Source organism: uncultured Duncaniella sp. (genome assembly GCF_910578445.1).
Classification (GTDB): domain Bacteria; phylum Bacteroidota; class Bacteroidia; order Bacteroidales; family Muribaculaceae; genus Duncaniella.
In genome coordinates this window covers 1-49,920 of the sequence record NZ_CAJTQC010000022.1, presented here as the reverse complement: position 1 = coordinate 49,920, position 49,920 = coordinate 1, and the positions used below count along the sequence as shown (strand labels likewise).

Below are 49,920 nucleotides of genomic sequence, written 5' to 3'. Positions count from 1 at the left end.
CTTAGTAACTACTTCCTATTTTTATTTTTGCCCAAAACGTTTAGGACAATATTGGCATAAAATGAAATTTCATTCCTACTCAATCGATTTTGCAACAGGCGATACGATAATGCACACCGAAACCGTCACCGAGTTCTCAAATCTTGATCTGTCGCAAGAACCGTTGCTCAACAACAAAGTCGGGCTCGATGCAACCTTCGATTTCGATTATTTCTATTATGAAAACCTCTATATCTGGTCTGACAATCAGATTCAGGGAAAAGACTACACCATGCGGCTCAACACGAACCTTGAGCGGAATAATCCATCAGATGATGAGGGGCAGACTGAACGTCCCTATAAGGTCTGCCTCTACCGCCTTTCGCCTGAGCTATACAACTTCCTGAAATCGCTCAACGACATCAGCAACAACGAGCTTGGTCAGAACGGCCTCGCTCCGATACGCAGCCACTACACCAATATAGCCAATGGCTTCGGCGTGCTCGGCGCAGGAAACCTCATCGAGACAGACTGGCTTGAAAATCCCGACGAAGGTGAGACCCTTACGTGGCAGCCGGCTGACTCACATGAATTTTTAAGATAATATCTATAACAACGATTATGAATACCAACCGTCGACACCGGGTCACCCTTGTGACCCTCGCTATCCTCCTTGCTTTTGCAAGCCTGTGTCTCTCCGCATGCGGACGGACCACCTTCTCGCTACCCTACGGTAACCAACCGGCAACCGTCAGCATCACACAACCTGTCGGCAAATAGCGGTATCAGACAGATAATTTCCACCCGTCGGACACGAAGTCCGCTGCACGATGGCCGTGTAGTGGACTTCTTTTTAGTATATGTAAGGAAATACTGACGTTAATCACCAGAGCGATGCCAGCTCCAAGTGGCGCTGCTCGGCCTTAAAATCAAAATTCAGGGATGCGTTAAAAGCCTCCGGGGCATTATCCGATATGCCGTGAAGCCCGGAAACCACTGAATCTTTAATAATATTAGTCCGGTTCTTTGCTACATACGAAGCGTTGCGCGACGATGACACATCAGCTCCTCCTGATGGCAACATAGCGCATATCGAACCAACCACCGAAAGAAAAATAAAACATGTAAGTGATATTGCTTGCTTATCCATAAATTGATTTTAGACGGCCCTCCGGCCTGTTATTTTTATTTGGAAACGGTGAGGAATCTTACTCCCCGCCGTTTCTATTTATATACTTTATATATAATTGCGGTTTGTAGCTCATACTCGAACAGATTGCAGCGCGACGCAAACAATCTTTAAACACAACAATCTTTATCATATTTTTGTTTAATTCCTGTTGATTTTTTTTGACTCTTACTAAACTTCAGGAATATAACCGACGGTCATCCAATAATATTGTCAAAACATATTCGGTGAGACCTTTGGAGTCGGTGGAATCTCTTTTTGCAGCACCCGGCATAGCAGCCATAAACTTATAAAGACTGAAGGTCTGAACCACGCAAAAAGCGTGGATGAGCAGTGGAATAAGCTTTATGCGAGCCTGATTCATTGATTTTCCAAAATATTCTTGCATAATAAGAAGGATTTGGTTAACTTTAATCAAGTTCTTGGAATTAGTATTTTAATAAGAAAAAGTGGCCAATCTTTTCCTTGTAATTACTAATTTAGGGATTTGCACATGCACAACCGCCTAATAACAAAAGTATTTAACAGCTTATTTTCTAATTTTATCATGTCCTAAAACAGAAACTTAACACCTAATAAATCAATAATCCATATGGAAATCAAATTAACAAAACAAATGAAATGCGCAATAGGCGAGCAACTAGTGAGTGCACATCTCATTGCTCATGGATGGCCAACAGTCAACGTAAACAGCTCAATTAACAACTTTAAAGGTATTGACTTATATTGTCAAAATGGAATTGATTCCTCGGAGGTTGCCTGTATTCAAGTCAAAACCACATTCCAAGGAATTAATTCTAATATATCGATTGGTATGAGTTCCAAGCAGGCAACCGATCTCGAATACTTGAAAAAAGCTATTACAGGTCCGTGGGTATTCGTACACGTCAAAGAGTTGGAATCTTTAGATGTGGACTTTTATATCCTCACTGCAAAGCAGATGATTGAGATAGTGTATGGACTTCATCATTGGTATCTTTACGGTTGGGAAAGAAGACCATGTACCGAATCATTGGAAAAATCTATTGCCTGTATACGTATAGAACATATCTTAGGTAAACAGGATAAATCACGATTCTCGGACACTCATTTTGACAATCCCATGACAGGAGTCGAAGTCTCACCCCTTAACAACTGGAATTGTATTTGGACGAAAGAGTGATTGTCCTATCAACAAATCTGGCTTAATCTTCACCGTTAGATATATGACAAAATTTGAGATTCATATCTTTATGTTCTCCACAGGATACACCAAACCAGCTACATTTCATTTTTAAGATTTACTTAACCAATTTTAGACAGTGCTTTAACATTTTTATCCCGATTTCTTTGTTATTTCCACAAAAGGCTGTAAATTTGCCTTAATCACAATTCTAAAATTACTGACAGGAATAATCCTTTCATTAAAGTAGTGAATAAAGCTGATACCAATGCTTACGGCTGTGCCGGAAGCGGAAAAACAAAAATTAACCCCTAAAAATATATGGAAAACGAACAATTATTGAAAGAAGTCACCGCCAAAGCTCAAATCTGGCTCGGTGACGGTTATGACGAGGAAACTCGCACTGAAGTAAAACGCATGCTCGATGCTGAGGATAAAACCGAGCTAATCGAAAGTTTCTATAAAGATCTCGAATTCGGCACTGGCGGCCTCCGTGGCATCATGGGAGCCGGCACTAACCGCATGAATATCTACACTGTCGGCGCTGCCACTCAGGGTCTCGCCAACTATCTTAAGGAAAACTTCAAGGATCTTCCTGAAATCAGCGTTGCCGTAGGCCACGACGTGCGCAACAATTCGCGCAAGTTCGCTGAAATCGTTGCCGACATCTTCTCGGCCAACGGTATCAAGGTATATCTCTTCGACAGCTTCCGTCCGACTCCCGAACTCTCGTTCGCCATCCGTCATTTCGGTTGCCAGAGCGGTGTGAACATCACAGCATCACACAACCCGAAAATCTACAACGGTTACAAGGCTTACTGGGAAGACGGCGCTCAGATTATCGCTCCCCACGATGTCAATATCATCAACCACGTAAACAATATCAAGCGTGAGGACATCAAGTTTGACGGCGACAAGTCTAAAATCCAGATTATCGGCGCTGATGTCGACAAGATTTATCTTGAAAAAATCAAGGGTCTTTCACTCAGCCCGGATGTAATCGAGCGTCACAAGGATCTTAAGATCGTCTATACTCCAATCCACGGAACAGGCGTAGAACTCATCCCCGACTCGCTCCGCAACTTCGGCTTCACCAACATCATCCACGTTCCCGAGCAGGACATCCCCAGCGGTAAATTCCCCACAGTTGAATCGCCCAACCCCGAAGTCCCCTCTGCCATGGCAATGGCCATTGCAAAGGCCAAGGAAGTCAATGCCGACATCGTTATGGCATCTGACCCCGACGCTGACCGAATCGGCTGTGTGATTCGCGACAACAGCGGTGAATACGTGCTTCTTAACGGCAACCAGATCGTGATGATTCTCCTCAACTACATCATCACCCGCAACAAGGAGCTCGGTCTGCTCAAGGGCAACGAATTCGCAGTGAAGACTATCGTCACCACCGAAACCATCAAGGCAATCTGCGACGCGATGAACGTTCGCCTCTACGACTGCTACACCGGCTTCAAATGGATTGCCGCCGTCATGCGCGACAATGAAGATGTGCTCCGCTACCTCGGAGGCGGTGAAGAAAGCTACGGCTTCCTCGCCGAAACATTTGTCCGCGACAAGGATGCAGTGTCGGCCTGCTCACTCATGGCCGAGGCTTGCGCTTGGGCAAAAGACAAGGGTATGGACTTCCAGGCTATGCTCGCCGACATCTATATGAAGTATGGTTTCAGCCATGAAGTAGGTGTCTCTGTCGTTCGTCCCGGCAAGAGCGGTGCTGAAGAAATTCAGGCGCTCATGAAGCAGTTCCGCGAGAACCCGCCGAAGTCTCTCGCAGGAAGCCCTGTTACTGTAATCAAGGACTACGCAACACTCGACCTCATCCACACCGACGGCAAGCCCAACGAAAAGCTTGACTTCCCCTGCACTTCAAACGTGCTCCAGTATTTCACTGAAGACGGATCGAAAGTATCTGTACGTCCTTCAGGAACAGAACCTAAAATCAAGTTCTACATGGAAGTCAAAGTCCCCATGGAGAAACCCGAAGACTACGACAAGTGTGGCAAGCTCGCCGAAGCTAAGATCGAAGCTCTCAAAAAGGATCTCGGCATCGCATAAAAGTCACTTACGTAATTTACAAACTTAAAATAAAGAAATCCATCAGCGACCACTCCTCGGTTGCTGATGGATTTCCTTTTTTTACAGTATTGCATGTGGCGTTTTATGGCTGTCGTTGATAAAAAATTTGTAACTTTGTAGAAATATGATGACTACAGAACCTACAATGCTCGAAAATATCGTCTCCGCAATCAGCGGAGTGCTTACTGACTATGTCATGGTCACCGTGCTGCTTGCAGTAGCCGTGTTTTTCACCTTCGCCACCCGCGGGGTGCAGTTCAGAATGGTCGGAGAGATGTGCCGCCTGCTCGTGCGCTCAGGCAAGCGCGACAACGACCGCCGAGCCAACGACGCTCCGGCCCACGGCTCTATCAGTTCATTTCAGGCATTCGCCCTATCGATAGCCTCACGCGTCGGCACAGGCAACCTCGCCGGTGTCGGGACAGCCATTGCCCTCGGCGGCCCGGGAGCGGTGTTCTGGATGTGGGTCATCGCCATACTCGGTGCTGCGAGCGCCTTTGTCGAATCGACACTCGCACAGCTTTTCAAGGTCAAGGGAGAGAAATCGTTTATGGGCGGTCCGGCCTACTATATACTCAAAGGACTCCACAAGCGCTGGTGGGCGGTCACCTTCGCTGTGCTCATCACCCTCACGTTTGGCTTTGCGTTCAACTCCGTACAGTCCAACACCATTGCCGACGCTCTCAACAGCTCCTTCGCCATACCTCGCGAACTGACTGCATGGACACTCTGTCTACTGACCCTGATTGTCATCTGGGGCGGAGTGCAGCGCGTGTCGAGATTCAGCGAAATCGTTGTCCCGTTCATGGCCGTGGCCTACATCATTCTGGCCGTCATAATAATCGCAATCAACATCACCCATTTTCCGGCCGTCATGGCCATGATTGTCAGAAACGCCTTCGGATTTGACGAGGCGCTCGGCGGCAGCATCGGCGCAGCAATGGTCATGGGTATCAAACGCGGACTTTTCAGCAACGAGGCCGGTGAAGGCTCGACACCAAACGCCGCCGCGACAGCCTCGGTCAGCCACCCGGTGAAACAGGGGCTCATACAGACCCTCGGTGTCTACACCGACACCCTCCTTGTCTGCACCGCAACAGCATTCATCATCCTCTGCAGCGGCATCTTCATGGACGGTCACGACGGCATCGTGCTCACGCAACACGCCATCGACGCAGGACTCGGCACGGATTCGGGCATCGGCTCTACGTTCGTCAGCATCGCGATATTCTTTTTCGCATTCACAAGCATCATAGCCAACTACTATTACGGCGAGACCAACATCCGCTTTATCCGCAACAACGACACCATAATCAACGTCTACCGTCTGCTCGTCGGAGGCATCGTCTATGCCGGCGCGGTCATGTCGCTCGACCTCGTGTGGGGATTTGCTGACATCACCATGGCGCTCATGACTCTCTGCAACCTCGCCGCCATCGTCATGCTCGGCAAATATGCAGTGCGTCTGCTCAAGGACTACCGCGACCAGCGTCGCCGCGGCCTCGACCCCGTCTACCGCTCATCGACAATCCCCGAAATCGCCCACGAAACCGAGTGCTGGGAGTGAACGGGAATATCGAATACATCTACATAAAACAGCCACAGGCAGGAATAGTGCCTGTGGCTGTTTAGGCTCTTATATAATTATAATATCTCCTAATATAATTAATCTGTACAACTCCCCGACAAAACGGTAAAAATAAACGTAATAATAACCGGGCTTATTCTAAAATATCTAATACCTTTATTTCTTAAAAGTTAGTAATTTCGCCCAATCCGCTGATATTAGGAATTGCATATTCGAACAACCCGCTCTCATAAAACTTATTGGCAATTTCAATTGAGTTACCTTTTGATTCATTGGTACAAACCAATTCATGACAATTAATAAAATCATCAACCCCGACAATGACTACATTATATTTTTTTGCTAATTTCTCAACTTGTTTGGAGTCTGAACCGGATTTCAATTTAGCAAAAAACAAAAAGTCAGGAGTCAGCTCCCTTCCGTCACTCAATCGTAAATAACAAGACATACAACATATAGTATAGGGTCGAACAGATTCCAATTTACGGCAATCGCCTTCAATTATAGCTGTTTTATAGTCACTGAGCAATAATTGCGCTTCTTCAGAAGGAGAATCAAAAGAGGACAATAAGTTTCCTTTCATAACTTTCGTAAGCGATAATCCATTCTTTGACAGTTCGGCAATTAACTTATCTTCATCTGATGTCTGATAAGCTACATATGATTTGTTCCCAATCGGTTTGATTGCAACTTTTTCATCTCCATCCCAATAATATGTATCACTCCAAAATTCCTCTTTCTCGCATGAAGAACATAATATCATCATTAAAAACATAGATGATATTAAAACTAATAATCTGTTTTTTCCCATTTTTGATAATTTAGGCTTATAGTCAATAAGTTGATTTTGAGCTAAATTATAAATATTTTATAACTATACAAACTACGCTAATACACTTTAAATAAATTTAACTAAATAAATATTGTTTTGATATACACTTGTATACGGTAGCATATGCCATTGTCCACGGTTGTATGCGCCTTTCATTAGCCTACCGCTCATCGCCCCTCCGAAATCGCCCACGAAACCGAGTGCCGGGAGTAAACGGGCCGTGGTCAGAAATAATATTTCACAGAGACCTTTACTCTGTTGGCAAACAATTCTGAGGAGCTGACCGGACAGTTCCTCTTTTTCATATCTATCAGGCCGAAATACCCCATAACTCCAATCGATATGTTATCTCTGACAATATCAAATCCGACACCGCAGGAAAGATTCACCGGTTTCCACACATCATCCATATCATTCGCCAAACCGTCAGGCACATTCGAAGCATGATTGCTGAAAAAATAAGAGAACTCCACTCCGGCCAACGGAGCGATATTCAACAGGTCGTCTATCTCAAACAGATAGCCACCGGTCAGAGACGTTGAGACGGAACACCGGGTCAGACTCATCTCACTGCCAACCTCATCGCCTGTTTTCAACTTCATACCATCGACATCAAACGATACACCCGGCTCGAAGTACCAGTTTGACGGCCAAGAGATATTGCATACACCTCCGATTCCGCCTCCATAGCTGATTGTCACATCCTTTGATGTCCAGCCTCCGGGGATGTTAATGTTGAACGACGGTTTGACACCCCATCTGACCATTCTCCCGGTCTGTACGTCATCGCTCTCCCACGCTTTCCCGGCAAAAGGGAGAAGAAACAAAATATAAAACAGTATATAACGCATATGTCTATCGAGTAATTACAGCAAGACTCGGTCTTTCCCACCGTAGCTCGCCATGCAACGTCATTGTCACGCCCTATTATACCAAATAGTTTGTACTATAAGCCGCTGTTGAAAGTGCTGAATAAATTTAATCCTAATAAATACTATTATTTCGACACAAAAATAAAGAAATATTTAAATTTATGCAATTCCTCTAAAATTCAAATTTATAACGATTTAATCAATAAAAGAATAGCGTCCGATAAATGATTTATCAGGCGCTATTCGTTTATTGACATCAATTATTTTACTCCTCCGTGGCGGCGAATTCCATGAGGTAGGCTTTGATGAAAGCGTCGAGGTCGCCGTCCATGACTCCGTTGACGTCGGAAGTCTGATAGTTGGTGCGGTGATCCTTGACACGACGGTCGTCGAACACGTAGCTGCGAATCTGCGAGCCCCATTCGATTTTCATCTTGCCGGCCTCAATCTTAGCCTGCTCCTGAAGGCGGTGTTGCAGCTCCTTGTCGTAGAGTATCGAGCGGAGCTGACGCATGGCGTTCTCCTTGTTCTTGGGCTGGTCGCGCGTCTCGGTGTTCTCGATGAGGATTTCCTCCTGCTCACCGGTGTAGGGGTCGGTGAACTGATAGCGGAGACGGACACCCGACTCCACCTTGTTGACGTTCTGACCGCCTGCGCCACCCGAACGGAAGGTGTCCCACGAAAGGAGCGCCGGGTCTACCTTGACTTCGATGGTGTCGTCGACAAGCGGGGTGACAAACACCGACGCAAACGAAGTCATGCGCTTGCCCTGTGCATTGTAGGGCGACACGCGGACGAGACGGTGGACACCGTTCTCGCTCTTGAGATAGCCGTAGGCAAAATCGCCTTCGACGTTGATGGTGCATGACTTTATGCCTGCCTCATCACCTTCGAGAAGGTTGGCAATCGAGGTCTTGTAGCCGTGGCTCTCACACCAGCGCAGATACATGCGCATGAGCATCGAAGCCCAGTCCTGACTCTCCGTGCCACCTGCACCGGAATTGATTTTAAGCACAACTCCGAGCTTATCCTCCTCGCGACGGAGCATGTTGCGGAGCTCAAGATTCTCGATTTTGGTAATCGCGTCGGCATAGAGCGCATCGATTTCGCTTTCCTCCACGAGACCCTCTTTGAGAAAATCCCATGCGAGCTGGAGTTCGTTGACAGTCTTGTCGATTTCCTCGTAACCGTCGATCCAAGCCTGAATGTCCTTGATTTTTTTCATCTGCGCCTGCGCTTCCTTCGGGTGCTCCCAGAAGTCGGGCACATGAGTGCGGAGTTCTTCCTCCTCTACTTGAATTTTCTTGCTGTCGATGTCAAAGATACCTCCTCAGCGCCAGCTTGCGCTCAAAAGTCTCTTTTAATTGTTCCTGAGTAATCATATGTGTTACGGCTGAAACTTGGTTAAAAAATTTAAGCAATTCTTCAAAAAATCAATTCCGAAGAATCACTTACGTAGTTATCTCGTCTGCAAATTTACGCATTATTTACTAATTTTGCAGCATGCAATGGTTTTCAGACATATTTATGAGCCATTCGGCGCTTCAGGCCGTGATTATAATCTCGATAATAATCGCGGTCGGGCTTGCCCTTGGCAAAATCCGGGTGTGGGGTATCTCGCTCGGTGTGACATTCGTGTTTTTCGCAGGAATCCTTGCCGGCCACATCGGCCTGTCGATCGACCCGACAATTCTCCACTACACGGAGAATCTCGGACTCGTACTGTTCGTCTACGAACTCGGTCTGAAAGTCGGCCCGGGCTTTTTCAGCTCTTTCCGCAAGGGTGGCATGCAGCTCAATCTGCTCGGACTGGGAGTCATCGTCATCGGAACACTCATGGCCGTGCTCTTCAGCATCTTCCTCGGAGTCCCTATCGGTGAGGCGACAGGCCTGCTCTGCGGAGCCACCACCAACACTCCTGCCCTCGGCGCGGCACAGCAGGCACTCGAACAGCTCGGACGCTCGGCCAACGGGGCTGCCCTCAGCTGCGCCGTCACCTATCCGCTCGGCGTCGTCGGCGTGATTCTTGCCATAATAGCCATGCGCAAGGTGCTCATCAGGCCGGGGACACCACTCTCGTCAGAACCCGAAGAGACAGACTCTACGTTCATCGCGGAGTTCAAAATCTGCAATCCGGCCATCTACGACATGAGCGTCAGAGACATCACATCGCTCGTAAAGACGAAATTCGTCATTTCACGCCTCTGGAGAAACGACACCGTCATTATCCCCGACTCAAGCACAATTCTCCACAAGGACGACCATCTGCTCGTCATCACCACCCAGACTGATTCCCCGAAACTAAAGGTGCTTTTCGGCAAACAGGAGGCCCGCGACTGGAACAAGAAAGACATCGACTGGAACTCAATCGACAATCAGTTGATTTCGCGACGCATCATAGTCAGCCGTCCGTCAATCAACGGAAAGAAACTCGGCTCGTTGCGCCTCCGCAACCAGTATCACATCAACATCAGCCGCATCACCCGCAGCGGTCTTCACCTCGTAGCCACCCCGGAACTGATACTCCAGCTTGGCGACACACTCACCGTGGTCGGAAGCGCCGCCGACATCGAAAAAGTCGAACAGACTCTCGGCAATTCGGCCATAAAGCTTAAAGACCCCAATCTCGGGGCAATCTTCATCGGTATTGTGCTCGGTCTGGTACTCGGCTCGATTCCCATCGCTATACCGGGCATATCGACTCCTATAAAACTCGGTCTGGCAGGAGGACCGATCATCGTCGGGATACTCATCGGACGCTTCGGTCCGCAGTTCCGTCTGGTCACCTACACCACCCGCAGTGCCAACCTCATGCTGCGTGGCATAGGCCTGTCGCTCTACCTCGCCTGTCTCGGTCTCGATGCGGGAGCGCAGTTCCTCGACACCATCATGCGTTCCGAAGGCCTGATGTGGATAGGTCTCGGCTTCCTCATCACCGTAATCCCGGTGCTCATCATGGGAGCAGTGGCCATGAAACTGTTCCGCCTCGATTTCGGTCTGACCTGCGGAATGCTCTGCGGAAGCATGGCCAATCCGATGGCTCTCAACTATGCCAACGACATCATCCCCGGCGACTACGCAACCGTAAGCTACGCCACCGTCTATCCGATGTCGATGTTCTGCCGCGTCATCATCGCCCAGTTGATAATACTTTTCTTCATATAAAAATGCAATCTTAAGAAGATGTTTTAAGCAGTTGAACATCTTCTTAAGATTTTACGGCAATAAAACCCTAATATACAATTTTTTGTTGTATCTTTAGAGCCGTCATAACTGTCACTCCTCATAAGATGAAATCTAAACATGAATACATAAAACAGCTCGAACAGCTTTCCCCGACAATTAAAAATGAATTCGGGGTCAGGTCGCTATGTATTTTCGGCTCTGTTGCCAGAGATGAACAGAAAGAAGGGAGTGATATTGACATATGTGTCGACATGGAACCGCGCATGTATCTTGTCATAAGGCTGAAACGTTTTCTTGAATCAGTTTTAGGCAACTCTGTCGACATTGTAAGATTGCGAAAGAGTCTGAATCCTTATCTTAAATCTGAAATAGACCGCGACGCGATTTATGTCATTCGATAAGACCCTTGTCAACCAGATTCTGACACAGATAGTTGATGCCATTGACAATCTGGAGCAGTGGAACACCGACATAACATGCGGTGATGACTACCTGTGTTCTCCCGAGGGCATGAAAACCCTCGCGGCATCAAGCATGCTTCTGGCTGCCATCGGTGAGGGTCTTAAGAAAATCGACCGCCGTACCTCCGGCTCGTTCCTGACTCTCAGGGATGAAATCCCATGGTCGGATGTGATGGGCATGCGCGACCATATAGCACACGGATATTTCGATATTGATGCTGAAATCGTCTGTGATGTCATAAAAAATGACCTCGCGGAACTTCGCGAAGCCATAGTCTTTTTGAGAAATACTTTAGAAAATTGATTCGCTCGTATAGGTGGTGAGCAGTTCGAGCGCCTTCATACCCATGACGGAATTACCCTTTTCATTCAGTCGCGGACTCCACGTAGCCACAGAATAACGCCCGGGATAGACAGCACCAATGCCTCCGCCGACACCGCTTTTACCCGGCAATCCGACAAGATAGGAATATTCACCGGCATCATTATAGAAACCGCATGTCTGCATCACGGCATTTATTCTCTTGACCTGCGATGATGTCAGCCGGACGTTGCCGAACGCAAAATCCGACTTACGGTCGGCAAATGGAAGGAAAGCGCGCGAAAGCTGACGACAGCTCATCTCAACCGAACACTGGAGGAAATAAAAGCGCAACACCTCCTCGATGTCGTTGTCAAGATTATCGTAATATTTAAGCATATTGGCTATGGCGGCGTTGATATAGCCCTTCTCGCGCTCCGAGGCAGCCACATCACGGTCATAACCCACCGTGTCGTCCCCCGCTATATCGCGCACGAAAGCAATATAATCGGCCTCCGGGTTGCCAAGCGCCGACATAAGCACGTCGGCAAGCACGATAGCCCCGGCGTTGATGAAAGGATTACGCGGTATGCCCCTGTCAAGTTCAAGCTGTATCAGAGAGTTGAAAGCCGCACCCGAAGGCTCTTTCCCGACTCTTTCCCAAAGCTTCTCGCCCATGAGCGATAGAGCCATTGAAAGAGAAAAGACCTTTGTGACACTCTGAATTGAAAAACGTTCGTCCACATCTCCACGTTCGAAAAACTGACCGTCGACCGTAGTTATACAGATTCCGAAACGGTCGGGATTGACTTTTGCAAGCGCCGGGATATAATCGGCTTGCCGACCTACAGAGCGAAGAGGCTCAATCTCTCCGGCAATCTTCTCTAATACTTCCTCGTAGTTCATAGAACAAAGAGCGTGTAAAAAAACATTGTCAATATGTCACTTCCCACAGATAGAGCGCATGGCCGGGCATCGAAGTCCCTGCGGCGCAACGGTCACGCTTCGCAATCACTTCGGCAAACTGGCTGACCGACATCTTACCACGGCCAACCTCAACAAGCGTGCCGACCACAGCCCTCACCATATTGCGCAGGAAACGGTCGGCGGTGATGACAAACACCCATCCGTCAACCCCGACTCTCTCCCACCGCGCCTTGGTCACACGGCATATATTGGTCTTGGCATCGGTGTGAAGTTTGGCAAACGACGTGAAGTCGGAAGTTTCAAGCAATATTGCTGCGGCCTCGTTCATCTTCTCGAAATCCAGCCCTTCAGGTGCTTTCCAGCTCAACGGATAGAAAAAAGGCGACTTCGATGTGACGGCATAGTAGTGATATGTGCGCGACGTGGCGTCAAAACGGGCATGCTTGTCCGGCTCGACCTCATAGATTTCTTCAATGGCAATGTCCTTCCCGACAATAGCATTCAGGTTTCTGACGAGCTTTGCCGGATCGGCCAAAGGCGAATCGACATCAAAATGTGCCACCATCATGCGGGCGTTGACCCCGGTGTCAGTCCGTCCGGCCCCGACAATCTTCATGTCAGTGCGCATAACAGTCGACAGTGCAGCCTCGATAACGGACTGCACTGTCACCTCGCCGGGCTGGCACTGCCAGCCATGGAACGGAGCGCCACGGTAGGCCAGACGCATGAAATATCTCGTCTGTCCCACAGCGGTCAATCTTTTTCTATGTAAGTGTAACCGTAAAGACCCGAACGGTAGTTGCTCAGGAACTCACGACCCTCGTCGGGAGTAATCTTGCCGGCCTTCATTGAGGCTGTCACCCAAGCCTCGACATTGCGCACAAGCTTCTTGGGATTGAACTGCACATAGTCGAGCACATCGGCCACCGTCTCACCGTCGATGATACGGTCGATTTCATAACGGTCCTTGTAGACGGAGATATGTACAGCATTCGTGTCGCCAAACAGATTGTGCATGTCGCCGAGGATTTCCTGATAAGCTCCGACGAGGAACACACCGAGATAATATGGCTCATTGGCCTTCACCGGATGGACTGGAAGCGAATTGGCCACACCGCCGTGGGTCGATATGAAGTTTGAAATCTTGCCGTCGCTGTCGCATGTGATGTCCTGAAGCGTACATGTGCGGGTAGGCTTCTCGTCAAGGCGCGACAAGGGGATGATCGGGAACACCTGATCAATCGCCCAAGAGTCGGTGAGCGACTGGAAGAGCGAGAAATTACAGAAATATTTGTCGGGGACCATCTTCGCCACCTTGCGCAGCTCTTCGGGGGCATGCTTCATGCCGGCGGCTATGTCACCGACCTCACGGGCTATGCTCCAGAAAAGCTCCTCGATCTGAGCGCGGGTGCGGAGGTCGAGCATGCCGAGGCTGAACAGGTCAAGAGCCTCCTCACGAATCTGGAGAGCATCGTGCCAGCTTTCGAGAATGCGCTGCTGATCAAGCTTGTCCCAGATTCCGTAAAGCTCCTTGGCCAGCTCATGGTCAGACTCATCAATATCTTTCGAATCTTTCCATATCGGGAGCTGCGTGGTCTCAAGCACCTCGAACACCAGCACCGAGTGATGAGCCGTCAGCGAACGTCCGCTCTCGTTGATGATGTTGGGCTGCTTTATTCCGTTTTTGAGACATGCGTCGACGATGGTCGACACAGCGTCGTTGGCATACTCCTGAATGCTGTAGTTCATCGAACTGCCCGACGCTGAATTGCGTGTGCCGTCATAGTCGACACCGAGACCGCCGCCTATATCCATGAAGTCAATGTCGAATCCCATCTGAGTGAGCTGCACGTAGAACTGTGCCGCCTCACGGATAGCCGTCTTTATACGGCGGATTTTGGTAATCTGGCTGCCGATATGGAAGTGAATGAGCTTCAGACAATTTTTCATCTTGTTGCGCTCCATATAGTCAAGCGCTTCAAGAAGCTCCGACGAATTCAGTCCGAACTTCGACACATCGCCACCGCTGGTCTCCCACTTGCCCGAGCCTGACGAGGCCAGCTTGATACGGATACCGACATTCGGCTCTATGCCCATTCGCTTCGCCACTTCCGAGATGATGCGCAGTTCATTGAGCTTTTCCACCACTATATATATACGGCGACCCATTTTCTGGGCAAGAAGCGCAAGCTCGATATAAGTCTGGTCCTTGTATCCGTTACAGATTATAAGGGCATTTTCCTTGATATTCGTGGCAAGCACCGCATGGAGTTCAGGCTTTGACCCGGCTTCGAGACCGATATTGAATTTTTCACCGTGAGTGACAATCTCCTCGACCACCGGACGCATCTGGTTCACCTTGATGGGATAGATGATATAGTTCTGAGCCTTGTAGTCATACTCCTTTGAAGCGACCGAAAAGCAGTTTGAAATCTTTTCGATACGGTTGTCAAGAATGTCGGGGAAACGCAATAGCACCGGCGAAGTTATGTCGCGAACCTGAAGCTCGTCCATAACCTCACGCAGATCCACCGAGGCATAACCCTCACGGGGTGTCACGGCTACATTACCCTTTTCGTTAATGGAGAAATATTTACGTCCCCATCCTTGAATGTTATACAGTTCCTCACTGTCTTCAATTCGCCATTTTCTCATCGGCTGTTGTCTCTTAAAATTATATTCGTGGAAAAATCGATAAAAACAAACAGTTTTTTAATACAGGAAACCGTAGCGATGCGGTTATCCAACAAGCAAAAGTACAACTTATTTACGAAATCATCCATTTTTCACACAATTATTTTCATAAATTTGGTATATTTACAATAAAGGTTGTATCTTTGCTACTGAATTGCGTCCGTTTAAATTTTCAACGTATATTCGTATTCAACTATAACTACATTTTTTGCTATGGACAAAAAAATCGCTTTTTCTGTGCTTCTCGGCTCTGCAGTCATGCTGACCGGTTGCGGAAAGAAGATGAATCAGTTCGCTGCTGATTACTTCACAACCAACCCTAACCCCCTCGAAGTTGTGGGTCAGAACGTACCCGCTACCGTAACAGGCAACATTCCCCCGAAATTTTTCGTGAAGAATGCTACTGTCACTGTTACTCCCTACCTTACATTTGACAACCAGGAAGTCGCAGGCAACTCAATGACATTCCAAGGTGAGAAAGTACGTGGCAACAACCGTGTCATCTCTTATGACAATGGCGGAACTGTGACAATACCCGTAAACTACGTTTACCAGCCCGAAATGCAGCGTTCTGAGCTTTACCTCGGATTTACCGTTGACCAGAAAGGCAAACAGTATGTCCTTCCCCGCGTGAAAGTTGCTGACGGCGTTATCGCCACTGCAGCTATCGCCGATGCAGCTTCTGTAGATCCCGCAATCGCTCCCGACAAATTCCAGCGCATCATCAACGAAAAGTATAAGGCTGACATTCTCTTCCTTATCAACGTTGCAAACCTCCGCGACAGCCAGCTCAACTCTGCTGAAATGAAGGCTTGGAACGAAAACGTTGCTGCTGCCAACGCCGACAAGAACCGCGAAATCAAAGAACTCAACATCGAGTCTTACGCTTCGCCCGACGGTCCTTACGCATTCAACGCAAAGCTCGCTGAAAAGCGTGAGACAAACACCAAGGGTTATCTCGAAAAGAAACTCAAGAAAGACAACATCACTGAATTCGGCGAACTTACCGCCAACTTCACTCCCGAAGACTGGGAAGGCTTCCAGAAGCTCGTTTCTGAAAGCAACATTCAGGACAAGGACCTCATCCTCAGCGTCCTCAAGATGTATCAGGATCCCGAAGTACGCGACCGTGAAATCCGCAACATGACAAGCGTATTCGACGAACTCGCCGAAACTATCCTCCCCCGTCTCCGTTACTCTCGCCTCACAGCTTCTGTCGACGTTATCGGCAAGAGCGATGCTGAAATCGATCAGGCTTTCAACACCAATCCTTCTTCACTCACTGTTGACGAACTCCTCTATGCTGCAACCCTTACCGACGACCTCAACCGTCAGAAGGCTATCTACACAGCAGCTACAAAGGTTTACCCCAACGACTTCCGCGGCTTCAACAACCTCGGTAACGTCCTCTATCAGCAGGGTGACTACAACGGTGCTCAGAACGCATTCAAGAAGGCTTCAAGCCTCAACCCCTCTTCTGCTGAAGCTCAGATGAATCAGGGTCTCGTAGCTCTTCTCAACAACGACTTCAAGGCTGCTAACCAGGCATTCGGCAAGGCCGGCGGTCTCCCCGAACTCGGTTCTGCACTCGGTGTTTACTACCTCCAGCAGGGTGACGTCAACGCCGCTGTAAAGGCTTTCGGCAACGACAAGAGCAACAACGCTGCTCTCGCTCAGCTCCTCAGCAAGGACTACAGCAAGGCTAAGAACACTCTTTCTGCAATCAAGAACCCCGACGCTACTACCTACTACCTCATGGCAGTTCTCGGCGCTCGCACCAACAACGAGCAGACAGTTCTCTCTAACCTCCGTCAGGCCATCAAGCTCGACAACAGCCTTGCAAAGCAGGCTGCAAACGACCTTGAATTCTCACGCTTTAACATCTCTTCAGTTCTCTAATTAGAGACTATCGGCTGAAGAGCCTGCAATAGTACGAATCACCCGCATCCGATACCAATGTCGGATGCGGGTGAACTGTTTTTATCCCCCTCGCCACCTCAACCAACCGGCCATCACCAACGTTATTTCTATAACTCACGTCCCACCTTGTACTTTGTACTTCGTACTTAATACTTAACACTTAACACTTAATACTTAATCCTTTAAAACAACATGGCCTCCGAGGGAAAAGATAAAATCAGGAAATATATGATCGACACACTACGGTGGATCATAATCATCCTCTCCATACTACTGATAGTCTTCATATCAGTCGACACATTCACGGGAGTCAATTTCCTTGAAAGCCGACGCTACATGACATTCCAGTTCTGGGTATGCGTCATCTTTATGGCCGATTTCTTCATTGAACTCACACTGTCAGCCAACCGCTGGAGCTACGTGCGCTCCCACTTCCTGTATTTCCTCCTGTCAATCCCCTACCTCAACCTGATTGACATCCTACAGATCCATCTTACACCTGAGCAGCTGTTTTTCGTCCGCTTCATCCCCCTTGCGCGCGGAGTAATGGCCATGACGATTGTAGTCGGCGCTATTTCCGAAAACAAACTGACCTCCTTCCTCATGTCCTACATCGTATCGCTCGCCTCTTTCATCTATCTCGGCAGCCTGCTGTTCTACTACTGCGAAAGCGGAGTCAACACGGCAGTGACCAACTTCGGACTCGCGCTCTGGTGGGCCTGTATGAACGCCACGACACTCGGATGCGACATCTATCCTGTCACAGTCACAGGAAAAATCCTCGGATGTATCCTTTCAGTCGGAGGAATCATCATGTTTCCACTGTTCACTGTATATATCACAGCTCTAATCCGCCAGTACACCAAAACCCATAAAATTTTATCGGCAATAAATTCACACCGCACTCAAAAAAATAGTAACTTTGCAGACCAATCCGACATCAGTCAGGATGAAATGCACAACGCGTCACAGCATAACTGAAATAATGGAACAGACATTGACCAATCGGCCAGGCATCGACCGGGTGATAGGACACCTGTGCAGCATCGACGAAATGCGCCACGTATGCCCGACCCGCGGAGGTGAAGGAGAGCCACTTCTCTCAAACACTGAAGTATGCCGTATCGTGGAGCTGGCCTCACGCCTCATGTTTCCCGGATTTTTCACCGAAAGCTACCGGGGACAGTCTGTCATGCGTGCTGTCATGACCCTCGAATGTCACGAACTCCATGAACTTCTATCGCGCCAGATTGCTGCCGGACTCTGTTTCGACCGCGACAACCGCAAATCTTCCATAGAGGAAATCCACAAGCAGGCCGTCTCCGATGCCGACGCCTTCATCGAGAGCCTCCCGGAACTCCGCCGGATACTCGACACCGACATCGACGCGACCTATCTCGGTGATCCGGCGGCTGTCTCCACCCACGAAATCATAGCCTGTTATCCGGGCTTCCGCGCCACCATCAGCTACCGCATCGCCCACCGCCTGCAGCAGCTTCAAGTCCCCATCGTCCCGCGCATGATTACCGAACTCGCCCACTCGGCTACCGGAATCGACATCCATCCCGGTGCGTCCATCGGAAAAAGCTTTGTCATTGACCATGGTACAGGAGTTGTCATCGGAGCGACCGCAATCATCGGCGACAATGTGAAAATATATCAGGGAGTCACTCTCGGAGCAAAGAGTTTCGTCACCGACGACTCCAACAATCCAGTCAAAGGCATACCGCGCCACCCTATTATCGGCAACAATGTGGTCATCTACTCCAACTCGACCATACTCGGACGCATCACCATCGGCGATGATGCCGTCATCGGCGGTAACCTCTGGGTGACACGCGATGTAGCGCCGGGCGAAAAACTCATTCAGGCCCGCGCCGACAATTTCCGCTCCACGCGCTGACAGCCTTTTTCGCCGTCCGATTCCCGGAGCGAAGCCCCGGAAGCAACCACGGACAACACTCTCCATCATAGGAAAATCAGAAAATATAGCAGTAAAGAATAGAATAATACAGAAAGTCAAAAAAAGAATGGAACATCGTTTTGAAATGGTCGCCAAGACATTCAAAGGTCTTGAGGAAGTACTCGCCGACGAACTCCGCGAACTCGGAGCGGTCAATGTCGAGCCCGGACGCCGCATGGTTTCCTTCGAGGGTGACCTCGCAATGCTCTATCGTGCAAACATCTGTTGCCGCACAGCCCTCTGCATCCTTAAACCCATCTACAAGTTCATCGCAAAGGATGCCGATTCACTCTATGAAATGGTCAAGGAGTACAACTGGAGCGATGTGCTCACTCTTGAAAAGACTTTTTCAATCGACACCACCACCCACTCCTCGGAGTTCACTCACTCGCGCTTTGTGACATATCGCGTGAAGGATGCGATTGTCGATTATTTCAAAGACCGTTTCGGTCCTGACAAGCGCCCCGGCGTGCGTCTCAACGATGCCGATGTCATGCTCAACGTACACATCGACGGCGACCGTGTGACCCTTTCGCTCAACTCATCGGGCGAATCGCTCCACAAGCGCGGATGGCGCGAGGCTCAGACCGAAGCCCCCATCAACGAAGTGCTCGCCGCAGGCATAATCCTCAAGAGCGGATGGCGCGGCGACTGCCCGTTCGTCGACCCGATGTGCGGATCAGGAACTTTCCTCGTGGAAGCAGCCATGATAGCCGCCAACATCAAGCCCGGAAGCTACCGCAAGGGGTTTGCGTTTGAACACTGGCACGACTACGATGCCGAACTCTTCGAAAAAATCATGGAGGAGAACTCCGAACGCCGCGACCTTCCCTTCAAAATCTATGGTGCAGACGTTTCCCCCAAGGCTGTCGCAATCGCCGAGCGCAACATTCTTGCAGCCGGAGTCGACGAGTATGTCAATCTCCGCATTAAATCGCTCCAGCAGTGGGACGCAGCTCCTGCCGACGGAAAGCCCGGTGTGCTCATCACCAATCCTCCTTACGGCGAGCGCATCAACTCTCAGGACATGGAGCAGCTCTACAAGCTGATCGGCAACAAGCTCAAGCGCGTATTCCTCGGCTACCACGCATGGGTAATCTCGTCAAACATCGACTATCTTACCGCCATCGGCCTAAGCCCCTCCACAAAGGAAGAGATGCAGAACGGCGGTCTCGACTGCGAGCTCCGCGAATATATCATCTTCGAAGGCACTAAGAGCGATTTCCGCAAAGAAGGCGGAGTGCTGAAGGAAGCGCCCGTCAACCGTCCCGACCGCAAACGCCCGACACGCAAAAGCGACAGCGAGTGGAAACGCGATGCCCGCTCAAAAGGCATGGGTGGAAAGGAAGCAGCTCCGTCGCGCCACAAATCAAATCCGCTTGAAGACAGATACCGTCCCAAGAAGGGAGGATATGCCCGCAACGAGGAACGCCGCCGCAAGTTCAAGGAAGAGACCGCGGCACAGAGCGAAGCCGAACAGCTGCTCTCGCGCCACCGCAATCCGCATGCGCTCAAATCGCTCGGCGAATCTCCGAAACGCCCCTCGATTCCTGCATCCGAAGGCCCGTTCATGCGTACACGCCGCCGCTGGAAGCGTCCCGACACCGGCTCTCAGAGCTCAGACAGCGACAACACTAACAATGATTAACGAAAATAAACCACCTCACAATCACATCTAAATAACCGGTCATGTCAATCCAACAAAACCTCAACTCGATTCGTCACCCCTTAAGCAACGCCCCTGAAAAGAGTCCGTTCAACGCCGGCGAAACACTCACACAGCAGCACGAAAAACTCACGGTGCTCCTGCTCGGTTCCGGAGGCCGCGAATGTGCGCTTGCTTGGAAAATATCTCTGTCTCCACGTCTTGAAAAACTCTATATCGCACCCGGCAACGGTGGCACAGGAGCTTACGGTGAAAATGTCAGCATTTCGCCTCTTGATTTCAAGGCCATAGCCGATTTTGTAGCCGAGAAGAATGTTGACATGATTGTCGTAGGCAACGAAGACCCGCTCGTAGCCGGTATCTTCGATTACTTCGACGGCAAGGAGGGCGCACCTGTCATCGTAGGACCGTCAAAAGCCGGTGCGGCTCTTGAGGGAAGCAAGGATTTCGCCAAGCAGTTCATGGTACGCCATTCGATTCCCACAGCCCGCTATCAGAGCTTCACTGCCGAGACCGTCGAAGAGGGATGCAAATTCCTTGAGACTCTCAAAGCTCCCTACGTCCTTAAGGCCGATGGCCTTGCCGCAGGTAAGGGCGTGCTGATCATCGACTCTCTCGACGAAGCCAAGGCATCTCTGCGTGAAATGCTCGGAGGAATGTTCGGCAAATCGTCAGCCACAGTCGTCATCGAGGAATTCCTCAAAGGCATCGAATGTTCGGTATTCGTGCTTACCGACGGAAACGGCGGCTACCGCATTCTCCCGGTCGCCAAGGATTACAAACGCATCGGCGAAGGCGACACAGGTCCTAACACAGGCGGCATGGGTGCAGTCAGCCCTGTCGTGTTTGCCGACGAAGAGTTCATGCGCAAGGTAGAGGAACGTATAATCCTCCCGACCGTCAACGGTCTGATCGCCGAAGGCATCACTTACCGCGGTTTCATATTCCTCGGCCTTATTGAAGTCGAAGGCGAACCGATGGTGATTGAATACAACGTCCGCATGGGCGACCCCGAGACCGAAGTCGTTATGCTCCGCATCGCTTCCGACCTTCTCCCGCTGCTCGAAGCCGCAGGCCGTGGCAATCTCGGCGACATGCCGCTTGCCGAAGACCCGCGTTTCGCCACAACCGTCATGGTTGTTTCCGGCGGTTATCCCGGCAGCTATGCCAAGGGCGAGGTCATCACAGGTGCTGAAGATGCAGTCAATGCAATCCTTTTCCACGCAGGCACAAGCCGTGCCGACGATGGCGAACTTGTGACCTCAGGTGGCCGTGTCATAGCATGCAGCGCCTACGGCAAGGATATCGACGAAGCCCTCGCCAACAGCTATGCGGCAGCCGACACCGTGAACTTCGCAGGAAAATACATGCGCCGCGACATCGGCCTTGACCTGAAGAAGCTCTCGTAAGCGCCGTCTGCAGCGCCAGCCTCTCTCCCCTCTCAAACTCCAAATTATCCTATAGTATGACCCGAAAGGAAGTCACATTTACACGAATAATACGGTCGCGGGGCATGGCAATAATCCTTGCCCTCGCGGCCATTTTCATGACAGTCCAAGCCTACGCTTTCGGCAAAATCCCTAAGATTACCGACTTCCGTACAATTGCGTTCCCCACACCGGCCGAATGGCTGGCTGATCCGTGGATTTCAATGTGGACCAACATTGTTGCAGTCCTTGCGACAGGAACGGTGATGATACTCATCAACCGCCACTTCAATCTGTTGCGCACCACATCGGTGTTTTTCGCAGGCTACTTCACTCTCACGATGGCCTGCGTTCCTGCGGTCATGGGGCAGTTCACCGCATCCTCCATCCTCGGACTGCTCATCATGGGCGCTGTGTGGCTTATGTTCAGCGTCTACAACACCGGCCCGAGTAACCGCAGAATTTTTCTTGCGTTTTTTCTCATCGGGCTCGGACAGCTTGTGGAATATACCTTCGCGCTCTATATCCCTATCTTCATCGCCGGGCTTGGACAGATGCGGATATTCCGCTTCAAGAAAATCCTTGCGGCCATCATCGGCAACATCACTCCGGCATGGATTGTATGGGGACTTGACCTTGCTCCGAAACCCGAAATACCGCAACTGATTTTCACTCCTCCGTCACTGCTGCTGTCACCGTCCGAAAACTGGCCTCTTCTTGCGGCTGTTGCGCTCACACTTATCGCCGGTTTTTTCCTCGGCAGCTTCAACCTGTTTAAAATCATCGGGTTTAATGCTCAGGCGAGGGCGTTCAACGGTTTTATCTCGCTGCTTTCCATCGCCACAGGTGTCTTCGCAATAGTCAATTTCACGAATATCGCATTCTATGTGACTCTGCTCAACGCCTGCGTCGCCTTTCAGGTCGGTCACTTTTTCAGACTGACAGTCATGCGACGCGGATATATTGTTGTGACATCTCTGTCCATAGCCTATCTCGCAATCTACACATGGGCTATGCTGACCACAATACCATCTTAAGAATATGAAGAATCCAAACACACTCCGGATTGTTGCCGACCGCAACATCCCCTTTATCAAAGACGCACTCGCCACGATAGGCCAAGCCGTCTATCTGCCGGGCGATGCCATTACTCATGAAGTGATGCGCGATGCCGATATACTCCTGACTCGCACACGGACAAAATGTAACTCCGACCTGCTCGATGCCTCGCCTTGCACCTTCATCGGGACAGCCACTATAGGCACTGACCATATCGACCTTGACTATTGCCGTGCGAAAGGAATAACGGTAGCCAACGCTCCGGGATGCAACGCCCCTGCCGTCGGCCAGTATGTCCTTGCTGCCATCGCTCGCAATCTCAAACCCGGCGAAACATTCGCCGACAAGACTCTTGGCATAATCGGAGTAGGCAACGTCGGGTCACTTGTCGGCCGTTGGGCGCGCGCGACAGGAATGAAAGTGTTGCTCAACGACCCTCCGAAAGAAGAACGTGGCGACCAAGACAACAGCTATGTTTCGCTCGACGAGATTGCTGAAAAATGTGATGTGATAACGATACACACTCCTTTGACGACCGGCGGAAAATATCCGACCTTCCATCTCGTCGGCAAAGACTTTCTCGGAAAGCTCAAGCGCAGGCCATTGCTCATCAACAGCGCGCGTGGCCCGGTCACCGATACGGTTGCCATGAAACAGGCATTCACCGACGGCCTCATTTCCGCACTTGCCATCGACTGCTGGGAAGGCGAACCCGACATTGACATGGAGCTGCTTGCGATGGCCGACATCGCCACCCCACACATCGCCGGATATTCCGAGGAAGGAAAGATACGCGCCACATCAATGGTGCTCGATGCCCTCGCCATCCATCTCAGAAACCACTATGAAATGGATATAACTTCCGAGGAACTTAAATCAAGTCTACCGTTCGCACAGAGCGTTCCCGAATTCGTAAACCCTGATGCGCTTGACTATGATATCGACGCTGACACTGCACGACTGAAGAATGTCCCCGCCGACCTCATCCCATCCACATTTGAATCGCTCCGCAACAACTATCCCCTCCGCCCCGAACCACGTCAGGCATAGGAAATCGCATTCCCTTACAGCGTGTTTCTGACCGTAAGCATATACCCGAACCCACGTTGATTCACTATCGACAACGCAGGGTCATGACGAAGGGCTCGACGAAGTTTTCTTATCTCACGTGTCATGGTGAAACCATCTAACAAAACGGCCTCTTTATCAGAGGCCGTTTCTTGTCAAGATGAATACAGAGTGAATTCATTGACAGTATTACTGTTTAGAAATCAAATCCCATGCCGGGATACAATATATCATTTCTCCATTATGATGTCTCCCAATAACTTTACAGCAGGCAAATACTTTTCCGGAGCTATGAAATGTGCAAAGCGAGGAGTGTCGTCAACTTCAATTTTAATCCCATAGTTCGCTATACCGGTAACATTATTGGCTTTGACGTACATATCGAACATTCTTGAAAACAATCTGCTTCTATATTCTTGAGGCGTAAGTTCTGTATGACGGCGAGCAACATCAGTCAAATCATCGCAATAAAAACACAGCACGGCGGTATCATTGTCATTCATAAATCTGAGTAGCACATCGCATATCGCATTCAGTGTCTTCATACCCACGATATCTTCTCCCGAAATACGGACTAACGTTACATCATAAAAAACAAGCGTCAGTGTGAGGGGATCATCAGTGAACACTTGCAGGCTTTCAGTATCATAATACGAAAGGGCGACCCTTACCTGATCGCCCTTATCGTTATGTATATCAAAAGATATGTCCATATTACACTTTTACTGTAAAGACACACTCTTTTTTCTTCGTCAGCTTTTCAATCTGCTGACGTTTTTTTTCTCTCAGGGAATCAAAGACTTGAATCATCCTTTGAGATGGTTTGTTAATAGTGATGGTTCGAGTCATAGCTGTTAGTTTTAATGTTTGCTTGATTAATTGTCGTAAAGTTACGACTTTTTCTCCATAGTCGCAAACTTTTGTGTTAGAACTTCTTACTATTTTCTTTGTTTAAGAAACATACAAAACCACCGGTATGTTTATAATGTTTCGGAACAGGCCGATGACTATCCACGACAGCTTTACAACCCCGACAGTCATGAGGTGCTTTTTATTATTCCACAATATTCCGACCGGCAATCAGCCATTATTATGTAACTTTGCAATGTCAAAAAAGCATCCAGTTCATGAAACGCAGCAGCAATTTCATCCCCCATCTATTTGCTTCAATTTCGGTCATCGTGTGGGGTGTCACATTTGTATCGACCAAAGTACTAATCGGACAAGGGCTTACACCGCTCCAGATATTCGTCTACCGTTTCACTCTTGCCTATGTGTGCATGCTGCCACTCATGCGCCGTCTGTGGGCCAACAGCCTGAAAGATGAAATCTACCTTGCACTCGGAGGTCTGTCGGGCGGTTCGCTCTATTTCCTCACCGAAAACACGGCGCTCGGCATAACATTCGCCTCAAATGTGTCGCTGCTCATCTGCACAGCACCCATCTTCACCATCATCCTCGACCGCATCATCTGGAAAACACCGTTGCGCAAAAGTCTGCTCGGCGGGTCGCTAATAGCACTCGTTGGTGTCGCCGTCGTGATAATAAACGGAAATCTGGAATTTAAAATCAGCCCACTCGGCGACTTTCTGACCATTGTCGCAGCAATCCTGTGGGCTATCTACAGTATCATTGTCAGAAAACTCAGCCGCACATACGACACATTTTTCATCTCGCGCAAAGTATTTTTCTATGGTGTCGTCTCCGTCTTGCCACTTTTCATCTTATCCACCACTCCGGCAGAACTCACACTGCTCGGACGGAGCGCCGTGTGGTCAAACATAATGTTTCTCGGCATCATGGCCTCGATGCTCTGCTACATGATGTGGAACGTCTCGGTCAAAGCCCTCGGTGCAGACAAGGCATCCAACTATATCTACGTTAACCCCCTCGTCACCATAATCGCCTCGGCCATCTTCCTCGGCGAGCCACTGACCATATTCACCTTCATCGGCGCAGCCGCCATCATCGGCGGAGTCTTCATCGCCGAACGCTGCGGATGAAAAAACTACGTCTTTGCAATGCCAATCACTAAAAAATTACTATCTTTGCAGCGATAACGCCGAGGGCACGACCGTGTCTGAGGAATTTGTATAACTTATATTTTTAGTCTTGGACTCTGACCCTTTCCCGGCCACTGAACAGGTGGCAAGTTTTTTACTTGACATCATCAACAATCCCCTGCTGAGCATCCCGGCCATGTCGACGGCTCAGATTGTATCACTCTCTCTGGCAATAATAGCCCTTGTCATTTCCGGCTTTGTCTCAGGCAGTGAAATTTCTTTTTTCTCGCTTACACCCGTCCAGTGCGATGAACTCGAAGAATCTTCATCGGGTGAGCGCGTACTACGTCTGTTGCGCATCCCCGAGAGGTTGCTCGCTACGATTCTTATAATCAACAATCTGGTCAACGTGACTATAGTCGTGTTGTGTAACTTCGCACTCGGCCCGATATTTTCAGGGATGAGCGCTGTGTGGAGTTTCATTCTCCAGACGGTGTTGCTGACTTTCCTTATCCTGCTTTTCGGCGAAATCCTTCCGAAACTATATGCCAACTCCAACAACATGGCATGGGCACGGATGGCCGCACCAGTGCTTGAGGGTGGTGTGAAGCTGTTCTATCCTCTTTCATCGGTGCTCGTCAAAAGCAGCGGCATAGTGAAAAAAGTCGTGACCAAGGAGAACACCGCGGTTACAGCCGACGATCTCTCGCAGGCTCTCGAAATAGCTCAGGTGAGCGACGGCGACAACAAAGACATGCTTGAGGGAATCCTTAAATTCGGCGACACCACCGCTTCAGAAGTGATGACACCGCGTGTCGACGTAACCGGTCTTGATGTCGACGACGATTTCGCTGAGGTCATGAAGGTGGTGATCGAGAGCGGTTTCGCACGCCTGCCGGTCTATGAGAATTCGATGGACAACATCAAGGGGGTTCTTTATTCGCGTGACCTCCTCCCCTACATCGGCCGGACCAAAGAGGGATTCGAGTGGCAGAAACTGATGCGCGAACCGTATTTCGTTCCCGAGTCGCGCATGATTGACGACCTGCTTGAAGATTTCCGCTCACGCCGTGTGCATCTCGCAATCGTTGTCGACGAATTCGGAGGCACACAAGGCATTGTGACCCTTGAAGACGTGCTTGAGGAAATCGTCGGTGACATCGACGACGAATATGACGTGGAAGAGAAAAACTATCGCCGTCTCCCCGACGACACCTATATATTCGAAGGCAAGACCCTGCTCAACGACTTCTTCCGTGTTACAGACCTTGACGAAGACGACTATGCGTCCGTCACCGAAGACTGCGAGACTCTTGCAGGTATGCTCCTTGCAATCAAGGGTGACTTCCCGAAAGAAAAAGAGTCGATCGTCTATGGCCGATGCCGTTTCCTCGTCCTGTCAATCCATCAGCACCGCATCGTCAACGTGCGTGTCAAGGTCATGTCAGAGGTTCAGCCCGACCAGATGACTCCCTCTCAGACCGTCTGACCGACAGAACACAGACCTGAAAAACTATGCCCGGCCTCATCAGAATCTTGTTTCCGGCAGTGACTGCATGTGTGGTCCTCGCAGCGACGGTCGCGTGTACAAACGGCGACCGCTCAAATGCGCCCGTGCCGAAACCCGACGCATGGCCGCGCATCGGGACTCCACCGGAAGAATATACAGTCCATCAGTTCAACAAAGTAAGCTTTCCGCTCAACAGCGAAGCCACAGTCACATCGCGCGAAAAGGACGGAGGCGTATGGATAGACATTTCCTACCCGACATTCCACAACACGCGTCTATATCTCACACTTCTGCAAGCTACGTCTTCTGAAAATCTCACTGAGATACTCGACAACCGCCGTGAACGCATGGAGCTTAACAGCGGCGGGGCTGTGACAGAGCTTACGGAACTGACTTCAGACGGAGGCTGGCAGTGCATGCTCGCCCTGACACGCAGTTCGGTCACGACACCGCTACAGATTCTCGCCCACGACGGACGAAATGTGATTTCCGGCTCACTCTATTTCAACTTTCCGCCTTCAACCAATCCCGATTCCGTCAGTCCTATAGTCGACGCTGTGAACCGCGACCTCATCCACACACTAAAGCATATCCACACGCAATGACGACGAGCTTAAATCTTCAGGACTGCAAAATCATGCTAATCCCTCTGCCTGAACCGCAGCATGGCGACGACAAGCGTCAACGCGAACGCGATGCAGCCCGGACACTCGTCGCAGAGGTATTTGGAGACAGCTCGCGGATTGCGCATCACACGGATGGAGCACCCTATGTCGATACCCATCCCTACATTCCCATATCAATATCACACTCCGATTCGACATGTGCGCTCGCAATCGCCGGAGACGGATGCCGGAGCATAGGCATAGACATCGAGCGCCCGCGCATGCAACTCAGACGCGTGGCCACTAAATTTCTTACCGACGACGAATACTCAGTGCTCGGCCGACTCGACGAAGACGGCCAACTCGACTACCTGCTGAAAAAATGGACCGCTAAAGAAGCTGTCTATAAAGCCGCACGAACTCCCGGTCTCGGGCTGAAAGAAATCCGTGTGGCGGATGATTTCAGCCACGCCGAAATACCGACAGGAGTCTACAGCCTCTCATATCACCGGTTCTGCAACGGAGAAATACTCTGCATGGCAATCTACGGCTGACCCACCTTTAATTAATTTCATAGTTAATAATGGCCTCCACTACGTATAGCGAGCGGATGTCGTCGCGCGCCACATCCATGTCGTCATAAGCAGGATTATCGCTATGAAGTATCACCATCGACGGATCGGGATGACGGCGCAGATACTTGACCATGCGGAATTCCGGGAGGTCGACCACATAGATCTGCCCCCAGAAAATATTGCGCATATCGACAATCTTACGTATCGCCACATATCCACCGTTGACTATGCGCGGCATCATGCTGTCGCCCCTCACCTTTAATATATGGCAGCCGGGAGGAATCCCCGGAATGTCGATAGCCCCGACCGGACGTATTTCGCCAAACAACGCGTCAAGACTCCTGCATCCGGCGGTAACGTCAAGGTCGTAGACAGGCGTTGCATTAAGAGATTTCTGCTCAAGCCCCACACAGTCGGGACGAATCTCCCTCGCTATCGGCTGTTTGTCAAAAGGCAGTCCGCTTCCATCGCGAAGCCACGGCTTAGACACCCCCAGATCGGCCACTATGCGGTTGACAAGCCCCTCGGAAAAAGGCAACCTTCCGTTGAGCACTTTTGACAGGTTGGAGGCATCGATCCTCAGCAATGCAGCAAGGCGTCTCTGCGACAATCGTTTCAGCCCCATCAGATAACGCACGCGCTCTATTATCGCTTCTGAATCCATCTGCGACGCCTGAGCTGCATCACCGCCCACCGACTCAGCAGCCAAAACATCGTCCACGGAACTTCCCACATCTCCACAAAGTCCGCCACCCGATGACATCTCATCGGCAAAGTATCCATTCATTGTATCAGAGTCAAGCATAGTATAGTGAATTAAGTCAAGGATTAAACAATTGTACTATCACCAACAAATATACAATACTATGGTAATTTTGTCAAGTTAAATTAGCTTAAACTTTTATTCAAATCATCATCCTCACCAGCCGGACAACTATAAACTAAGAGGATATTTTAACAATTGGATTTAAGATAAAATTCAATCGGCAGATTCTTAGGATTATGGTAAATCAATGTCCTATCGGACATCCGCATTTAACTTATTCTTCCTCCCCCGCACATCTTCGCTTCGCTATGATGTACGGGGTTATTAGTAATCGGATGTCCTATCGGACATCTTTTTACTTGGCACACTGTGTCTTCTGTCGTTTTTTGCTTGACACACCACACCTTCTGTGATTGCATGTTTTCCAAAAATGCACGTCCATCTATAGAAACATTGCAACGATGTCCGCAGGACATCCGATTACTAATAACCCCGTACATCATAGCGAAGCGAAGATGTGCGGGGGAAGATAGGGTTATAATCCAAAAGATGTCCGGCAGGACATCGCTTTACCATTCAGGCAATGTCAAATCTCATCGCTGTAAAATTAAATAATCCCCATCCATCTTAATGAAATAACAAACTTAGAAAACAATGTTAAAAACTTTTCCTGAAAAAATTTTGCAGTTTCAGAAAAAGTTCCTACCTTTGCCCTCGCAAAAGCAAAAGAATCTCATTGAGGGATTTTATGGCGAGATAGCTCAGTTGGTTAGAGCGTCGGATTCATAACCCGGAGGTCCCGAGTTCAATTCTCGGTCTCGCTACAAACAAAATCGGTCATATTCACGCGAGTATGACCGATTTTTCTTTGAAATTACGAAAAGAATTTGTAATTTTGCCCCGCAATTTGGATGAATGTATCGAAACAGGCGTTCCAATGCCATCGACACGAGTCCGAAAAGCCAGATTAACAACATATTATTAATTTAAAACCTATAATCAAGAAACCACAATGATTATCGTACAAGTAAAAGAAGGTGAAAACATCGAGAAGGCACTGAAGAAATTCAAGCGTAAATTTGAAAAAACCGGCATCGTTCGCGAGCTCCGTTCACGTCAGGCTTTCCAGAAGCCCTCTGTGACCAACCGCAAGAAAATGATGAAGGCTGTCTACGTTCAGCAGCTCCGCGCTAACGAAGATTAATCCTGAACCCGATTTTTCAAATCAATCGAAAGGAGGCAGAATCCACTCCGGAAACATCACCCGAATTTATTTGATAAACACATAAACGCTATCATGGCGATGAGGATTGGCATCAGCCAATCCCCATCGCTATTGTTATAAACTAATACTCCAACCGGACTACCACTGCCTTAACCTACAAACTGCGAAAATGCGTTGCCTGACCCACATATTCATGACAATCATCCTCATCCTTGCGACAGGATGCGGTCACGACTCCGTGGAGAAAGAAAGCATCCACACCTGCAATGAATATGAAGTCTACACCGACAGCATTGTCCGCAGCGGAAAAATATACACTGCCATTTCGCCCACAGAAATAACAGGCGCATGGCGGCTGCCCGACTCCACAAAAGTCACCCCGGCCTACACTTCCTCACAGATGATGGCCGACGCTCTATTCACCAAAGCCATGAGCGAGACCCCGGCATTCACACCTTTGGAAATCTATCTCTCACTCGGAATCCTCCGCCCCGAAGAGTCAATCAAAGCCTTGCGCGAGATAGCCAATAGACCTGTCCCCGCAAACGAGGATTTTCCCTACTCCACTCTTACTCCATACTGGGCACTCGCCGCATGGGAGACATACTGCACCACCGGCTCGAAACAGTGGCTGAAAGAGGCCTACGACCTGCTTGGCAAGATGCTCGCACGCCAAAGGAAGCTCAATCGTTCACAACAGCCCGGATTCATGTGCGGAACGCCTCGCGGTGTCACCGACCCGGCGTCATTCTATCCCGAATGGATGGACGAGATGGCACGCTTCGAGACCATCGCCACGTCGGTCAACATCACACGCGCAAACAGCCTCGCCGTCGCCTCGATGATGGCCGCCGAACTGCGGCTCTATGCCGAACGCGAACTGCAGACCGAGGCCACCCGGCTGCGCAACCTCATCAATGACCGCCTCTGGTTTCCCGACTTACAGCGCTACAGCCAGTATCTTTACGGCTCTTTCTATCCGATAGTCTCACCTGTGTCCGACAACGAGACCAACGCCCTTGCCATACTCACCGACATAGCCACCCCTGAAATGTCGGAAGCCATTGTGGCTTCGCTTCCCTACACTCCGTGTGGAATCCCGACCACCGTCCCGGCTCTACGGTCGAATGCCCCTCTGTCACCCGGCATTCAGGCATTGTTTGCCGTCTCGGCTGCCAAAGTCCGCAATCCACTCGTCTTCACCCTTGCCTCGGCTTCGCTGTGGAATCTTTCAGTCACATCTCCGACTCCGGTCCTGTGGCCTGCGACAGTCTTAAAAGGCATGTTCGGTATTTCGGTTTCCCCCTCCGGGATGACATTCAGCCCGATGGTCCCCGCAGCATTCACAGGCGAAAAACGAATTGAAGGACTACGCTACCGCAACTCCACACTCGATGTCAACATTCTCGGGACTGGTGACCGTGTGGCTTCATTCAAACTCGACTCAATCAGCATCGACGACCGCTCGGTCAGCCCTGACCTCAGCGGACACCACACAGTGACCATAACACTCTCGGGCAACGACCTGAATTGCAAGCCTCTCAAAGTCGAAGCCTCAAAAACGATTCCGCCTCTCCCGGTTGTCAAATGGTCGTCACCATTCGACTTCACGATTACGAACTTCGACCGCCAGTCACGCTATGGAGTGTATATCAACGGTGTCATGGAAGAGGCAATCTCCTCCGACCATTACAGTATCTGCCAGTCAGGACTCACCGTAACCGACATAGTGCCGATGCCCTCGGCCGACTGCGCAGGCTACACCGCGAAGCCCCATGTCTACATTCCACCCTCCAACCTCATCACCATCCCGGCTTCGTCAATCACACCGCGCCGTCCGCCGCGCCACTTCATCAAAGATCCGGCCACGGCGACAAACTACATCGAGCTGGCCGCACGCCACAACACACGCATCACATGCTACGCCAATGTCCCCGACGAGGGCGACTATCTCATCACAATCGGCTACAGCAACGGAACTGACCGCTGCGCGCTCCGCACACTCGATGTCAACGACCGCTATGCGGCCACCCTCATCTTTCCTCCACGCAGGGCGCTCGACTGGATTTCGGTCTATCCGTCGACAACAGCTGAAGTCCATCTCAATGCCGGAGTCAACAAACTCGCGCTGACCTACATCCAAGGAACAATCCTATTCAACAGAATCACACTCGTAAAACGCTGATGAAAAAAATAGGCATACTTTCCGACACCCATTCATGCTGGGACGACCGCTATGCTGTCCATTTCAAGGACTGCGACGAAATCTGGCACGCCGGCGATGTCGGCGACATCGACATTATCCGGCGGCTTGAGGACACAGCGCCTGTGGTGCGTGCCGTACGTGGCAACATCGACCACGGCGACGTGTGCCGCAGATGCTGCGAATCAGAAATCTTCGAAGTCGAGGGCCTGAGGATATGGCTTACACACATCGCAGGCTATCCCGGCAAATATGCTCCCGGAGTCAGAGACTTCCTCGCCACCAACCGTATCAATATCATGGTCTGCGGTCACTCTCATATATTAAAGGTCATGCCCGACCGCCAGCTCGGACTCCTCCACATCAATCCCGGTGCGGCCGGCTATCACGGATGGCAGAAAGTCCGCACTCTGATCCGTCTCACTGTCGACAGCGGAAACGTAAGCAGCCTCGAAGTCATCGAACTTGGCAAACAATAAGAGGGTGTTCAGACACCCTCTAAGAAACCGTTCAGACATCCTTAAAAAAATCACATCCGCCGGGCCATTGCAGCGGGGGACTCCCGGCTCTGCTTTCCCGGCGGATGCTTTTCTATTGGGTGAAACGGAAACTGATGCCAGCAACGACCGCTTCAATATGTCTTGTTGTCTACATGTCTTTAGAACGAGAACTGAGCGAGCAGCCCTGCACGGCGTCCCCATCCGTTCTCTCCGTTGAAATCCTGACGTTTGCCGAAATTGAACTCACCGCCGAAACGGATGCGCGGTGTTAAGTCCCAAAACAGATTGACCGCCCCGTAGAGACCATACTTATAGTCAGTGCCGTCGACGGTGAACGACGGAAGATAGCGTCCCTGACCGAAAGTGGCCGACATGAATAGCTGCGGACTGAAATTATATTGCAGGCCGACGAAATATCCCCATCCGGGGACGGTCTTGAGCCTGCCCGGCTCGGCAGGATCGGCCACGAGGTCATATTTCCCAAGCAGGAAATCACCCCCGAAATTGGAATAGGACTTACCACCGTTGACTGTTCCATAGACCGTCAGTGGATCTACCGGACGGAACACGGTGCTAAGCTGCACTCCGTAGCCCACCTCCTGATGATTACGGCCGCTGATGAGATCCCGGTAAGGGAGAAAGCGGGTTATAGCCGAAAGGCGTACATGCTGCCCGGTGGCCCATTCATACTGCACCATAGCAGCGATATTAGGGACAAAGAGACTTCTGGCCGCCGTAGTCGTGCCGTCGTCCTGTATGTTCATGTCGGGAGTCTCGACCGAAGCGGCGACATACATCCCGCTCTTTTTGAAATGGTGCATATAGCGCACGAGCACATTCGTTCCGTCCATTTTCATTGTCGGACCGCTCGCGTCGATAGTCGGAGGGACGGCAGCCCCGTCGCCGAATGTCGAGGAGGCATATCCGATAGTCCAGTCATTCACTGTGGCATAAGCCTTTTTCAAGTGGAAATCGCGTGTCTGATAGCCGTTGAAATTAGCCTCTATATAGAGCTGATAGTTGCCAAGACGCTTATTGCGGCCTATGACGCGGAAAAACAGCGACGTGCCGGCGGGGCTCGTCCCGAAACGCTGTCGGTTAAGCTCGTCACGCTTCACAGGGATGAAATAAGGAGAGAAACCCGGAGTGCCGGTCGTGCCTCCCCAGTCGAAATAGCCCCTCATCCTGACAAGACCTCCGATACCCATCGCCAACTGCGAATCACGGCTCATGAAAAGGAAATAGGGAGCTTCCGGATCTTGGAAACTGCGGAACTGGTCATAATAGAAATTCTCTATCAGATTGCGTATCGAATCGGTCTCGGGATCTTGGCCACCTCCGAAAAACACAATCTTGTGATCGTTGACAAGCGCCTCGTGCCGCTCCTCCACAGGGCTTGTGGCAAAAGCCGTGACAGACGCCGTCAGCGAGAGAACCAGAACTAAAATAGTTTTGATGGTTTTCATAACGTGTGAATGTTAGTTTTGTTAATGGGTGGGTATAAGTGATGAATTTCACTTTTTATAACATTTATAAATGATATGTGTTCACGTATCTGACACTATTTTTTCAACAAAACATCAAAATTACCTACAAAACGATGTAACGTTCCACCGCTTTTTCCGTCTATATAACAAACGGACATCATTACCGATGTCAACTTCCCCACCACGACGGAATAGATAATGAACCGTACCGAGTTTGAACGCATGGCTCCTCCGCTGAGGAAGCGCATTGTCAGCATGGTCCTCTCCATGTCGGCATCAGCCGACGCAGACCTCGCCGATGATGTGGCTCAGGACACCCTCCTGAGACTGTGGACCATCCGGGAAAAACTCGACGAATACCGCAGCGTCGACTCGCTTGCAATGGTCATCGCACGCCACCGTGCCATTGACCTGCTCCGCGAATCATCGTCACTCTCTGTAGGCCTCGACGACATCGACACCGGCCATTCAGTCCCATCGCCCGAGGAAAGTATGATTGAATCCGAGGATTGCAGCGATGTGTTCGGCATCATAGCCTCCCTCCCCTCCGTGCAGCAGACCGTAATCAGGATGAGGCACATCGAAGGGCTCGAAATAGCCGATATCGCTAAAATCACAGGTTCGACACCCGGTTCAATCCGAGTGGCTCTCTCAAGGGCACGCCAAAGTATTAAAGAAATCTTCATGCAGCATCAATCATGACACAGCCAACCGACCACCAACACATCCGAACAACCATTGCCCGCTTTCTCGACGGCGAGACTTCGGTGGCAGAGGAAAAGGAGCTCTACGACTTTTTCCGGCTGACCGACATCCCTGCCGACCTGAAGCAGTATCAGCCGATGTTCAACTGGTATGCCTCGCTCGGACAGAGCCATGAGTCCAACGCAGAGGCTGCCAATGAAGCGCCATCCTCTGTCTCGCGCGTAAGACTCTTGCAACTACGCCCATGGCAATGGACGGGCATCGCTGCAATGGTGACCCTACTGCTTTCGGTCGGTTTTATCTTCCACTCTCCTTCTATTCCCGAAGAATATCTTGCATATAAAGGCAGCTATATCATACGCGACGGGAAGAAAATCACCGACCTCCGCATAGTAGTCCCCGAAATAATGCGGACACAGCAGCTTGTCAACGAAAGTCTCGGTGAAATTGACATGACACTTCAGACAGCCGACTCCGCTTTTGACGACGCCGTTCTCTCCAACGAGGATCTCTCCGACCCGATGGTCAAAGACCTCATCCTCTCCACACTCGAATACAGATAAAGAGAATGAAAAATAAAATATATAAATCATGAACCATATCCGCCATATCGCCGTCACACTCCTTCTCCTTTCTCCCTTCGGCCTGTTTGCGCAGCAATCAATCGATTCGGCCATGAAAGCGCTTGAAAACGCCAAAAGCGTCACAAACGAAGTCTATTCCGAACGCCGTAACCCCTCCACCAAAGAAATCGAGAGCGCAAGCTATCTTTTCGAATTCACCGACAACAAGCTTGCCGACAAAATCATCGAAGCCATGCGCAAGGAACGCTCCAAAGCCTGCGCCTACGAGATGTCAAACCGCCATTCAAACAGCATGGTCTACTCGATTTCATTTCAGGACTCCAAGGGGTCTTTCTCAAAATACACTCTGCTGCAGCGCGGTTCGTCAAAATGGATGCTCTCTGTAAAGAAAGGCACTGCAAAATCCTCTTCGAAATCATCTAAATCAAAAAGCAGCAAAGCCCGCACCGACATAATCGGTATCGATGACGACCTGCTTGAAATCTATGGCATTAATCCGTCAATATCCGACTATGCCCACACCGATGGCAACACAACCATCTACACCGGCCCTGACGGAAACACCATCGTCATCAACAACGGCTGTCTCAACGACATTCAGGAGCTGTATGATTCGGAATATATCCTGGAAAAGCTTGAGGGACTCGAAAAGCTTGAGACTCTCGAAAGTCTAAAATCCCTGCAAAGCCTCAGCGATCTCGACTCACTGAAAAATCTTGAGAAACTCAAAAAACAGAAAAAGCAACGCAAATCCAAATCCGGCTCAAAGACTTCAAAGACCAACACTCGTATATACACTTCGTCCAACGGGCATACAACCACCACGACAACCACCTACGAGCTCTGAACCAGCATCAACAGAACACGTTTTCCACAATACAACCCGGTTTCATAAAAGAAAGCCTGCCGACCAGCATAATTTAAGCGAGTCGGCAGGCTTGAGTTTTTTATCACTGAAGAGTCAGTCTACTGTTGCTCCCCTTCGTCATAGGAAATATCAGAAGGGAAGATCGTCAGTAGCCGACGGAGTAAGGTCAGGCATCGGAGGGACAGGTGCAGCCGAAGGAGCAGCATAGCCCTGCGGCATATTCTGTGCAGGTCCGTAGGCTGTGGGAGCGCCATAAGCAGCAGGCTGCGGAGCAGCTGCCATCGCAGTGGCATCCTCAGCCTTCCATGCACGCACTTCAACATACCAGCGGCCGTTATACTCACGGCTGTCGATATCAAAGCTGATCTTCACAAGCTGACCAACCTGAAGAGGATACTGGTCCACGCGGTCACCAAAGAAATTGAAGAATACCTTGCGGGGATATGTTTCCTGTGTCTCAAGCACATATTCGCGTTTCTTCCACGCGTTTCCCTTCTGGGAAGTGCCGCCCACTTCGGGGAGCGCCACGATGATTTTTCCTGTTACTTCCATGTTTGGATATTGAGTTTTCTTAATTTATTCAACAATATTCGCCCTGAGATTCGCAACATCCGACCCACGTCTGCCGCTACATGAACCAAGCTATCATATGCCACTGCTGCCAAAAACGCTGACAGCAACTGCACCATCAGAAAAAACACTGTAAATCCGACATTGCTACAATGCTTATGGCGAATCAGTCTGATGGTAAAAAACTGACTGATAGTATGAATTCGGCTGACAATATCAGTCAGATATACAGTAGCTGAAATTCATGCTTGTTGTTGCAAAAATCAAAAGGCTGACCACAAAAGTAATCAAAAATCCCCGACTCTCCAACAAAACCACCCCACACTTTTCAACAAACTTATCAACACTTGGGTATTAGGAAATTAGAATTTAGGCGAGTTTATACGAGAATACCCCATAGTTCAGAATATTTAACATTTTGATTTTCTTACAATATATTTATCCGACGTTATATAAATAAAGCGCTTGCAATCATCTTCATTTCATAGAGCTTTCAAAATAACAAATCGCACACTCTAAATGTCCACTAAAAACGATTGATATGGAAAGCTCAAAAGATGAGATATTCATATTCTCCCGTTTAGAGCGCGATGAACAAGGCAGACTTGTCATTCCGATGTACTATAAGAAAGCCTAATTGACTTGTTCCCTGATTGCAGGTGCTTTATTTATAAACTTTGTCGTTTAGAATATTTAACAACCAAGAGCGTTAATATTAACTTTGTTGAGTAGATGGATTGGGTAAAGTATTATTAACATCAGTGCTTACCCCTTGATTAGTAAGGTTTTCAATCTGTTGTGCAATATTCTGTTGGGATTGACCCACATTTTCAAGACTTTCAAGAATTTGGCTTAAATTATCATTAAGAAGAGCATTAGTATCGGATAAACTTTTTGATGTATCTTTTATAATTTCTGCCGCCGAATTGATTTTTTCAAACTGCTGATGAATTTCGTTATTAGAGTTATAAGTATACTGTATGGCAAATATTGATAGCGTTATAGACAATAGCGTGGAACATACGGCAATATAATCCAGTAGCTTTTCGCTATCCAATATTCGCTTGGTGATGATAAATGCGACAAGGGTAATGATGGTTAAGCCTAACAGACTTATTAACCACCAAAAATGAGGCGATTTAGTCATGGCTTAATTTGCTTTGTTGTTCCTTAATAAATTCTACCACTCCTCTTAATGCGGCAATACATCGTTCAAATAAATACTCTATTCCTTCACGAGAATATACGTACTGTTCAGCTGAAATCCACACCATACCATCTTTAGTAAGAGTCGCTTTTGCAACCTTATATCTCTGATTGATACTATTTATTAAAGAGTCATATTTGACAGTATCATCTTTGATTTTGAAGATGTTTGGTAAGATTATCCTAAAGTAATTTTGGTCAGAAGATTCATAAACAAATAGATAGTACAACCCATCTAAGAGGAATGTTATTTGTTCCTCAACTTCCTTTGTAGGAGTTATACCCTTTGTCCCAAGATATTGCTTAAATTGTGTGAGCATTTGAAACTTCGTTTTTCTTTTGCAAATATAGCTATTTTTACACATTCTGACAAAGAATTTTTTGTTACCAAAGTTAATAAGCCCAACCCAAACAGGTTGGCTTATGAAAAATCTAAACTTTGGAACATTTAACTTGCGGTATGACTTATTTGAAGCGTTTCCAACGGAGGCGTCATGTATCGCCTATCTCGAAAGTAAACGTTGGAAGAACGGAGTAGTATCGCTGTATGACCCAACATCCAAGATATATAATCGAGGAGATGGTAACTATCTGTGTAAAAATACGGGGAAGAATTTTAATGTGCGTGGAAGTACAATATTTGAAGGGACAAACCTACCACTGCGTAAATGGTTCATGGCTATCTACTTAATTTGCAATCATAAGAAAGCTATCTCCGCCACACAATTAGCAAAGAATATTTCTGTGACTGTGAAAACCGCGTGGTTCCTTCTCTATAAAGTTCGAAGAACATTCAACAATGTACACCTGAAGAAATTAGACGGTGAGATAAAATTTGACGAAACATTCGGTGGCGGAAAGAATAAAAATCGTCATGCCAATAAGAAAGTCAAGAATAGTCAGGGACGGAGTTTCAAAGATAAGGTCCCCGTACTTGGGATGCTTAATCGTGGCGGAAACGTGATTTGCAAGGTGGTAAAAGACACTTCGGCTAAATCACCGCTCCTATTCTAAAAGCGATAAAACGAACAGCAACTCTCTTTACTGATGAGTGGTGTGGATATGACGTGGTTCGTAAACTTTATCCTACGAAAATGGTTGACCACGGCAAAGGTCAATATGTTGTCGGTGACGCTTATACCAATTCTATTGAAGGATTTTGGGGGAATTTCTGCAAGCGTGTTGTTAATGTAATATATAATCATATCGGGCGAAAGTATATGCAGCGGTATTTCGATGAATTTAGTTTTCCGCTACAATACTCGCAACGTTTCTAATAAAGACCGTTTTGATCTGGCAATCGTAAATACTAACATCCGTATAACCCAAAACCAAATAGCTGGAATATGAAATCCAAAAGCAATAAGAAAGATAGAGAATAGATCAACCTATAGAAGAATTGAAAAAGCCAAGAGGAAAACCAGTAGATTTTGATAAAGCTATCTCTGAATTATTAGAGGAAAAACGTCCCAAAGTTTAGTAATAAGTACGTTGGATTATAGCATAAGGCCGACCATTAGTGTTCCATCCGATACATTTTTCATCGTAATCTTTGCTAAAAGGGTCATAATTTTCGCAAATATAATGGAGTTCTACTCCAGTGATATATTTTGTAAATATGTAGTTTCTCATACTGTTTAAGCTAATTGTTATTAGATTACAAAGGTAATCTAATAGTATGAGAAAATAAAATCTCCGACATCCGTGATGACATCGGAGATTGCTTTTATACTTATCCCTACTATTTCTTTTTCGATTGAGTTACTTGACGTTTAAATAGTATCTGAAGCATAGAATTATCTAAAGTCCTAACATAACATCTCTTAACGCCATTTGAGTATATCTTCTGAGGGACAGATGCTCCATTTCCTAGAGTTGTTTTGCCGGATTTAATTAGCTTATAATCTATCTTTGATAATTCTTCTTCAAGTCCCATCCAATACATTGCTCCACATAAAAAAGAGACTTCTTTTATTGTACCATTGTTGGAGGCGTCTACTGTTGCCATTAATGAAAAATCCCCTTGGCCCTCTAAAAAAGATCCACGAGTAGGAGATTGCAGACTTAACGTCATATGATTTGCACTAAAAGCTCGTTCCGCAAAAGAAAAGCTATTTTTCGATAATACGCTGTTCCCTAAAGGAATAATTACATTTGATTGTCCACAACCATTTAGATAACAAATAACTGCTATCAAAATAAACATTACTTTTTTCATAGGACGAATTTTACAAGAGTTCCCCACTAACAGCCAAATGGAGAGTTAAACATTAACAGTGTTAATATAATAAGAAAGCGGGCTGTCTATCCTTGCACTCTTGTAGGTATCGCCAAACACCTGAACACACGCACGGATAGGCAGCCCACGTTATATGAGCTGTCACCGTGCCTCGTGTATTCTCTGTTAAATTGGCGATTTTACAAGAAGTAAGGCATTTTCTTTATTTTAAACATTGTCTTCTCTTAGACAGCACAAAGTTACGCAGAATTTTTGTAACTTTGTGTTTGAATTTCAAGAAGTATATAAAATGTCATAACAAATTAAAGTTCAATGTCTGAGATGTAGGAATACATCTTATGTATCCTCTAAAGGTGGATGTCATGAAGTCATAAATTCATTTGCCCTAATTGTGGAAAACACGAACTACTTGTTGCCTATGACCTAAATTCTGGTCAAATTGACGGCAAACAAAGATAAAATTTGTTCCCGAGGGATATGATAAAATTTTATCTGCTAAATCGGAGATTTCATTTTCTGTTATAATACTTTGTAAAAACTTAATCAGTTCTACCCTTGAGTGGACATCTAATACATTGTTCATATCCACCCCTCCTTTCTGTTTTCATCTTTCAACAACGACTGAAAATATCTTTGGAAAGCAATCAGTGTTTTAAATCTCGTGTGGTCAAACTTAATACCACTCACCCTTTCAAACGCACGAATGATGCTTCTATCCATAATTTCAAATTTATCGTCCAACTCCTTTTGAGAGTATATTTGGCTATCAGTTTTCATTCCTTTTCTAATAACCTCGATAATATTTCTTAGAAGGCCGATAGAAGCCGATTTATTCGGGTTCTCGGTCTCTATCTCTTCATCCCTTATAAATTTTAACGGATGAAGATGTTCTATGGAATAAAAGGCTTCAGAGAATTGAGGGATGTAGTTCTTTTCAGTGGTGACTTTTATTATTAGTCCTCCGTCAGAATCCTCTTCGGAATCTATTATAAATCTTCGATTATTTTCTATTGTTGTCATAGGCCACTCTTTCATAAATATTATATAAGTGATTTTATTAACTTTGTATTAATAAATCAATTAGACTATTGTTCGGGCAATATAATCGACCTATCTTTGTACTATGTCAGATAGTAACATACATTAACTGACAAGATGTCATGTTTTAAATAATCATATTCTTTGTTAATAACAGTTTTCTCTGCCATAATGACATTGGCACGGAAATTGCGATGTGATATTATAGTGCATAGGCACTCCTTCTCGCTGATACCTTCGGGATGAAGGCTGGCTTATCAACTTCGCAGCAACTGAACGTGGTGGAGCTTCAACTCCAGTATAAAAGGGAAATTAACATGTTGAACCAATAGACATTTCTAAGGAATGAGTAATTTTTCAGAAGAAAGATTGGCTCAGATTTGGGATAAAGGTCAGACCATCAGAGGTAAAAATCCCGACTTATATAGAAGGGATATATATGGAAACACCATGTATAGACACTCTTATGGTAAGACAAGCGAAATGGGGTGGAATGTTGACCATTCCAAACCCCAATCACTTGGCGGGACAGACCATTTGAACAATCTACAGCCTATGAACAGCAGAGCAAACTCTTCAAAGGGCAATAGATATTAATTGTCCAAATGTTCCAACTCAAAAATCGTGCTGCAACATGATTTTTTGAGGTCTAACAAGAGCCACGGACGATTGCACTACGTCCGTGGCTTTATTAACTTTGTAAAGTTATAACGCTCGTTTGGACGGTTTTATTGTTGCGCCACTCATTTAGGGTATTCTCGTATAAACTCGCCAGAATTTATTCAATTTTACAGCAACGAAGTCAGGCTAAGCTGTAAAGCGACAATTATCGGTCCTCTTTTTATTCATACAGACATCTGTGCTTCGCTGCGATGTGTGGAAAATTTCCATCACTCAAAATATGGTGATTTTCGCAGATTCTGTGTAATTTTGCAAAAAATTCACCGCCATTCCGCACAGCGGACCATCGACAGGCAGGTGTGGCATAATGCAACTACGATAAAAAACGGACTCAACTATATACAACCCTACGGATTATGAAGCGCTATCTCAAACATCTTTTCCAATTGATTCTTTCACCCGGAAACGGCTGGGAGGACATTGACAAAGCCGATATTCCTTCGCGCGACATTGCCGTCAAGGGTTACTATCCGCTCATTGCGCTCACATCTGTCAGTGTATTCATGCAGGCTGCCTACCACCATGAGGAGTTCATCGTGCTGTTCATGCGCATGATTATGAGCTTTCTGGTTTATTTCGTGTCATATTTCTTCGGAGTCTTCGCTCTGTCGCTTTTCGTTGAACCGACTCTTGAAAAACGCTATAACGAAACACGAAGCAGCACGTTTGTGCTCTACACTCTCGGCCTCCTCGCATTGATTTCGCTCATAATCAATGTGCTGCCCGTGACAAAAGAGATGCTCTTTTTCCTCCCCTTCTATGTGGCGCTTATCCAATGGAAAGGATGCCGATACATGGAAGTACGCAAAGACCGCACCGGATTGTTCATGATTATCGCCATTCTCGGCGTGCTCATGCCTCTTTACATTTTCTATTTCCTGTTTTCACTTGTTATAGGATAAGACAGGCTTAATCCCTCCAACACACACCGCTTTATGATTTCAAAAGATATAAATATAAAAAACAAACGCGCCACATATGACTATGCCATCAGCGACACTTTCACCGCAGGCATAGTGCTCACCGGAACAGAAATCAAATCTATCCGTCAGGGCAAAGCTTCGCTCGCCGACACATTCTGCTATGTCGACAAGGGTGAGGTATGGGTAAAAAACATGTATATAGCCGAATATTTCTACGGCACTTACAACAACCACGTCGCCCGACGCGACCGCAAACTGCTGCTTAACAAAAAAGAAATCGCAAAACTTGAAAAAAACGGTAAGGAAACCGGCTTCACAATCATCCCGCTCCGCCTGTTCATCAACGACCGCGGACTTGCAAAACTTGTCATCGGTATCGCTCGTGGTAAAAAGGAATACGACAAGCGACAGTCAATCAAGGAACGCGAAGACAAGGTAACAATGGCACGCATGATGCAGAAATAATCCATCGGCCGTCACCGTGGCCGCATAAGTGTCGCAAAACGCCGTTCGGACTACGGCAATACAAGAATATGGCTGCGCTCGTCGCCGTCAACCGCATGATACCAGACCGCTTCGGCGGTCTGTTTTTTCATCCTCACGCTTTTCAGACCGATGTCACAGCCATCGACAGTCAGTCTTGAGCCGTCAAACAGCGAATCCTGCCTCATTTTTCCGGCTACGAACCTCACCTTTGTCTGCCCGTCAAGGTCAATCAGTTCACGCGCTCCGTCAGCGTGGATTTTCACCAACACACCGGCCCGGTCAAACCGCAGTGTCACTCCACGACCGTCATAACGCACAACTCCGTCGGCCAGTTCAGCCGAAAAATCAAAGTCCTTATCAGAAGGCCCGGGACGCTCTCCACCCGAAGAGGTCGGCGGTTTCACCTCCTCCTTTCCGCCGTTTCCATTCGGCCCTTGCTCCCGACGCGGAGCGTCAGAACCACGTTCACATCCCTGCGATAGAAACATAATTACACTGACAGCCACCACAGGCAGCCACTTGGCAAGCACGAGTCTAAAAATTTCCATTCTCCGCCTCATTTCCGCTCCACTTTAATCATCACCATACCGCGCTCACCAGTCGAAGCCGACGTGTAGGCAAACTTATGCATTCCGACTCCAAGCTCTGACGGGACAAGGAAATCAGACGAGACGGTAATTCCATTGACCGTCCACACAGCATCCGAAGGGATTTCCGGCGAAAACAGGTCGATACGCGCATCGGTAAGACCATAGACCGCACGCAAGGGCATCGGCTCGCCGTCGACCACGAACTGTTCTCCCCGATGGCTGCCCCAAAGATACTCGGCAAGTTCCGGATAGTCGACAAATGGATTACGATTGCCCTGAAGACGCTCTCCGCGCTCATTTTTCGCTATTTCATGGGCGGAGGGAGGATTGTCCCTATGCCAATCGAGAAGCAGCGGTATAGCATAGTCCGTAAGCCCCGGATAGGCATATCCGTCCATTATCATATAAGCACGCTCAGTCCACGCCGCCACATGGTAGACAACGGCCATATACATGCAAGCTCTTGCGAGTTCGCCACGCAAAGCCTGTGGAGGAGCATAGGCTTCGGTCTCAACTCCGTAAAGCTCGGTCAGGCCTGCGCTCCACAATCCGTTGGAAAATGTCGGTTTTCCGACATTCCCGACCGGGGCAAGGTCACGACGGTGAGTCCTCACGTCGGCGCACAGAGGGACAATGTTGTATATGTCGCCACTCACAGCCGTGCCAAACACCGACCACGAATTTGACCACCATTCAGCCGGAATCAGACAGCCCCATTCATATCCGTCGGGGAGCACTCCGGCATTGATTTCAACAGTCGTGCCGGTGAATTCATCTGTCATCACGAAGTTCAGCGCCTGTTTTGAGACCACTGAAGCGGGACGGCTCGACGAGGCCACTCCCTGCAACAATGCCTCCCCCTTTTTACCATTAAAGGGCACTCCGGCCACCGCAAAGGTGATGGCCGAAGCGCCCGATATGATTATCATGGAGACAAAACGTCTCATCGTGATCCGGATTTTGAGTGAGGTAGAGAGATTTGTTTCGGCCGTCGAGTGAAGACGACAAGCCGGTCAGCATCGACTGCTTATACGTAGCCTCTGACGATGCCACGCTTGGAGTTGCGGACGAAGAGAATGATTTCGTCGCGCTCCTTTGTTGCGGGCAGTTCAGCCTCGATACGCTCCACTGCGTCCGAATTGTTCAGACCCGAGAGATAGAGGTAGCGATAGGTTTCCTGAATATCGCGTATTGTCTCGTTGGAGAAACCGCGACGGCGCAGGCCGATGGAATTGACTCCGGCATATGCGATGGGGTCGCGTCCGGCCTTGACATATGGAGGTATATCCTTGTTGACAAGCGCGCCACCCTGAAGCATCACATGCGGACCGATGTGGCAGAACTGATGGATGAGCGCACCGCCGCCGATGACCGCGTAATCGTCAATGACGACCTCGCCGGCACACTGAACGGCGTTTGACATAATCACATTGTCGCCGACCACACAGTCGTGGGCCACATGGCAGTAGGCCATGATGAGACAGTTGCTGCCAACGACTGTCTTACCCTTCGAGGCTGTGCCACGATGGATAGTGACACACTCGCGGATGACAGTGTTATCGCCGATAATGGCAACCGAATCCTCGCCACGGAATTTCAGATCCTGAGGAGGACCGGAAATCACAGCGCCGGGAAATATGGTACAATTCTTACCGATCCGCGCACCATCCATGATTGTCACGTTAGAACCGATGCGTGTTCCCTCACCGATTTCAACGTTCTGTTCTATGGTCACAAACGGATCTATCACCACGCTGGGATGAATCTTCGCAGCGGGATGGACGTATGCTAAAGGTTGTTTCATTGCTAAGATTTTATTTGTTCTTGATAATCTGGGCCATGAACTCACACTCGGTGACAATCTTCTCGCCGACGAAAGCATAGCCCTTCATCATTGCACAGCCGCGACGCAGCTCTGTCATGAACGACACATGGAAAATGAGAGTATCGCCGGGGACTACCTTCTGACGGAATTTCACGTTGTCTATCTTCATGAAGTAAGTCGAGTAGCGCTCCGGCTCGTCAAGTCCGCTGAGCACGAGCAGACCGCCGGTCTGTGCCATTGCCTCAATCTGAAGCACTCCGGGCAGGACAGGCTCTTGCGGGAAATGGCCTTGGAAAAATGGCTCGTTGACAGTGATGTTCTTCACACCAACGATATAATTTGTACCTTTCTCGATGATTTTGTCAACGAGAAGGAAGGGATAGCGGTGAGGGATGAGCTCGCGGATACGGTTGTTGTCCATCAGCGGCTCTTTATTGGGATTGTAGATGGGAGCCTGAACCTCCTGATGCTTGATTTCGCGACGGATTTTCTTTGCGAAAGTTGTGTTGATCGAATGGCCGGGACGGGTGGCTATCACACGACCCTTGAGCGGACGGCCGATGAGTGCGATATCGCCGATAAGGTCAAGGAGCTTATGGCGCGCAGGCTCGTTCTCGTTGGTAAGAGGAGCGTCGTTGATATAGCCGAACTCGCTGACATCCTTGCGGGGCACATTCATGAGGTCGGCGAGGCGGTCAAGCTCAGACTGCTCCATAGGAGTGTCGTAGATGACAATCGCATTGTCGAGGTCGCCACCCTTGATGAGATTACCCTTGACGAGCGGTTCGATTTCGCGGACAAACACAAAAGTACGGCTCGATCCGATTTCCGAATCGAAATTATCCATCGTGTCAAGTGTCGCAAACTGGTTGTTGAGCACCACTGAGTTGAAATCAATCTTCACGTCAGCCGAAAATTCATCGTCGGGAAGCACGAGGATTGACGAACCTGTAGCCTCGTCGCGGACTTCAATCTTCGACTTGATATAGAAGAAATCCTTGTCGGCTTTCTGGTCCTGAAGTCCTACACGTGCAATCTCCTCGCAATAAAAGCGAGCGCTGCCGTCGAGAATCGGCATCTCAGGGGCGTTGACCTCGATAAGCACATTGTCGACACCTGCGGCATAGAGCGCAGCCATCGCATGCTCAATGGTCGAGACACGCGCATCGCCTTTCGCGATTACAGTCCCACGGTTGGTTGCAACCACATTTTCAGCGAGAGCATCAATTACAGGCTGTCCCTCGAGGTCGACACGCTTGAATTTATAACCGTGGTTATCAGGCGCAGGCATAAAACGCGCTGTAATCTCAAGGCCAGTATGCAGCCCTTTGCCGGTGAGCGTAAACTCGCCGTTCAATGTCTTCTGATTCATATATATTTGTTGTATTTTCTTATTTTATCTTTTTCTCAAGCTCCTTGACTCTCTCGTAGAGCGAACCGAGCTTCTTGGCATAGACAAGGCCACGGGCATATTCACCCATATCAACCGCAGGCGAACCCATCACGCGGTCACCCGGCTTGGTAGGCTTGCTGACTCCGCTCTGAGCACCGATCTGAGTCCCGTCGGCAATCGAGATATGTCCGACAAATCCGACCTGACCGCCGACCATGCAGTGAGCCCCGATTTTGGCCGAGCCGGCTACACCGGCCTGCGCTGCCATCACCGTATGCTCGCCGACTGAACAGTTATGGGCTATCTGGATAAGATTGTCGAGTTTCACACCCTTGCCAATCCGGGTCGCGCCCATCATCGCACGGTCAATTGTAGTGTTCGCACCGATTTCAACATCATCCTCGATTTCAACATTGCCAGTCTGGGGGATTTTTTCATATCCACCGTCGACAGGAGCAAAACCAAATCCATCAGCGCCGATGACAGCTCCCGAATGGATTATGCACCGTTTGCCAACCTTACAGCCGGCATAGATTTTCACTCCGGCATAAAGGATAGTTCCTTCTCCGATTTCGCAGCCGTCACCAATATAGACCTGTGGATAAATCTTGACACCCGGTGCGAGCTTCACACCCTTGCCGATATATGCAAAAGCCCCGACGTAGGCATCGTCAGGGACATCCACCCCTTCCGAGATAAACGACGGTGTCTCAATGCCGACCTTCTCGACCTTAGACATCTGTGAAACCATTTCAAGAAGGCGAGCCACGGTGGCATACGGATCTTCCACGCGGATAAGAGTAGCCTTGACCGGCTGCTCGGGCGTGAAATCATTCTTTACCAACACAACCGAAGACTCGGTCGAATAGATATGATGAGTGTATTTGGGGTTTGCCAAAAACGAAAGAGCACCGCTATGGCCCTCTTCAATTCGCGCAAATGTGCTGACTTTTACGTTTTCATCACCTTCAACAGTTCCGTTGACTATAGCCGCGAGTTGTGACGCAGTAAGCTCCATGTTATGTGACGAGGTTTAATTATCTTGATTAATATAATGTTAGGATGGCCGATGGCGGTCATTCCCATGCAAAATTACAATAAATTTACGGAACGTCAAACAAAACCTTCCAAATATCGGATTAGACACCTTAAAAGAGGATATAAAAAAGCCGAAGCCCGAGATGCGTTTGCATCTCAGGCTTCGGTCGGTTAGAAGGGGCGGTTATCTACTTTCCCACTTTCGCAGTATCATCGACGTGGTGAGGTTTAACTTCTCTGTTCGGAATGGGAAGAGGTGGAGCCCTCACGCTATGGCCACCTTAGTGTCTTCATCAGGTTTCAACCTGACGTGTAAGGTTAGAAAGAGGCGGTGGAAGCGAAGGTGACCGGAGCGGTGACCAACGGTAAGTTTTTTAGAGTCGCATGACGATTCCTGAGGCCTTGTTACGTTTGCCAGCGGATGTACGATTCAGCGATTGAAACTGTAGTCCCTTTTTCAGGGATTACGATGGGATTGCTCCCAAGAAAGGGTTTGGGCGATTAGTACCGCTCGG

48 protein-coding genes, 1 tRNA gene, 1 rRNA gene and 2 pseudogenes are annotated in these 49,920 nt (G+C 48.7%); 30 read left to right on the top strand and 22 right to left on the bottom strand.

Going from position 1 to position 49,920, the window contains the following annotated elements; translation table 11 throughout:
- Positions 1-61 precede the first annotated feature (61 nt).
- Together QZ311_RS09475 and QZ311_RS09470 are read left to right on the top strand one after the other, a co-directional pair.
- Entirely contained in the window at positions 62-583 is a 522-nt protein-coding gene (locus QZ311_RS09475) for a DUF4249 family protein (protein WP_363323606.1), read from the top strand.
- A 17-nt stretch (positions 584-600) separates the two neighbouring features.
- A complete protein-coding gene (locus tag QZ311_RS09470; RefSeq protein ID WP_297067043.1) occupies positions 601-759 on the top strand; it encodes a hypothetical protein in 159 nt (52 codons plus the stop codon).
- Between the two features lie 103 nt (positions 760-862).
- Here the strand turns inward: QZ311_RS09470 and QZ311_RS09465 are convergent, their stop codons facing one another.
- Together QZ311_RS09465 and QZ311_RS09460 are read right to left on the bottom strand one after the other, a co-directional pair.
- On the bottom strand, positions 863-1,129 hold the full coding sequence (locus QZ311_RS09465; RefSeq protein ID WP_297067041.1) for a hypothetical protein: 267 nt from the start codon (positions 1,127-1,129) through the stop codon (positions 863-865).
- A gap of 286 nt (positions 1,130-1,415) precedes the next feature.
- Positions 1,416-1,556: pseudogene (locus QZ311_RS09460) on the bottom strand (IS4 family transposase); the annotation flags it as partial.
- Between the two features lie 204 nt (positions 1,557-1,760).
- Here QZ311_RS09460 and QZ311_RS09455 point away from each other — a divergent pair.
- From QZ311_RS09455 to QZ311_RS09445, 3 genes are all read left to right on the top strand, one after another.
- Positions 1,761-2,330: a hypothetical protein gene (locus QZ311_RS09455; protein WP_297067039.1), complete on the top strand. Its 570-nt coding sequence runs from the start codon at positions 1,761-1,763 to the stop codon at positions 2,328-2,330.
- Between the two features lie 321 nt (positions 2,331-2,651).
- Positions 2,652-4,400 (top strand): phospho-sugar mutase, encoded by a 1,749-nt coding sequence (locus tag QZ311_RS09450; protein ID WP_297067037.1) that lies wholly within the window; start codon positions 2,652-2,654, stop codon positions 4,398-4,400.
- A gap of 148 nt (positions 4,401-4,548) precedes the next feature.
- Entirely contained in the window at positions 4,549-5,988 is a 1,440-nt protein-coding gene (locus QZ311_RS09445) for an alanine/glycine:cation symporter family protein (protein WP_297067053.1), read from the top strand.
- Positions 5,989-6,172: 184 nt separating this feature from the next.
- Here the strand turns inward: QZ311_RS09445 and QZ311_RS09440 are convergent, their stop codons facing one another.
- From QZ311_RS09440 to prfB, 3 genes are all read right to left on the bottom strand, one after another.
- Entirely contained in the window at positions 6,173-6,820 is a 648-nt protein-coding gene (locus QZ311_RS09440) for a hypothetical protein (protein WP_297067035.1), read from the bottom strand.
- A 245-nt stretch (positions 6,821-7,065) separates the two neighbouring features.
- On the bottom strand, positions 7,066-7,668 hold the full coding sequence (locus tag QZ311_RS09435) for an outer membrane beta-barrel protein (protein ID WP_297067033.1): 603 nt from the start codon (positions 7,666-7,668) through the stop codon (positions 7,066-7,068).
- A 310-nt stretch (positions 7,669-7,978) separates the two neighbouring features.
- A protein-coding gene (gene prfB, locus QZ311_RS09430; RefSeq protein WP_289633378.1) for a peptide chain release factor 2 occupies positions 7,979-9,095 on the bottom strand; the annotation gives its coding sequence in 2 pieces (ribosomal slippage) (positions 7,979-9,031 and positions 9,033-9,095; 1,116 coding nt in all).
- A gap of 121 nt (positions 9,096-9,216) precedes the next feature.
- Here prfB and QZ311_RS09425 point away from each other — a divergent pair.
- From QZ311_RS09425 to QZ311_RS09415, 3 genes are all read left to right on the top strand, one after another.
- A complete protein-coding gene (locus QZ311_RS09425) occupies positions 9,217-10,878 on the top strand; it encodes a putative transporter (RefSeq protein ID WP_297067030.1) in 1,662 nt (553 codons plus the stop codon).
- A 125-nt stretch (positions 10,879-11,003) separates the two neighbouring features.
- The gene (locus tag QZ311_RS09420) at positions 11,004-11,300 is read left to right on the top strand and encodes a nucleotidyltransferase family protein (RefSeq protein ID WP_297067029.1); all 297 of its coding nucleotides are present in this window, start codon (positions 11,004-11,006) and stop codon (positions 11,298-11,300) included.
- Entirely contained in the window at positions 11,287-11,664 is a 378-nt protein-coding gene (locus QZ311_RS09415) for a HepT-like ribonuclease domain-containing protein (protein WP_297067027.1), read from the top strand. Before QZ311_RS09420 ends, QZ311_RS09415 begins: the two co-directional genes overlap by 14 nt.
- Here the strand turns inward: QZ311_RS09415 and QZ311_RS09410 are convergent.
- The 3 genes from QZ311_RS09410 to speA are packed head-to-tail and all read right to left on the bottom strand — an operon-like array spanning position 11,653 to position 15,243.
- Positions 11,653-12,567 carry a glutaminase gene (locus tag QZ311_RS09410; RefSeq protein WP_297067024.1) on the bottom strand — a complete coding sequence of 305 codons (915 nt, stop codon included), beginning with the start codon at positions 12,565-12,567 and terminating at the stop codon, positions 11,653-11,655. The genes QZ311_RS09415 and QZ311_RS09410 overlap by 12 nt on opposite strands.
- Before the next feature lie 28 nt (positions 12,568-12,595).
- Entirely contained in the window at positions 12,596-13,315 is a 720-nt protein-coding gene (gene truA / locus QZ311_RS09405; protein ID WP_297067050.1) for a tRNA pseudouridine(38-40) synthase TruA, read from the bottom strand.
- Positions 13,316-13,341: 26 nt separating this feature from the next.
- Positions 13,342-15,243: a biosynthetic arginine decarboxylase gene (gene speA / locus QZ311_RS09400; protein ID WP_297067022.1), complete on the bottom strand. Its 1,902-nt coding sequence runs from the start codon at positions 15,241-15,243 to the stop codon at positions 13,342-13,344.
- A 252-nt stretch (positions 15,244-15,495) separates the two neighbouring features.
- On the opposite strand from speA, the gene QZ311_RS09395 reads away from it, so the two are divergent.
- The 7 genes from QZ311_RS09395 to QZ311_RS09365 all read left to right on the top strand — a co-directional run bounded on the left by QZ311_RS09395 (position 15,496) and on the right by QZ311_RS09365 (position 24,367).
- Positions 15,496-17,181 (top strand): tetratricopeptide repeat protein, encoded by a 1,686-nt coding sequence (locus QZ311_RS09395; RefSeq protein ID WP_297067021.1) that lies wholly within the window; start codon positions 15,496-15,498, stop codon positions 17,179-17,181.
- Positions 17,182-17,430: 249 nt separating this feature from the next.
- Positions 17,431-18,183, top strand: a complete 753-nt coding sequence (locus QZ311_RS09390) for a potassium channel family protein (RefSeq protein WP_297067019.1) — start codon at positions 17,431-17,433, stop codon at positions 18,181-18,183.
- A gap of 4 nt (positions 18,184-18,187) precedes the next feature.
- Entirely contained in the window at positions 18,188-19,105 is a 918-nt protein-coding gene (locus QZ311_RS09385; RefSeq protein WP_297067017.1) for a serine acetyltransferase, read from the top strand.
- Between the two features lie 127 nt (positions 19,106-19,232).
- The gene (locus QZ311_RS09380) at positions 19,233-20,813 is read left to right on the top strand and encodes a THUMP domain-containing protein (RefSeq protein WP_297067015.1); all 1,581 of its coding nucleotides are present in this window, start codon (positions 19,233-19,235) and stop codon (positions 20,811-20,813) included.
- A 41-nt stretch (positions 20,814-20,854) separates the two neighbouring features.
- Positions 20,855-22,240, top strand: a complete 1,386-nt coding sequence (gene purD / locus QZ311_RS09375; RefSeq protein WP_297067013.1) for a phosphoribosylamine--glycine ligase — start codon at positions 20,855-20,857, stop codon at positions 22,238-22,240.
- A gap of 104 nt (positions 22,241-22,344) precedes the next feature.
- Positions 22,345-23,295: a hypothetical protein gene (locus QZ311_RS09370; protein ID WP_297067012.1), complete on the top strand. Its 951-nt coding sequence runs from the start codon at positions 22,345-22,347 to the stop codon at positions 23,293-23,295.
- A gap of 4 nt (positions 23,296-23,299) precedes the next feature.
- Positions 23,300-24,367, top strand: coding sequence for a 4-phosphoerythronate dehydrogenase (locus QZ311_RS09365; protein ID WP_297067010.1), 1,068 nt, complete (start codon positions 23,300-23,302; stop codon positions 24,365-24,367).
- Positions 24,368-24,615: 248 nt separating this feature from the next.
- Here QZ311_RS09365 and QZ311_RS09360 read toward each other — a convergent pair whose 3' ends face one another.
- Positions 24,616-25,098, bottom strand: a complete 483-nt coding sequence (locus QZ311_RS09360; RefSeq protein WP_297067009.1) for a hypothetical protein — start codon at positions 25,096-25,098, stop codon at positions 24,616-24,618.
- 414 nt (positions 25,099-25,512) lie between these two features.
- Here QZ311_RS09360 and QZ311_RS09355 point away from each other — a divergent pair, with 414 nt between their 5' ends.
- The 4 genes from QZ311_RS09355 (at position 25,513) to QZ311_RS09340 (ending at position 29,057) form a co-directional block, all read left to right on the top strand.
- Positions 25,513-26,388 carry an EamA family transporter gene (locus tag QZ311_RS09355; protein WP_297067008.1) on the top strand — a complete coding sequence of 292 codons (876 nt, stop codon included), beginning with the start codon at positions 25,513-25,515 and terminating at the stop codon, positions 26,386-26,388.
- Positions 26,389-26,530: 142 nt separating this feature from the next.
- The gene (gene gldE / locus QZ311_RS09350; protein ID WP_297067006.1) at positions 26,531-27,877 is read left to right on the top strand and encodes a gliding motility-associated protein GldE; all 1,347 of its coding nucleotides are present in this window, start codon (positions 26,531-26,533) and stop codon (positions 27,875-27,877) included.
- Between the two features lie 26 nt (positions 27,878-27,903).
- Positions 27,904-28,503, top strand: coding sequence for a hypothetical protein (locus QZ311_RS09345; RefSeq protein ID WP_297067004.1), 600 nt, complete (start codon positions 27,904-27,906; stop codon positions 28,501-28,503).
- The gene (locus QZ311_RS09340; RefSeq protein WP_297067003.1) at positions 28,500-29,057 is read left to right on the top strand and encodes a 4'-phosphopantetheinyl transferase superfamily protein; all 558 of its coding nucleotides are present in this window, start codon (positions 28,500-28,502) and stop codon (positions 29,055-29,057) included. Before QZ311_RS09345 ends, QZ311_RS09340 begins: the two co-directional genes overlap by 4 nt.
- Before the next feature lie 7 nt (positions 29,058-29,064).
- Here the strand turns inward: QZ311_RS09340 and QZ311_RS09335 are convergent, their stop codons facing one another.
- Entirely contained in the window at positions 29,065-29,883 is an 819-nt protein-coding gene (locus QZ311_RS09335; protein WP_297067001.1) for an XRE family transcriptional regulator, read from the bottom strand.
- Positions 29,884-30,594: 711 nt separating this feature from the next.
- Here QZ311_RS09335 and QZ311_RS09330 point away from each other — a divergent pair.
- The 4 genes from QZ311_RS09330 (at position 30,595) to QZ311_RS09315 (ending at position 33,751) form a co-directional block, all read left to right on the top strand.
- Positions 30,595-30,668: transfer RNA gene (locus QZ311_RS09330), tRNA-Met, on the top strand.
- 188 nt (positions 30,669-30,856) lie between these two features.
- Positions 30,857-31,048, top strand: a complete 192-nt coding sequence (gene rpsU / locus QZ311_RS09325) for a 30S ribosomal protein S21 (protein WP_297067000.1) — start codon at positions 30,857-30,859, stop codon at positions 31,046-31,048.
- A 190-nt stretch (positions 31,049-31,238) separates the two neighbouring features.
- On the top strand, positions 31,239-33,254 hold the full coding sequence (locus QZ311_RS09320; protein ID WP_297066997.1) for a hypothetical protein: 2,016 nt from the start codon (positions 31,239-31,241) through the stop codon (positions 33,252-33,254).
- Positions 33,254-33,751 carry a metallophosphoesterase family protein gene (locus QZ311_RS09315; RefSeq protein ID WP_297066995.1) on the top strand — a complete coding sequence of 166 codons (498 nt, stop codon included), beginning with the start codon at positions 33,254-33,256 and terminating at the stop codon, positions 33,749-33,751. The genes QZ311_RS09320 and QZ311_RS09315 overlap by 1 nt, the downstream gene beginning before the upstream one ends.
- 179 nt (positions 33,752-33,930) lie before the next feature.
- Here the strand turns inward: QZ311_RS09315 and QZ311_RS09310 are convergent, their stop codons facing one another.
- Entirely contained in the window at positions 33,931-35,238 is a 1,308-nt protein-coding gene (locus tag QZ311_RS09310; protein ID WP_297066993.1) for a hypothetical protein, read from the bottom strand.
- Between the two features lie 219 nt (positions 35,239-35,457).
- Between QZ311_RS09310 and QZ311_RS09305 the strand changes: the two genes are divergently transcribed.
- Genes QZ311_RS09305 through QZ311_RS09295 form a run of 3 tightly spaced genes read left to right on the top strand, consistent with a single transcriptional unit; the run spans position 35,458 to position 37,395 of the window.
- Positions 35,458-35,961: a sigma-70 family RNA polymerase sigma factor gene (locus tag QZ311_RS09305; RefSeq protein ID WP_297066992.1), complete on the top strand. Its 504-nt coding sequence runs from the start codon at positions 35,458-35,460 to the stop codon at positions 35,959-35,961.
- Positions 35,958-36,527 (top strand): hypothetical protein, encoded by a 570-nt coding sequence (locus QZ311_RS09300; protein ID WP_297066990.1) that lies wholly within the window; start codon positions 35,958-35,960, stop codon positions 36,525-36,527. Before QZ311_RS09305 ends, QZ311_RS09300 begins: the two co-directional genes overlap by 4 nt.
- Positions 36,528-36,555: 28 nt before the next feature.
- Positions 36,556-37,395 carry a hypothetical protein gene (locus tag QZ311_RS09295; protein ID WP_297066989.1) on the top strand — a complete coding sequence of 280 codons (840 nt, stop codon included), beginning with the start codon at positions 36,556-36,558 and terminating at the stop codon, positions 37,393-37,395.
- A 150-nt stretch (positions 37,396-37,545) separates the two neighbouring features.
- Here QZ311_RS09295 and QZ311_RS09290 read toward each other — a convergent pair whose 3' ends face one another.
- The 3 genes from QZ311_RS09290 to QZ311_RS09280 all read right to left on the bottom strand — a co-directional run bounded on the left by QZ311_RS09290 (position 37,546) and on the right by QZ311_RS09280 (position 39,512).
- Complete coding sequence (locus tag QZ311_RS09290; RefSeq protein WP_123613977.1) at positions 37,546-37,968, bottom strand: DUF3127 domain-containing protein; 423 nt, start codon at positions 37,966-37,968, stop codon at positions 37,546-37,548.
- A gap of 733 nt (positions 37,969-38,701) precedes the next feature.
- Positions 38,702-39,133: a hypothetical protein gene (locus tag QZ311_RS09285; RefSeq protein ID WP_297066987.1), complete on the bottom strand. Its 432-nt coding sequence runs from the start codon at positions 39,131-39,133 to the stop codon at positions 38,702-38,704.
- A complete protein-coding gene (locus QZ311_RS09280; protein WP_297066985.1) occupies positions 39,126-39,512 on the bottom strand; it encodes a hypothetical protein in 387 nt (128 codons plus the stop codon). The genes QZ311_RS09285 and QZ311_RS09280 overlap by 8 nt, the downstream gene beginning before the upstream one ends.
- 103 nt (positions 39,513-39,615) lie before the next feature.
- On the opposite strand from QZ311_RS09280, the pseudogene QZ311_RS09275 reads away from it, so the two are divergent.
- Positions 39,616-40,542: pseudogene (locus QZ311_RS09275) on the top strand (IS1595 family transposase).
- Between the two features lie 391 nt (positions 40,543-40,933).
- Here QZ311_RS09275 and QZ311_RS09270 read toward each other — a convergent pair.
- Complete coding sequence (locus QZ311_RS09270) at positions 40,934-41,410, bottom strand: hypothetical protein (RefSeq protein ID WP_297066983.1); 477 nt, start codon at positions 41,408-41,410, stop codon at positions 40,934-40,936.
- 600 nt (positions 41,411-42,010) lie between these two features.
- Positions 42,011-42,451: a hypothetical protein gene (locus QZ311_RS09265; protein ID WP_297066981.1), complete on the bottom strand. Its 441-nt coding sequence runs from the start codon at positions 42,449-42,451 to the stop codon at positions 42,011-42,013.
- A gap of 363 nt (positions 42,452-42,814) precedes the next feature.
- Between QZ311_RS09265 and QZ311_RS12445 the strand changes: the two genes are divergently transcribed.
- The 3 genes from QZ311_RS12445 to smpB all read left to right on the top strand — a co-directional run bounded on the left by QZ311_RS12445 (position 42,815) and on the right by smpB (position 44,538).
- Positions 42,815-43,066, top strand: a complete 252-nt coding sequence (locus QZ311_RS12445) for an HNH endonuclease (protein WP_366511800.1) — start codon at positions 42,815-42,817, stop codon at positions 43,064-43,066.
- A 440-nt stretch (positions 43,067-43,506) separates the two neighbouring features.
- Positions 43,507-44,052 (top strand): hypothetical protein, encoded by a 546-nt coding sequence (locus QZ311_RS09255; RefSeq protein ID WP_297066979.1) that lies wholly within the window; start codon positions 43,507-43,509, stop codon positions 44,050-44,052.
- Between the two features lie 33 nt (positions 44,053-44,085).
- The gene (smpB, locus tag QZ311_RS09250; RefSeq protein WP_297066977.1) at positions 44,086-44,538 is read left to right on the top strand and encodes an SsrA-binding protein SmpB; all 453 of its coding nucleotides are present in this window, start codon (positions 44,086-44,088) and stop codon (positions 44,536-44,538) included.
- Between the two features lie 50 nt (positions 44,539-44,588).
- Here smpB and QZ311_RS09245 read toward each other — a convergent pair whose 3' ends face one another.
- The 6 genes from QZ311_RS09245 to rrf all read right to left on the bottom strand — a co-directional run bounded on the left by QZ311_RS09245 (position 44,589) and on the right by rrf (position 49,689).
- Positions 44,589-45,107, bottom strand: coding sequence for a hypothetical protein (locus QZ311_RS09245; protein WP_297066975.1), 519 nt, complete (start codon positions 45,105-45,107; stop codon positions 44,589-44,591).
- An 8-nt stretch (positions 45,108-45,115) separates the two neighbouring features.
- Positions 45,116-46,096 (bottom strand): endonuclease, encoded by a 981-nt coding sequence (locus QZ311_RS09240; protein WP_297066973.1) that lies wholly within the window; start codon positions 46,094-46,096, stop codon positions 45,116-45,118.
- An 80-nt stretch (positions 46,097-46,176) separates the two neighbouring features.
- Entirely contained in the window at positions 46,177-46,953 is a 777-nt protein-coding gene (gene lpxA / locus QZ311_RS09235; protein WP_297066971.1) for an acyl-ACP--UDP-N-acetylglucosamine O-acyltransferase, read from the bottom strand.
- Positions 46,954-46,963: 10 nt separating this feature from the next.
- Positions 46,964-48,346: a bifunctional UDP-3-O-[3-hydroxymyristoyl] N-acetylglucosamine deacetylase/3-hydroxyacyl-ACP dehydratase gene (locus QZ311_RS09230; protein WP_297066969.1), complete on the bottom strand. Its 1,383-nt coding sequence runs from the start codon at positions 48,344-48,346 to the stop codon at positions 46,964-46,966.
- A 19-nt stretch (positions 48,347-48,365) separates the two neighbouring features.
- Positions 48,366-49,385 (bottom strand): UDP-3-O-(3-hydroxymyristoyl)glucosamine N-acyltransferase, encoded by a 1,020-nt coding sequence (gene lpxD / locus QZ311_RS09225; RefSeq protein ID WP_297066967.1) that lies wholly within the window; start codon positions 49,383-49,385, stop codon positions 48,366-48,368.
- 195 nt (positions 49,386-49,580) lie between these two features.
- Positions 49,581-49,689: ribosomal RNA gene (rrf, locus tag QZ311_RS09220) — 5S ribosomal RNA — on the bottom strand.
- Positions 49,690-49,920 lie beyond the last annotated feature (231 nt).

Excerpts from the sequence above, each read along its gene's own strand:
- QZ311_RS09475 (WP_363323606.1), top strand. The coding sequence starts at position 62 with ATGAAATTTCATTCCTACTCAATCGATTTTGCAACAGGCGATACGATA.
- QZ311_RS09470 (WP_297067043.1), top strand. The coding sequence starts at position 601 with ATGAATACCAACCGTCGACACCGGGTCACCCTTGTGACCCTCGCTATC.
- QZ311_RS09465 (WP_297067041.1), bottom strand. The coding sequence starts at position 1,129 with ATGGATAAGCAAGCAATATCACTTACATGTTTTATTTTTCTTTCGGTG.
- QZ311_RS09455 (WP_297067039.1), top strand. The coding sequence starts at position 1,761 with ATGGAAATCAAATTAACAAAACAAATGAAATGCGCAATAGGCGAGCAA.
- QZ311_RS09450 (WP_297067037.1), top strand. The coding sequence starts at position 2,652 with ATGGAAAACGAACAATTATTGAAAGAAGTCACCGCCAAAGCTCAAATC.
- QZ311_RS09445 (WP_297067053.1), top strand. The coding sequence starts at position 4,549 with ATGACTACAGAACCTACAATGCTCGAAAATATCGTCTCCGCAATCAGC.
- QZ311_RS09440 (WP_297067035.1), bottom strand. The coding sequence starts at position 6,820 with ATGGGAAAAAACAGATTATTAGTTTTAATATCATCTATGTTTTTAATG.
- QZ311_RS09425 (WP_297067030.1), top strand. The coding sequence starts at position 9,217 with ATGCAATGGTTTTCAGACATATTTATGAGCCATTCGGCGCTTCAGGCC.
- QZ311_RS09420 (WP_297067029.1), top strand. The coding sequence starts at position 11,004 with ATGAAATCTAAACATGAATACATAAAACAGCTCGAACAGCTTTCCCCG.
- QZ311_RS09415 (WP_297067027.1), top strand. The coding sequence starts at position 11,287 with ATGTCATTCGATAAGACCCTTGTCAACCAGATTCTGACACAGATAGTT.
- QZ311_RS09410 (WP_297067024.1), bottom strand. The coding sequence starts at position 12,567 with ATGAACTACGAGGAAGTATTAGAGAAGATTGCCGGAGAGATTGAGCCT.
- truA (WP_297067050.1), bottom strand. The coding sequence starts at position 13,315 with ATGCGTCTGGCCTACCGTGGCGCTCCGTTCCATGGCTGGCAGTGCCAG.
- speA (WP_297067022.1), bottom strand. The coding sequence starts at position 15,243 with ATGAGAAAATGGCGAATTGAAGACAGTGAGGAACTGTATAACATTCAA.
- QZ311_RS09395 (WP_297067021.1), top strand. The coding sequence starts at position 15,496 with ATGGACAAAAAAATCGCTTTTTCTGTGCTTCTCGGCTCTGCAGTCATG.
- QZ311_RS09390 (WP_297067019.1), top strand. The coding sequence starts at position 17,431 with ATGATCGACACACTACGGTGGATCATAATCATCCTCTCCATACTACTG.
- QZ311_RS09385 (WP_297067017.1), top strand. The coding sequence starts at position 18,188 with ATGGAACAGACATTGACCAATCGGCCAGGCATCGACCGGGTGATAGGA.
- QZ311_RS09380 (WP_297067015.1), top strand. The coding sequence starts at position 19,233 with ATGGAACATCGTTTTGAAATGGTCGCCAAGACATTCAAAGGTCTTGAG.
- purD (WP_297067013.1), top strand. The coding sequence starts at position 20,855 with ATGTCAATCCAACAAAACCTCAACTCGATTCGTCACCCCTTAAGCAAC.
- QZ311_RS09370 (WP_297067012.1), top strand. The coding sequence starts at position 22,345 with ATGGCAATAATCCTTGCCCTCGCGGCCATTTTCATGACAGTCCAAGCC.
- QZ311_RS09365 (WP_297067010.1), top strand. The coding sequence starts at position 23,300 with ATGAAGAATCCAAACACACTCCGGATTGTTGCCGACCGCAACATCCCC.
- QZ311_RS09360 (WP_297067009.1), bottom strand. The coding sequence starts at position 25,098 with ATGGACATATCTTTTGATATACATAACGATAAGGGCGATCAGGTAAGG.
- QZ311_RS09355 (WP_297067008.1), top strand. The coding sequence starts at position 25,513 with ATGAAACGCAGCAGCAATTTCATCCCCCATCTATTTGCTTCAATTTCG.
- QZ311_RS09345 (WP_297067004.1), top strand. The coding sequence starts at position 27,904 with ATGCCCGGCCTCATCAGAATCTTGTTTCCGGCAGTGACTGCATGTGTG.
- QZ311_RS09340 (WP_297067003.1), top strand. The coding sequence starts at position 28,500 with ATGACGACGAGCTTAAATCTTCAGGACTGCAAAATCATGCTAATCCCT.
- QZ311_RS09335 (WP_297067001.1), bottom strand. The coding sequence starts at position 29,883 with ATGCTTGACTCTGATACAATGAATGGATACTTTGCCGATGAGATGTCA.
- rpsU (WP_297067000.1), top strand. The coding sequence starts at position 30,857 with ATGATTATCGTACAAGTAAAAGAAGGTGAAAACATCGAGAAGGCACTG.
- QZ311_RS09320 (WP_297066997.1), top strand. The coding sequence starts at position 31,239 with ATGCGTTGCCTGACCCACATATTCATGACAATCATCCTCATCCTTGCG.
- QZ311_RS09315 (WP_297066995.1), top strand. The coding sequence starts at position 33,254 with ATGAAAAAAATAGGCATACTTTCCGACACCCATTCATGCTGGGACGAC.
- QZ311_RS09310 (WP_297066993.1), bottom strand. The coding sequence starts at position 35,238 with ATGAAAACCATCAAAACTATTTTAGTTCTGGTTCTCTCGCTGACGGCG.
- QZ311_RS09305 (WP_297066992.1), top strand. The coding sequence starts at position 35,458 with ATGAACCGTACCGAGTTTGAACGCATGGCTCCTCCGCTGAGGAAGCGC.
- QZ311_RS09300 (WP_297066990.1), top strand. The coding sequence starts at position 35,958 with ATGACACAGCCAACCGACCACCAACACATCCGAACAACCATTGCCCGC.
- QZ311_RS09295 (WP_297066989.1), top strand. The coding sequence starts at position 36,556 with ATGAACCATATCCGCCATATCGCCGTCACACTCCTTCTCCTTTCTCCC.
- QZ311_RS09290 (WP_123613977.1), bottom strand. The coding sequence starts at position 37,968 with ATGGAAGTAACAGGAAAAATCATCGTGGCGCTCCCCGAAGTGGGCGGC.
- QZ311_RS09285 (WP_297066987.1), bottom strand. The coding sequence starts at position 39,133 with ATGACTAAATCGCCTCATTTTTGGTGGTTAATAAGTCTGTTAGGCTTA.
- QZ311_RS09280 (WP_297066985.1), bottom strand. The coding sequence starts at position 39,512 with ATGCTCACACAATTTAAGCAATATCTTGGGACAAAGGGTATAACTCCT.
- QZ311_RS09270 (WP_297066983.1), bottom strand. The coding sequence starts at position 41,410 with ATGAAAAAAGTAATGTTTATTTTGATAGCAGTTATTTGTTATCTAAAT.
- QZ311_RS09265 (WP_297066981.1), bottom strand. The coding sequence starts at position 42,451 with ATGACAACAATAGAAAATAATCGAAGATTTATAATAGATTCCGAAGAG.
- QZ311_RS12445 (WP_366511800.1), top strand. The coding sequence starts at position 42,815 with ATGAGTAATTTTTCAGAAGAAAGATTGGCTCAGATTTGGGATAAAGGT.
- QZ311_RS09255 (WP_297066979.1), top strand. The coding sequence starts at position 43,507 with ATGAAGCGCTATCTCAAACATCTTTTCCAATTGATTCTTTCACCCGGA.
- smpB (WP_297066977.1), top strand. The coding sequence starts at position 44,086 with ATGATTTCAAAAGATATAAATATAAAAAACAAACGCGCCACATATGAC.
- QZ311_RS09245 (WP_297066975.1), bottom strand. The coding sequence starts at position 45,107 with ATGGAAATTTTTAGACTCGTGCTTGCCAAGTGGCTGCCTGTGGTGGCT.
- QZ311_RS09240 (WP_297066973.1), bottom strand. The coding sequence starts at position 46,096 with ATGAGACGTTTTGTCTCCATGATAATCATATCGGGCGCTTCGGCCATC.
- lpxA (WP_297066971.1), bottom strand. The coding sequence starts at position 46,953 with ATGAAACAACCTTTAGCATACGTCCATCCCGCTGCGAAGATTCATCCC.
- QZ311_RS09230 (WP_297066969.1), bottom strand. The coding sequence starts at position 48,346 with ATGAATCAGAAGACATTGAACGGCGAGTTTACGCTCACCGGCAAAGGG.
- lpxD (WP_297066967.1), bottom strand. The coding sequence starts at position 49,385 with ATGGAGCTTACTGCGTCACAACTCGCGGCTATAGTCAACGGAACTGTT.